This is a genomic window from Bradyrhizobium xenonodulans (assembly GCF_027594865.1).
Lineage (GTDB): Bacteria > Pseudomonadota > Alphaproteobacteria > Rhizobiales > Xanthobacteraceae > Bradyrhizobium > Bradyrhizobium xenonodulans.
Genome location: NZ_CP089391.1, coordinates 958172 through 1014504 on the forward strand (window position 1 = coordinate 958172; position 56333 = coordinate 1014504).

The window sequence follows — 56333 nt, forward strand, 5'->3', positions numbered from 1 at the left end:
GCCGTCGGAATCGTTGATCCGGCGGGACGCTGTGATGATCCATTGGCCCCCGGATTTGCTCTTGATGGGCGGTCCGATCAGTGTGCCGGTGTCTTGCGAGTCGCGATGACGCTGGAAATATTCGCGGTCGCTGTTGTTGAGCTTGGAGAAATCGAGGCGTTCGGTCGTGGCAAGCCACCGGCCGGTCGCGTCGTAGACGAAGATGCCGCGGATGCGATCCGATGATTTGCGTGTCGGCAGATAGGCCTGGAGCTTCGCAATCGTGTCCGGCCCCGTCCCGTCGATTTCGAGCCGATGGACCAGCCCGACCAGGATCGTATCGACGAGCTCGAACGTGTCGTCCGCATGCTGGACCAGCGAATGCGCCACATTGGCCACGTCGATCTCGGCATTCCTGAGATCCGCATTGCGCGCTTCCCATTCGCGCCAGGCGCTCAAGCCGAGGATCGCCACGCAAATCAGCACGACGAATCCCGCCGCCCAGAGCGGAAGACGCGTCCTGCCGAGTTCGCGGCTCGTGACCATCAGGCTTGCTCCAATTCGGCGCAAACCTCTCACTTTCGCCTTAACGGCCTATTGCAACTTCCGCGATGATTTTGCGCGTCCGTATTCAGCCGGTGAGAGTTGCCGACATCTCGACCAAATCTCGTCGGCAGTTGTTAACCACGCCGCCGTCGTGACGGTGTCATCCGGCCGCCGTTGCGTCATTCATCCAGCGTGAATCCGACGCGCAGCGTCACCTGATAGTGGCGCACCGCGCCGTTCTCGATGTGGCCGCGCGTCTGCACCACCTCGAACCATTTCATCTCGCGAATGGTCTTGGCGGCGCGGCCGATCGCATTCTTGATCGCATCCTCGATCGAGGTTTCGGACGATCCGACCAGCTCCAGGATCTTGTAGACGTGGTCATGCTCGGCTGCAGGCATTGTGAGCCTCCCTTGGTTGCGCCGCGGTAGATCCGGCGCGTGATTGCGTGACGCGCGTCCGCAGGGCTCCCAACTGAACAACCGCCGACCTCTTCCGGTTCCGTCAGCCGGACGCCTGGCGCGCGCGCGGCAGATCTGAAGGCTATTCGGCAATGTGCGCAGCCTGTGGCAGGACAGGCGCAGGCCGCGTCCCGCGCCGCAGCAGTCGGAGCAGCAGGACCAGCAGCGCCATCAGGGCGAAGCCGCCCAGCGCCGGCGCGAAATGTTGATCGGGATCGGCCTTCTGCCCGACCTGCATCGCGAGCCGACCTGATTGCAACAGCCCATAGGCTCCGGCGAACAGGATTAGCCCGTATATGACGCCGCGCTCGCGTGGGCTCGCCATCCTGGTGAGGTCGGGCAGCATCAGGGCGAGCCCGATTCCGAGCATCGGCAGGTCGTAATCATAGGCATAGGGGCTGATCATCGCGGAGACCACCACGGCGGTACCGAGCACGAATGCCGGTGAGGCGCCCCGCGCCGCGCCGAGAAGGACGGCGGACAAGGCGAGCCCGGCAATTGCCGTCTGTCCCCAGAAGGCGGCGCTTGCGGGAAAACCGGCCTTGTACAGCGCCGCGTAAGTCGAGATCATGCGAAAGAGCGGATAGGAGCCCTGCTCGAGATAGCCCGCCGATTCCTTGATCGCGCCGAGCCAGGCGAACCAGATCTGCCATCCGAACAGCAGCGTGCAGAGCAGCGAGCTCACCAGTACGACGATCGCTGCCGTTCCGAGCGCAATCCAGCGCCGCGTCACCAGCAAATAGACACCGGCGGCGATCGCAAGGTGTGGCTTGATCACCATGGCGCCGAGTGCGAGGCCGGAGAGCAACTGCCGCCGCTCGACGTTGAGGCAAACGAGTCCGATCAGCGCCCCCGTCAGAAAGCCGTTCTGCCCGCAGCCGATGGTGATCGCCAGCGCCGGAAACAGGATCACCAGCACTTGCGCGAAATCTTTGCCGGCAATCGCGCGGAGCGTCACGAGATAGAGCGCCAGTGTCGCGGCGGTGAACAGGAGATAGCCGACGCCGACCGGAAGGAATGCGAACGGCGCGAGCAGGAGGTCGTATTGCGGCGGATAGGTCCAGGGCATGAAGCCGGTGGCGCCGCCGGCGGCCTCCATCTGCATCTTCAGCAGCGCATCGAAATGATAAACTTGGTCGAGATCGCCGCGCCAGACGTGCTGTGCGACGATGTGGAAAGCATCGAAATCGGCGAGTTCGCGATCAGTCCAGCCGCCGAAGCGCGCGAACCAGAAGGCCTTGGACACGACGATCACCGTGAACGCAGCCAGCACGAAGCGGACATAGGTCGTCCGCTTCGTGGGCGAGGACTGAACCGCTTCCAGCGTCTCGGCAAACATCAGCGACGACCTCGGACCCGATCGATCGGCAGCCGGACGTGCGGGTCCGGGGATCCCGGCCAAACTGCCATCGGAGGCTTAAGGGACAGTAACGACCACGGCAGGATTTTGGCGCGGCGCCTCTCTGGCGGGCGGGGGCGCCGGGAACCGGCCCGATTGGTCGCCACCCCTGCGCCGGGATGACGCGATCTCCGGCCAATCTGCATGCGACGTCGCAACGGCCTTTTCGAAATCGCCCGCTGACCTTGGATAGCCGTGCTTGTCCGTTCGAAGAGAGGCAAGCTAGCCTGTCCACATCTCCTGGCATGTTCGATGTGTGGTGATGATCGACCGTTGGACGAAGGGCGCTCTGGTTGCAATCGGCCTGTCTGTCACGTCTGCGCCTGCTGTTGCGCAGGACGATCTCGACGGCGCGCCCGGCACGATGTCGCTGCAAGTGACGACAGATCCCTCCATGATCGCGTGCCGCAAGCTGGAGACGATCAATCCGGCTTCGCTCGAGTTCCTGCCGCTGCGCCGGACGTTCAACGAGGATTTTGACGAGCATCCGCTCGCGACAGGTCGCTGGGTGCCGCATTACGCGGGCGGCGCCGCTTGGCCGGAGGCGCGCTATTGGGGAGGCGACGGCTCCGATTTCAAGCGCAAGACCGGCGCCAATGGCGAGCAGCAGATCTATGTCGATCCGCGTTACGCGGGACGCGCGGCGACGCCGCTCGGGCTCGATCCTTTCGAGGTGAAGGACGGTGTTCTCTCGATTGTCGCCAGCCGCACGCCGCCGGAGCTGAAGCCCGTGCTGTTCAACAACGAGTACATCTCGGGGATCCTGACGACCCAGGGCACGTTTGCCCAGAAGCACGGCTATTTCGAGATCCGCGCCAAGGTGCCGGTCGGCCACGCGGTGTGGCCGGCGTTCTGGATGCTGGCGGACGACGGCGGCTGGCCGCCCGAGGTCGACGTGCTGGAAGGCCGCGGCGAGCGGCCGGGCGATCTCGTGATGACGACGCATTGGCGAATTCCGTCGACCCAGAAGATCCAGTCCTGCGGCTTCGATTTCGCGGTCGGCGATGCCGCGCGCGCATTCCACAATTACGGTGTGCTGTGGGAGGAGGATCGGCTGGTCTACTTCATCGACCGCAAGCCGGTCTCCGACATCAAGGTGCCGATCGGCTTCGCCGATCCCATGTACATGATCGTCAATCTCGCGATCGGATCGAAATTCTTTCTCGGCGTCAGTCCGGTCGACGCGGAGACGCCGCCGCGTGTGGCGTTCGAGATCGACCGGATTTCCGCTTATCAGATCGATATGGAGCAGGCGCGCAGATAGCGATGTCCGGCGATGTCTTGCGGCGTGACTTTGCAAGACCAGCCGCCTTCGCCGCTGCCCAAACCGAGCGGCGTTCTGCGTGGTGATGCGCGACGCGATCGGAGGCTGCCGCTTAGGGGCGTTTGCGCGGCGGATACTCGCGCTCGAGCCGTGCAATCTCCTCTGGAGGTGCAGCAAGCAGCATCAACTTGAGTGGCGACAGTGGGCCACCGCGGCAAGGACCGAATTGGCCGTCGACCCGCCCTCGATACAGCGTCTTGCCCTCGCTGGTGACTTTGTCGGGGCTAGGTGAAACACCAATCGTGAGCAGCGCGCCGGGCGCCCATTCCAGCGGGCGGCGAGCACAACCACCGTCGCACCATCTATCGAAAGCGACCATCGCCGTCCGATCAATCTTGCTTCTCGGAAGAGTACCCTTCAGTACCCTGACGTCCTTGAATCCAAGCAGCTCGAACCAGCCGGGCGTGTTCGGTCCGGAAAGATGGCGGACGCTAACGAGACGGCCGCTGAAGACAATCGGGCTCAGCGTGTCGAGAGCAACACGTGCCTCGAGATCGAGGGCTCTCTTGGTCGGATCAGCGTTTGGGTCGATCGATTCGAAAAAAGCTGCAATCGGGAGTCCGCAGTCCAGTCCATGAACCGGGATTGGCCATCCGATTCCAAAGGCGGCCAGAAAGATGGCCGGTCGAATGCCCCGAGGAATGCCGAACCGCATCGCCGGCTCCGCTGCTACGGATCCAGCTCCGTATCCCAGTACAGGTAGTCCAGCCAGCTATCGTGCAGATAGTTCGGCGGAAACAGGCGGCCGTTGCGGTGGAGCTGGTGCACGGTCGGCGCGAAGGCGTGCTGGCGCGGAAACATCTTGGCCTGCACAGGCGTGAGGTTGCCCTTGCGCAGGTTACACGGCGAGCAGGCCGCGACCACGTTCTCCCAGGTGGTCTGGCCGCCTTTGCTGCGCGGAATGATGTGATCGAAGGTGAGGTCTTCGGGCGAGCCGCAATATTGGCAGGCGAAGCGATCGCGCAGGAAGACGTTGAACCGGGTGAAGGCCGGATGCGTGGTCGGCTTGACGAAGGATTTGAGCGAGACGACGCTCGGCAGCTGCATTTGCAGCGTGGGGCTGTGAACCGCCTGATCGTAGTGCGCGACGATGTTGACGCGATCGAGAAACACCGCCTTGATCGCGTCTTGCCACGACCACAGAGACAGTGGGTAGTAACTCAGCGGCCGGAAGTCCGCGTTGAGGACCAGCACCGGCCAACTGCCTTGCGAGACATGTGCGTTCAAGTAACGCTCCCGGCCTCCAATATACGCTGCGAAGCAGCATGTACTGACATACTACATGCAGCGTGACGGGATTGTGAAGCCCGTTGAGCGACTTATTCAGGCGCAAGCAATGCGGCGGCGGGGTGGCAAAAGCACTCAAAAGCCGCGATCCCGGGGGTGGCTACGCGGCTGGCGCGGAACTGCCATGGCGGCGTCGTGGGCCTCGCCCTCAAGCTACTCCCGTACCCGCTCCAGCTTCTGCAAGCACCGCGTCGCGCGCACTGCGGCCGGCATCTTCTCATCGGGAAAGCTGGTGTCCCAGTTGGTGACGCCGACCTCGCCGACATAGATGTCGCCCCTCGAATCCAGCGCGATGCCGTGCGGCGCCAGGAATTTTCCGCTGGCAACGCCAGGGCCCTCCTCACCGCCGAGCCGGGCGATGCGCTTGCCTTTGGCGTCCACGATCGACAGCCGCGGGCCGAGATTGGGCACCTTGCGGTTGATGGCAAGGCCCGGGCCGAGCTCACCGATCACGAAGGTCGGGCTCCTGGCACCGCCACAGCAGCACAGCGCGCAGGGGCGGTGCAGATTGTTCCACTGCGTCTCGTACTTGCCTTCGCCGTTGAACACCTGCACGCGATGATTCTCGCGGTCGGCGACATAGACCCAGCCGTCGGCGTCGGTCGCGATATTGTGCACGATGTTGAACTGGCCGGGATCGGTGCCGGGTTCGCCCCAGCTTTTGATCAGCTTGCCGTCAGGCGTGTATTTGTGCACGCGCGCATTGCCATAGCCGTCGGAGACGTAGATATCGCCCTTCGGCGAAAGCGCGGTATGGGTGCAGCGGTGGAACGGCTCGCCGCTCATGAACGGCGCCGGCTTTGCGGGAATGCCGATCGTCAGCAGCACCTTGCCGTCGGTCGTGCATTTGCGCACGGTGTGGTCGCCGTCATCGGTGCAGTAGAGATTGTCGTCGGCGTCGATGTGCAGTCCGTGCGCGCGCGAGAACAGGCCTTCGCCAAAACTGCGCAGGAAATTGCCCTCGCGGTCCAGCACCACCATCGGATGTTCGCCGCGGCTGAAGACGTAGACGCGGTCGCGGCTGTCGACCGCGACGGAGGCGACGTCGGTCAGCGTCCAGCCATCCGGCAGTTTCGCGAAATCTTCGACGACGCGGTAGCGGTGCTCGCCGGTGCCGAGGATGGCTGGCATTGGTATTCTCCCTTTATTCGCCGTCGTGGTGCGACACGGTCTCCACGAAAGGTTCAGGCCGTGCCCGCCTCACGCCCAAAATCCCTTCCTCGATCGCCTTGATCTGGAGCGCGAGGTATTTCGAATTGATCCGGCATTGCGCCAGGCTGCCGGCGATGAACCACAGGCCGGGCTGCTTCGTGCGCGCATACATGTTGCGCAGTTCGAAGCCGTCGCCAAAACCCCAGACCGGGCCGACGCGGTCGGCGACCGCATCGCCGAACAGCTTTCGCACCAGATATTCCTGTGGCTTGTAACCGGTGGAGAGCACGATGAGATCGGCTGGGACGATCGTGCCGTCCTTCATCCGCGCACCGTCGGCCGCAAAACTCTCGATGTGGTCGAACTGCCTGAGCTTGATCGCGCCTTCGACGATCAAATTGGAGCAGCCGACGTTGAAGTAATAGCCGCCGCCGCGGGTGAGGTATTTGAACTGCCAGCCGGTGCCGGCCTCGCCGAAGTCGAGCTTGAAGCCGACATTGCGCAGGCCGTCGAGCAGCTCCTTGTCGAACTCCTTTGACTGCTCCGTCAGCATCACATGGGTCTTCTTCGCCCGTGGCGTCGGCATCGAGGTTGCGATCAGATCGTTGTCCTCGAGCGTGCCCTCGTTGTAGGTCGCGTAGGCCAGCTGCGCCGACGGCTCGATATTGGTGACCAGCGTGGGCGAGCGCTGCACCAGCGTCACGCCGGCGCCGCTGGAATAAAGATCCTGCGCGATGTCGTGGCCGCTGTTGCCGGTGCCGATGACGATCGCACGCTTGCCGGTCCAGTTCTCGCCGTCCTCATAGCGGCTGGAATGCAATAGCGTTCCCTTAAAATTGTTCAGGGTCGGAATGTCAGGTACGTTGGCGATGCCGCTGACGCCGGTCCCCATCACCACATGACGCGGATGCATGGTGCGCTGGCTGCCGTCGGCGCGGCGCAGCGTCACCGTCCATCGTCTCGTCGCCTCGTCAAAGGCGCCGCCTTCGAACTCGGTGCCGGTCCAGAAATTCAGCTCCATCGCATCGACGTAAGCCTCGAACCAGTTGGCGAGCTTGTCCTTGGGGATATAGGTCGGCCAGCTCGGCGGGAACGGCATGTAGGGCATGTGATTGACCTGCACCTGGTTGTGCAGGGTCAGCGCATGATAGCGCTTGCGCCAATTGTCGCCGATCCGCGCCTCGCGATCGACGATCAGCGTGTCGACCTGCAACTGCTTCAACCGTGCTGCGATCGCGAGTCCTGCCTGGCCGCCGCCGACCACCAGCACGGCCGGATCACGATCGGAATAGTCGCGCGAGGCGTTGCGCAGATCGAGCCAGTTCGGTCCGCGAAAATCGCGCGAATAGGCCTGCCCGCGCGGCCGCGAGGTGCCGAGCTGTTCCTCGAAGCCCTTGAGCTCGTCGAGCGCGGTGAGCAGCGTCCACGCCTTGAGACGGTCGCCGTCGGCGGCATCGGGAACGAGCCGGAGGATGCCGCTGCCGCGGCCGATCGCAGTTTCGAAACTGAAGATCGCTTCGATAATGTTGATACCTGCGCGTGTCACCCAGCGGGGCGCTGCGCGGTTGGGGGCGATCTTGAAATTGGCAGGCGCCGCTCTCAGCGCAAGCGTGGTCAGCTCCTGCGCGATCGTATCGCGGCCGGCGAGCGTTTGCAGGTTCCAGCTCAGTGCGAGCACATCGCGCCAAAAGCTGTCGGAGAGGAAGAGGCGGTCGAACGCGGCGGGATCGGGCATACCCAGCGTGCGCTCGAACTCGTCGAGCCAGGCCTGCGCGGAGGTAGCGATATCCTTCGTACGATCCAGCATGCGCGACCTCGTGGCCGTCTTCGCGGCGTTTCCCTTGAAGGAGACGCTATACTGGATCAGGCCATGTCAAAAGCGCTTTACCCGAGCAGCGAGAGCATGTGGCCCTGCTCCGGCGGAATGCGCCCCTTCAGCGTGTCGAGATAGATTTGCCGCACGGCTTCCGGGCCGCGGCTCTCCACCACGGTCAGGCATGTCTCCAGCAGCGGTGCGAAGCCGGACCATGCCGCGCCAAAACGCTGCTCGATGCCGCCCGGACCCCAATCCTTGGAACGCTTGCGGATGTGGTCGGGCGCGAAGAACCAGCGCGGCTTCGCGCCGGGCAGGGCGCCTTCGTCGGCGTCGGTGGCGCGATGCGTCAAACCGACGCGCACCGAGCATGTCATCTGGTCGCGGACATGGTGATGCAGCTCGGCCCGCAATGACGACCTCGTCGTAGCAGCCGAGCGAGGTCACGAAGCCGGTATTGCCCGCCGACGTCAGCCCGATCACCTTGCGGCCGCGCGTGTGCAGGAGATGCGCAAGCCCGAACGCGGTCTTGCTGGAAGCGCTGGAGAGCAGCACGCTGCGCGCGCCGAAATCGTCGTTCTCGGCGAGGAAGTCGTCGACCAGGAACGACAGCATGAACAGCGGCCGCAGCAGCGCCTGATAGTCGCCCTGCTTGCCGGCATAGGCCGGATCTCCACCGATGCGCGCATAGGCGTTGTAGACCGGCGCGACGCCCTGCCGGTGTGCGGCACCATCGCGCAAGCCCCGCTTGCCGACGTCGGCGGCCTCGATGACCAGATGCGTCGCCATCGGGAAATAGCCGAACAGTCGCTCGCCGACGGCGACGCCGGGATGTTTCGAGGCGATCACCTCGCCAAAGCCCCACACCGGGATGTTGCCGAAGCCCTGCGGCGCCGGAAAGATCTGCCAGTATTTCAGCTCGTCGCCCATCACGGCGTAGGTGATGTTGTTGGCGGTGAACGCGAAGCGGTCGACTTTCACGAGTAGCGCATCCGCGGGCAGCGCGGCCGGGTCTGGGACTACGGTCTCAATCAGCTTGCACTGCTCGAGATCGTTGCGGGCAACGACGAAGTCGGTCGATGTCATGGTGAAGGCCTCGGCTTTTTCCGTGCCGCTATCTTCTCTTTCACCCGTGAGCCCTTTGCAACAGCAACATTGTTTGAAACGCTGTTCGCGCCGCGCTAGGTGTCGCCCGTACCCTTGCCGGCCCAATAGGGATCGCGCAGCTTGCGCTTGAAGATCTTTCCGGTCGCCTCGCGGGGCAGGGCGTCCATGAACTGGATGTCCTTCGGCACTTTGAAGTTGGCCAATCGCTCGCGTAGCCATGCCTGCACGGCCGCGGCGGAGAGTTGCGCGCCCGTGTCCGGTTCGATGCAGGCGCACAGCCGCTCGCCAAATTCTGCGTCGGGAATGCCGAACACGGCGCAATCGCGCACGCCGGGCAGTGCGATCAGCACGTTCTCGATCTCGGCGGGATAGATGTTGACGCCGCCCGAGATCACCATGTCGCGTTTGCGGTCGCACAGGAACAGATAACCGTCCGCGTCGAGATAGCCGACGTCGCCGACGCTGACGAGGCCGTCGCGGCCTGCTTCGGCGCGGGCCTGCGCCTTGCCGTGATAGTCGAAGTCGGGCACGGCCGTCTGGCGCATGTAGATCTCGCCGACCTCGCCAGCGCCGCAGAGGCTGCCGTCGTCGCGGAAGATCTTGACGATGCCGCCTTCGATGGCGCGGCCGACGGTGCCGGGCTTCTTCAGCGCCTCTTCGGCGGAGTGCCACACCGGGATCCCGGTCTCGGTCGAGCCGAAATACTCGTTGATGACCGGTCCCCACCATTCGATCATGGCGCGCTTGATCTCGGGCGGGCAGGGCGCGGCGCCATGCACGACGAAACGCAGTGACGAGAGGTCATAGCGATTTCTGATCGCCTCGGGCAGCCGCAGCAGCCGCACGAACATGGTCGGCACCATGTGGATGTGGGTGACGCGGTGGCGCTCGATCAGCGCAAGCAGTTCCTCGGCGTCGAACCGCGCCTGGAGAACGATGGTGCAGCCGCTGCGGAATGCCAACATGCCGTAGGAGTGCGGCGCCGAGTGATACATCGGGCCGTTGATCAGCACGACCTGATTGTCCCGTGGCTTGATGCCATAGGCGATCGCGCCCACGCGCTCGGAGGCGGCTGCCTGCTCCGGCTGCATCGGCATGCGCCGCACGCCCTTCGGCATGCCCGTGGTCCCCGAGGTGTAGATCATCGCCGCGGCGCGACGCGGTGGCTCCTGGGTTTCCGCATGGCCGTCGCGCCAGCGGTCCCAATCGGTCAGCTCCGCCGGGACCGCGGCCATATCAGAAGGAATTGCGAAGGTCGCCGCGAGTTCGGGCGGTGTCGTGACGACGAGAAGGCGGACGTCCGCCGGCAGGCCGGAGCGGATCTGCGGCAGCAGATCGGCATGACAGACCAGGATCTTCGCGCCGCTGTCGGTCAGGATGTAGCGGACCTCATCGGCCTTCAGGTGCCAGTTGATCGGCACCACCGGACTACCCAGCGCGGCAGACGCGGCAACCACCTCGAACAGCGCAAAATCGTTGCGCAGCATCATGGCGACCGGAACACCTTCGGCGAGGCCTAGCGTACGAAGCCCGCTTGCCGCCCGCCTGATGCGGGCCTGGATCTCGGCATAGCTGATCCGGCGTTCGCCGCTGATGATCATGGCGTATCCTTCCCTTGGTCGAGCCTAGCGATCATCCAGCACGTCGCCAAAGCCCACCCAGCTCTTGCCGTTGAAGCGCCGGAGCTGAAGCTGCTGGAACGGCAGATAGTCGTCGGGGCCGGTGGTAACGGACATGCCCGGCAGCAGCAGCGGCAGCTTCACCTCCTTGAGCGAGGCCGCCTGGCGCATGATGCTGTCGCGGCTGAAATCGTCCTTGCATGCTTTCAACACGGTCATCAGCAGCGTCGCGTAATGGTAGCCGGCCGCGTAGTTGGAGTTGGAGAGGTCCGCGGTCGGCATGTATTGCTTCATGAAGGCGAAATACTCCTTCACGCCGGGGTCGTCGGCCCATTGCGGGTCCATCGTGTCCTTCTGGTTGCTCGACGAGATCAGACCGACCGAATTGTCGAGCCCGGCCGGCTCGAGGAACGAGATCGACGACGCCGAGGTTGGCACGAAGAACAGGTCGGGCTTCCAGCCGATCTCGGCCACGCCCTTCACCATCTGCGAGGTGAACTTGCCGAGCACGACGCCGAACAGCACGTCGGCACCTGATGCCTTCAGGGTCGAGAGCTGCGAGCTGATCGTCGGTGCGCTGGTCTCGTAGGTCTGCTCCGCGATGATCATGCTCGCGGCCTTGTCGCCGAGTGCGCGCTTGAAGCCGGCGACATAGTCGCGGCCGAAATCGTCGTTCTGGGACAGGATGGCGATCTTTGCGCCGGGTTTGGTGCGCAGCACGTGCTTGGCATAGACCACGCCTTCGGACTCGTAGGCCGCCATGCCCGGCATGGTCCACGGATATTTTTGCGGATCGGCCCATTTCGTCGCGCCCGAGAGCACGAAGAGTTGTGGCACCTTCTTGCCGTTGAGGTAGCGCTGCACGGCGCTGTTGGTGGCAGTGCCGAGCGAGCCGAACATCATCAGGACCTCGTCCTGCTCCACCAGCTTGCGGGTCTGCTCGACCGTCTTCGGCGGCGAGTAGGCGTCATCAAGCGTGATGAACTTGACCTTGCGGCCCTTGATGCCGCCTTCGGCATTGACCTTCTCGAAGAACGCTTCCTGCGTCCGTCCGATCGCGCCGAAGCCGGAGGCCGGACCGCTATAGGGCAGGGTCTGCCCGATGCGGATCTCGTCGCTGCCTTCGGCATGGACGGTCCCTGCGGCGAGCGTCAGCAACGACATGCCGATCAGTGCGGCTGCCAGCTTCATGATGTCCTCCCGTTTGTCTTGTCAGTTCGAAACGTCAGGCGCTGGCACGCATGAGGAAATCCTGCCGCGCCTGATCGAACTCCACCTTCATCCGGCCGACCAGCTCTGCAACCGGAGGCGCATCCACGATCTGGCCGATGCCCTGGCCCGATCCCCAGATGTCGCGCCACGCCTTGGATTTCATGTTGCCGCCGGAGCCGAAATTCATCTTCGATTTGTCGGCGATGGGGAGATTGTCCGGATCGAGCCCGGCCGCGGCGATCGAGGGGCCGAGATAATTGCCGTGCACGCCGGTGAACAAATTGGTGTAGACGATGTCGTGCGCGGCGTGCTGCGTCAGCGCCGACTTGTAGGCCTCGTCGGCGTTGGCTTCCTGCGTCGCGATGAAGCGGGTACCCATATAGGCGAGGTCGGCGCCCAGCGTCAGCGCGGAGGCGATGCCAAAACCGTCGCTGATTGCGCCCGACAGCAGGATCGCGCCATCGAACCATTGCTTGACCTCGCGCACCAGCGCGAAGGGCGACAGCATGCCGGCATGTCCGCCTGCGCCGGCGCAGACCAGGATCAGGCCATCAACGCCCTGCTCGGCGGCTTTGCGCGCATGCTTGACGTTGATGACGTCGTGAAACACCAGCCCGCCATAGGAATGCGCGGCCTCGACGATCTCGGCCGGAGGCCGCAGCGAGGTGATGATGATGGGCGCCTTGTGCTTCACACAGGTCTCCATGTCCTTCATCAGCCGGTCGTTGGAGGCGTGGCAGATCTGGTTGACGGCGTAGGGCGCGACCTTTTTGCCGGGATTGCGCGACTTGTATTCGCCGAGCTCGTCCTCGATGCGGCTCAGCCACTCGTCGAGCTTCTCGACTGGACGGGCATTGAGCGCGGGGAACGAGCCGACGACACCGGCCTTGCACTGGGCGATCACCAGCTCCGGTCCAGAGACTATGAAGAGCGGCGAGCCGACGACGGGCAGCTCCAGATTGTTCCTGAGCAGGGCGGGCAGTGCCATCCGATCCTCCTGACAACGCGCGTCGACAGCCTGCCGGCCGATTGTGAGCGCTTCCATGTCGATTGTCGCGCCGGCGGGTATCCGCCGCGTGCGCCTTTGATTCCACTATAGGGTTGGACGGCAGGCCGCGGATCGTTCAATATTGAACATACCCATATTCAGCTTTGAACGGAGGCGGCGGTGGATTGGGATCTCTGCAGGACCTTCGTTGCGGTGGCCGACACCGGCAGCTTCACCGCGGCGGCGCGGCGTCTGCACGCCAGCCATCCGACCGTCAGCCGCAAGATTGCGGCGCTGGAGACGCAACTCGGCACCAAGCTGCTGGCGCGGGGCGCGGACGGATTCGTGCTCACCGCCGACGGCCGGACCCTGCGCGAACACGCGGAGGCGATGGCGGTCGCAGCACTCCGGGCCGAGGCCGCTGTCGGCGCCGGCGGGCGCAAGGCGCGCGGCACGGTCAAGCTGTCGATCGGAGCGACGCTGGCTTCACACTGGCTGATGCCGCGGCTGCGGTCCTTTCTGGGCGCGCATGATCACATCCGGCTGGAGATCATCACCCACCCGTTCCCGGCCAGCGTGCGGCGCCGGGAGGCCGACGTCGTGCTACGGCCGGTCGACAGTGGCGAGGAAAACCTGGTCGGCCGCAAGGTCGGCCGTCTCGGCACCGGCTTCTATGCCTCGCGTGACTATGCCGCCGGCCGGCCCCTGCCGGAGCGGAGTGGCGAGTGGAAGGGGCACAGCGTCATCGGCTTCGCCGATCAGGGTTCCAATGCACAGCTGGCGCGCTGGAGCGATACGATCACGCGTCAGGGCACCATGGTGATGCGCTGTTCCTCGCAGGGCGACATGCTGGCGGCGGTGCGCGCGGGAATCGGAATCTCCGCGCTGTCCTGCTTCGTCGCGGAAAGCTATCCGGACCTCGTGCGCGTCGCGCCGCAGAAGCTGGTCAGCGTCGCCGATCTCTGGCTGCTGGCCCATCCCGATCTGGTCGAGTTGTCCGCGGTGCGGGCCGTGGTCGACTTCGTGGCCGAATGCGCCCGCGCCGACCGCGAGCGGCTGCGGGGCTAGGGCTGGTTGCCGATGACGCCTTCGCGCTTCTTGATCACGCGATAATAGCTCCACCACAGATGCGCGGCTGCGCCGCGCAGCGGTCGCCATGGCTCGGCCAGAGGCGCCATCTGCTTTTCCGTCGGCCGCGCCTGGAGCCCCAGGCCAACCTTGATCCCCTCCTGCACGGCGATGTCGCCGGCCGGCCAGGCATCGCCATGCCCGAGGCAGAACAGGAGATAGACGTCTGCGGTCCACGGCCCGATGCCGGGCAGCGAAATCAGCGTGTGATGCGCGGCTTCGGCGTCTTCCTCCGCGAGCACGTCGAGGTTCAGCCGCTGTGCATTGATCTCGCGCGCGAGATGCTTCAGCGTCTTGATCTTGGCGGCGGACAGGCCGAGCCGCCCCAGCCGGTCGGTGCGGGCGCGGCGCACCGCGTCATGGTCGAACGGATCGAACGCCGCCGACAGCCGCCCCCAGATCGCCGCGGCGCTGGCCGTCGAGAGCTGCTGACCGCAAACGATGTGCGCCAGCCCCGCAAAGCCCGGCTCGCGCCGCCGCAACGCGGGCATGCCGGCGATCTCGAGCACGGGCTTGAGGCGCGGATCGCGCTTGACCAGCGCGTGGACGGCCTCTTCGAGATCGGACTGGGTTTCGAGGTGGATGGTCATATGGCTCCGCAAACTCTCTCCGGCGTCATGGCCGGGCTCGACCCGACCATCCACGTCTATTTAACCGCGCATCATTGTTAGCATGAGCGGCGGCCGTCGCATCTGCTCGTGCCTGTGATCTTGACATCGTTGGCTTGTGGCAATGAAGAACGTGGATGGCCGGGACATAGGCGAGCGAAAGCGACGCCGTCCCTTCGGACTGCTATGCCCGGCCATGACGAGATCCTTCGTATGGCGCCACCCGTTTTCCGTTTCGCCCCCAGCCCGAACGGCTACCTGCATCTCGGCCACGCCTATTCGGCGCTGCTGAACTTCGACTGCGCGCGCGCGGCCGGCGGGCGGCTGCTGCTGCGGATCGAGGACATCGACGCGACGCGCTGCCGGCCGGAGTTCGAGACGGCGATTGACGAAGATCTCAATTGGCTCGGGATTGCCTGGGAGACGCCGGTGCGGCGGCAATCCGAGCATCTCGCCGACTATGGCATCGCGCTGGAAAAGCTCGCGGCGCTCGGCCTGGTCTATCCCGCGTTCGAAAGCCGCGCCGAGATCGCAAAGCTGGTCGCGGCCCGCGAAGCTGACGGGCCGTGGCCACGCGATCCCGACGGCGCGCCGATCTATCCCGGCGCCGCCAAATCACTCTCTGCCGACGCGCGGGCGCGGCTGATCGCATCAGGCGCGCCCTATGCGCTGCGGCTCGACATGGCAGGCGCGTGTCGCCGCGTCACCGGCCTGACCTGGAACGAGCTGGGCGAGGGGGCTGACGGCGCATGCGGCGTCGTCCAGGCGCGGCCGGAGGCCTGGGGCGACGTGATCCTGGCCCGCAAGGAGACGCCGACCAGCTATCACCTCTCTGTTGTCGTCGATGACGCCCTCCAGGGCGTCAGCGAGGTGGTGCGGGGCCAGGACCTGTTTCACGCCACCTCGGTCCACCGCCTGCTCCAGGTCCTGCTCGGCCTGCCCGAACCCGTCTACCGCCACCACGCCCTGATTTTGGACGGGGAGCGGCGGAAGCTGTCGAAATCAAGCCGCTCGACCGGTCTGCGGGAGCTGCGCGCCGGCGGTGCCTCGCCTGCCGGTATCCGTCGGCTGGTGGGATTAGGTTAAGTTTCTCTGGGGGTTAGCCAAACACCGCCGTGACTCCGGGGGTTCCGTCGTGCCATGCTCACCTGACGGCCCGGGGTTCGAAGGGGATACTTCGAAGGGGAGTTATGGCGGCGAAAACGCGCGCAGCGCGCACCACGCGGACGTCCAAGCGAATGGCTCGGAAGCGGTCCGGGCCGGCCGGCCGGTCGCCCAAGCGCAGCGCCAAGGCGGTGACGCCGGACGTGGTCCAGGCCGCGCTCGCCGCCTTTGCCCATGAGGTCCGCACTCCCCTGACCGGCATTCTTGCGATCAGCGACCTGCTCGCGACCTCCGATCTCGGCGAGCGGGAGCGGCGCTGGGCCGACACCATCAAGGCCGGCGCCGAGCATCTGGCGAGCCTTGCCACCCTGTTCGTAGATGCCGCCAGAACCGGCAACGGCAGGGGGGGCGGCAGCTCGCTGCGCCAGGATCTGTTCGACCTGCGGGCCCTGGCCCGCAGCGCCGGCGATTCGCTGGCCGGGCGCGCTGCGGCCAAGGGCCTCCAGGCTGAGGTCGAGATCTCCGATAAGTTGCCCGGGCTGGTGGTCGGCGATCCCGTCCGCCTGCGCGCGGCGCTCGAGAACCTGATCGACAACGCCGTCAAATTCACCGAGCACGGCGGTGTCGCGCTCGCGGTCGCGCCCTGGCGTCCCGCCAAAGGCAAAGCGAAGGGCAAGGCAAAAGACAAGGCAAAGGAGAAGAGCAGGGTCGGCGTTGCCTTCGCGGTGTCCGACAGCGGCATCGGCCTGACCATGGCCGAGATCAAGCGGCTGTTCCGCCCGTTCACGCAGGCCAATGTCACCATCGCCTCGCGCTTCGGCGGCGCTGGCCTCGGGCTCTCCTCCGTGAAGCAACTGGCACGCGCGATGGGCGGCGACATCACCGTCGCACCGCGGCGCGGCGGCGGCGCCACCTTCACATTGACCATGTCACTCGACGCGACGGAATCGCGCAAGTCCCGCAAGTCGAAGGACGATTCCCGGGCGGATGCGGTGGCTGCGCTCCGCGTGCTCAGCGTCGAGGACAATCCGTTCGGCCGCGTCGTGCTCAACACCATTTTGACCGAGCTCGGCCATCATGCCGAGTTCATCGGGCGCGGCGAGGATGCGGTGAACCGGCTCGCCCAGGGCGGGTTCGATGCGGTGCTGATGGACATGGTGCTGCCTGGCATCGACGGCGTCGAGGCGATCAGGCGGATCCGCACCATGCCGGCGCCGCTGGCTCGGATCCCCATCATCGGCGTCTCGGGGCGCGGCGAGGACGAGGCGGCCTCGCGCGAGGCCGGCGCCGACGCCTTCCTGGTCAAGCCTGTGTCTCCGAGGGCTTTAGCGACTGCGCTGCTTGAAGCGAAACGCCGTGAGGAAGCCGCGACTTGATGATCGCGGCGTTGAGCTCGCCGCCGTAAACGAAGATCGCGGCGATGAAATACAGGAACACCAGCGCGATGATCACCGAGGCGAGCCCCGCATACATCGTCACGTAGTTGTTGGCGAAGCGCGCCAGATACTGGCCGAACACGATGCCGGAGATCAGCGACGCCACGATGGTGAAGACGATCCCGGGCAGGATCTGGAGGAAGCCGCGCCGGCCCGCCGGCAGCCATGCATGCAGGATGATCAGCGCCACTACCAGCGCGCTGATGGTGATGCCGTAGCGCAGCCAGGTGAGGATGCTTTCGTTTGACTCGACGAACAGCGGGATATGGCGTCGCGCCGCCTCGATGAGAAGCGGCCCGAGCACGATCAGGAATGCCATGGCGAGCGCGGTGAAGGCGGCAATCAACGTGTAGGCAATCGATTCCAGCCGCAGCCAGTACCAGCGCCGCATCTCCACCACCGCATAGGCGCGGTTGAGCGCGACCCGCAACGCCTCGACACCGTTGGAGGCGAAATAGACCGACAGCGCCGCACCGATCGTCAGAATACCGGTGCGGGTCGTGGTCAGCACGTCGTGGACTTCCCCCGAGATCGAATCGGCGACCTGCTTGGGCCAGATCTGAAGCATCAGGCTGGCGGCCTGGTCGGCGAGTTCCTTGGAGCCGAAGAAGCCGGCCAGCGACGTCAGCACGATCAGGAACGGGAACAGCGCCATCAGCGTCGACAGCGCGATGTGGCTCGCGATCGCCCAGCCGTCATCGGCCAGGAACGTGTAGAAGGCGTCCTCCAAAACGCAGTAGATGTAGCGGACGGCTTTCACGGCTTGCCCCGGCTTCGCCTCTCCCCGCGTGCGGGTGAGGGGGACTGTCCGCGGGGACGGCGGCAGTGGGATTCGTGGAGACTCTCCCTCACCCGGAATCCCCGCTGCGCGCGCATTCCGGCCTCTCCCCGCAAGCGGGGAGAGGCGAAGAGGACGGGCCGTTCGCGCAAATCGGAAATCATCCAGCTAGCTTCTGACATTATCGCCTCGAAAGCCAGATCGGGAACGCCATGGCGGAGCGGCGCACACGGTGTTATCTACCCTCGAATGGCATCTCTCTTGACGACTTTCATCCTGCCGGTGGCTGCCGGCGCCGTGGCGTTGGTGCTGCTGCTCGGGCTCATCAACATGATGCGCGGCGGCTCGCCGAATACCTCGCAGAAGCTGATGCGCTGGCGTGTGCTGCTGCAGTTCGTGGCGATCATCATCGCGATGCTCGCGGTCTGGGCGATGGGGCGGTAGGGCATGATCCGGAAAAGTGCGAAGCGGTTTTCCGACAAGGTCATGCCCTAGAATCAAGGAAACCACATGGTCACGTTGAACCGCATCTATACGAAGACCGGTGACGATGGCACGACAGCGCTTGGCTCGGGCGAGCGCCGTCCGAAATACGATCTGCGCATTGCGGCCTACGGCACGGTCGACGAGACCAATGCCGCGATCGGCGTGGTCAGGCTCCATACTAAGGACGCGCCGGCGCTCGACGCGATGCTTGGCCGCATCCAGAACGATCTGTTCGACCTCGGCGCGGACCTCGCGGTCCCCGAACGTGAAGGCAAGGCGGAGCGGCTGCGGGTGGTGGCGAGCCAGGTCGAGCGGCTCGAGCGCGACATCGACGCGCTCAACGACAAGCTGGCGCCGCTGACCTCCTTCGTGCTCCCCGGTGGTACGCCGGCCGCCGCCTACCTTCACGTCGCCCGCACGATATGCCGCAGGGCGGAACGCGTGATGGTGAAACTGGCGGCCCGGCCTGGCGAGACCGTTGGTAGCGCTGGCATTCAATATATGAACCGCCTGTCCGACTTCCTGTTCGTGGCCAGCCGGGCCGCTAACCAGAACGGCGGCGGCGACGTGCTTTGGGTTCCGGGCCAGAATCGCTGATCCGCGATCGCCGCCCATTGAGCCGTGCATTTCTAAGGTCTAAAATTTGGCCCCTTCGCGCGTTGACCGGGCCGGATCAGGCCTTTAGGTTCCGCGCCAGTTGATAACCCCCCTCCCAAATTGAGTGAAAGAGGATCGATGAAGGTCTTGGTGCCGGTAAAGCGGGTGGTCGATTACAACGTCAAGGTCCGCGTCAAGGGCGATGGATCGGGCGTTGAACTCGCCAACGTCAAAATGTCGATGAACCCGTTCGACGAAATCGCGGTCGAGGAAGCGCTGCGCCTGAAGGAAGCCGGCAAGGCGACCGAAGTCGTGGTGGTCTCCATTGGACCTGCGCAGGCGTCGGAGACGATCCGCACCGGTCTTGCCATGGGCGCCGATCGCGGCATCCTGGTGAAGGCCGAAGGCAACGTCGAGCCGCTCGCAGTCGCCAAGATCCTGAAGAAGGTCGCGGACGAAGAGCAGCCGGGCCTGATCATTCTCGGCAAGCAGGCGATCGACGACGACAGCAACCAGACCGGCCAGATGCTGGCCGCGCTGCTCGGCTGGTCGCAGGCGACGTTCGCCTCGAAGCTCGAGGTCGAAGGTTCTGACTTCAAGGTCACCCGCGAAGTCGACGGCGGCTTGCAGACCGTGAAGCTGAAGGGACCGGCGATCGTTACCACCGATCTCCGTCTCAACGAGCCGCGCTATGCCTCGCTGCCCAACATCATGAAGGCCAAGAAGAAGCCGATCGCGGACAAGACCGTCGCCGATTACGGCGTCGACATCACCGCGCGTCTCGAAGTTCTGAAGACGGCTGAGCCCGCGGGCCGCAAGGCCGGCGTCAAGGTCAAGGACGTCGCCGAGCTGGTGTCGAAGCTCAAGAACGAAGCCGGGGTGCTCTGATGACGACTTTGCTGATTGCCGAACACGAACACGAGGTCCTCAAGGACTCCACCAACAAGGCGCTCACCGCGGCGTCCCAGCTCGGCGGCGACGTCCACGTGCTGGTCGCCGGCGGCGGGCAGGGCACCAAGGCTGCGGCCGACGCGGCCGCGAAGCTTGCCGGTGTCGCCAAGGTGCTGGTCGCCGAGGGCGAGCCCTATGCGCACGATCTCGCCGAGCCGCTGGCCGCGCTGATCGTCTCGCTGGCCCCGTCCTATGACGCGATCGTCGCGCCGGCGACCTCGCGCTTCAAGAACGTGATGCCGCGCGTCGCTGCCTTGCTCGACGTCATGCAGGTCTCGGAGATCACCAAGGTGGTTGCCCCCGACACCTATGAGCGTCCGATCTATGCCGGCAACGCCATCCAGACGGTGAAGTCGAAGGACGCCAAGAAGGTCATCACGGTCCGCACCTCGACCTTCGCGGCGGCAGCAGCCGGCGGCAGCGCGTCCGTCGAGAGCGTCGCGGCTGCGGCCGATCCGGGCCTGTCGTCCTTCCTCGGTGAGGAAGTCGCCAAGAGCGACCGTCCCGAGCTGACCTCGGCCAAGATCATCGTCTCCGGTGGCCGCGCCATGCAGAGCCGCGAGAACTTCGCCAAGTACATCGAGCCACTCGCCGACAAGCTCGGCGCCGGCGTCGGTGCCTCCCGCGCGGCGGTGGATGCCGGCTATGCTCCGAACGACTGGCAGGTCGGCCAGACCGGCAAGGTCGTGGCCCCCGAGCTCTATGTCGCGGTCGGCATTTCCGGCGCCATCCAGCATCTGGCCGGCATGAAGGACTCCAAGGTGATCGTCGCGATCAACAAGGACGAGGACGCGCCGATCTTCCAGGTCGCCGATTACGGGCTGGTCGCCGACCTCTACCAGGCGGTTCCTGAGCTGACGGCCGAACTCGCCAAGCTCGGCAAGTAAAACGCGTAAAAAACACCGGCCGGAGGTATAAACTCTGGCCGGTGTTTCTTTTTGAGGGGTTTTCTTTGGCGTGGGGCACGCCAGGGAAGCGATCCAATCTAGGTTTCGAGCCAAGGTTCTGATTAAATCGGGACTCCCGGCTTCGGGGATAGGCAGGGCGCGGCAAGCGCGCCGTTCCGGTGGATGATATTATGGCGGCAGTGATCAAGAAGGTCGGCGTGATCGGCGCGGGTCAGATGGGCAATGGCATCGCGCATGTCGCGGCGCTGGCCGGTTTCGACGTGGTGCTCAACGACGTCTCGGCCGACCGGCTCAAGTCGGGCATGGCCACCATCAACGGCAACCTGGCGCGCCAGGTCTCCAAGAAGGCCGTCTCCGAGGACGAGAAGTCCAAGGCGATGGCGCGCATCAAGCTGGCCGAGAAGCTGGACGACCTCGCCGACTGCGACCTCGTGATCGAGACCGCGGTCGAAAAGGAAGAGGTCAAGCGCAAGATCTTTCACGAGCTCTGTGCGGTGCTGAAGCCGGAGGCGATCGTCGCCTCCGACACCTCCTCGATCTCGATCACCCGCCTTGCCGCCGCCACCGACCGGCCCGAGCGCTTCATCGGCATTCACTTCATGAATCCGGTACCGCTGATGGAGCTGGTCGAGCTGATCCGCGGCATCGCCACCGACGATTCGACCTTCGAGGCGTCCAAGGAATTCGTCGGCAAGCTCGGCAAGCAGGTCGCGGTCTCCGAGGATTTTCCGGCCTTCATCGTCAACCGCATCCTTCTGCCGATGATCAACGAGGCGATCTACACGCTGTATGAAGGCGTCGGCAACGTCGAGGCGATCGACGCGGCCATGAAGCTCGGCGCGCACCATCCGATGGGCCCGCTCGAGCTTGCCGATTTCATCGGTCTCGATACCTGCCTGTCGATCATGCAGGTCCTGCACGAGGGCCTCGCCGACTCCAAATACCGCCCGTGCCCGCTGCTGGTGAAATACGTCGAGGCCGGCTGGCTCGGCCGCAAGACCCAGCGCGGCTTCTACGATTACCGCGGCGCCAAGCCGGTTCCGACGCGCTGATCCCGATCTGCTTCGTGACAATTCATGTCGCATTAACCCCTCGCGCCTAGGCTGCAGCCGGTACGAGGGTTCGCGTAATGGACATGATGGCGATGGTCAGCACCATGCTGGCCGCTCAGCAAGGCGCGCTGCAATCGAATATCGCGGCGACGCTGACGAAGCAGAACCTGGATATGGAGAAATCCACCGTCCTGACGCTGCTCGGTGCCGGTCAGCCCTCGCTTGCCAATGTTGGCGCCGGCGTCGGCGGCAACCTCAACGTGACGGCCTGAGTTCCTAGAGCGACGCGGCGGCCTTGCCCGTCGCGGCCCGGATCAGCTTGAGCGCGTCCTCGCTCGCCCATTCCGCCGGCCCCGCGATCGTCGCGATCTCGCAGCCTTGCGGGTCGACCAGCACCGAGGTCGGCATGCCCAATGCCCGGCCTATGGCCTTAAGATCCTGGAAAACCTTGGCTTTCTGGTCGTTGAAATAGCCGAGCCGGGTCAAATTGGCCTCTTTCAGGAAGGTCTTGGGCTTTTCGGGATCTCGGGTGTCGATGTTGATCGCCACCACCTCGAAATTCGGGCCCGACAGCTTGCCCTGAAGCTCGTCCAGCGCCGGCATCTCCTTCCGGCACGGCACGCACCAGGTGGCCCAGAGGTTCACCAGCAGCGTCTTGCCGCGGAAATCGGACAGCTTTTTCGGCTTGCCGTCGGCATCCTCGAAGGTGAGGTCGGGCAGCTTAAGAGGCGCGCTTGCCATCGTCAGGGCGGCGACCTCGCCATGGGCGAGCGGGGCGATTTTTTGCGCCGTCGCCACCGCCGGCCTGCAGGTCGGATCGCCTGAAGGCGCCCGGCTCAGGCCCAGCCCGTACAGCGCAGCGAAGCCGGCCAGCCCGCCGACCACCACGGTGGCGATGACGATGGGGATCCGGCGCGTGGCGGAGGGCGTCTTGTCGAGCATATCGTTTGTCATCCGGTCGCAGATATGGCTATCAGAGGCCTCTTAATACGGCTGGCTGCGGCCAGCAAATTTGCGGCAAGACAAGGCGCGAGCAGGGGATCATGAGCAACAAGATGTGGGGCGGCCGGTTCTCGGAACGTCCCGATGAGATCATGGAAGAGATCAACGTCTCCATCGACGTCGATCGTCACCTCTTTGCCCAGGACATTGCCGCGTCCAAGGCCCACGCCGCGATGCTCGCCAGCCAAGGCATCATCACGGGCTCTGATGCGAAAAATATCGGCAAGGGTCTAGACACGATTTTGTCAGAGATCGGCAAGGGCGGCTTCACGTTCAAGCGCGCGCTCGAAGACATCCATATGAACGTCGAGAGCCGGCTGTCCGAGCTGATCGGCCCAGCCGCCGGCCGCCTGCACACCGCGCGCTCGCGCAACGACCAGGTCGCGACCGACTTCCGTCTCTATGTCCGCGACGTTCTCGACGAGACCGATGCCGCGCTCGCCGCGTTCCAGGCCGCGCTGGTCAATCGCGCGCTCGAACATGCCGCGACCGTGATGCCCGGCTTCACGCATCTCCAGACCGCGCAGCCGGTGACCTTCGGCCATCATCTGCTCGCTTATGTCGAGATGGCCGCGCGCGACCGCGGCCGTTTCCAGGACGCCCGCAAGCGGCTCAATGAATCGCCGCTCGGCGCCGCCGCGCTCGCCGGCACCTCGTTCCCGATCGATCGTCACGCCACCGCGAAGGCACTCGGCTTCGACCGCCCGATGGCGAACTCGCTCGATGCGGTCTCCGACCGCGACTTCGTGCTGGAGACGCTGTCGGCGGCCTCGATCTGCGCCGTTCACATGTCGCGCTTTGCCGAGGAGATCGTGATCTGGACCTCGCCGCTGGTCGGCCTGATCCGCCTCAGCGACAAGTTCACCACCGGCTCCTCCATCATGCCGCAGAAGCGCAACCCGGATGCCGCCGAGCTCGTGCGCGCCAAGACCGGCCGCGTCATCGGTGCGCTCAATGGCCTGCTGATCGTCATGAAGGGCCTGCCGCTCGCCTATCAAAAGGACATGCAGGAGGACAAGCAGGGCGCCATGGAGGGCTTTGCCGCGCTGTCGCTGGCGATCCGCGCCATGACCGGCATGGTCCGGGACCTCGTTCCCGACGAGGCAAAGATGAAGGCGGCGGCCGGCGAGGGCTATGCCACCGCGACCGATCTTGCCGACTGGCTGGTGCGGACGCTGAAGATGCCGTTCCGCGACGCCCATCACGTCACCGGCCGCATCGTGGCCAAGGCCGCCGAGGGCGGCGTGGCGCTGCACGAGTTACCGCTCAAGGAGATGCAGGCGATCGAGCCGAAGATTACGAAGGATGTGTTCGGCGTGCTCTCGGTCGAATCGTCGGTGAAGAGCCGGACCAGTTTCGGCGGCACCGCGCCGAAGAACGTGGCGTCGCAGGCCAAGGCCTGGGCGAAGCGGCTGGAAAAAGAGCGGAAATAGGGCTGAGGGCAAAATTTCGCTTATGTTTCATGGTCATCCGGCTCTCGCCAGAGCGCGCCAATCTCTGTATGGTGCGCCCCGCGTAGTGGGGATTTCGTCGTGACGTCAAAGTTTCGCCCGGCCGGCTCGGGGTGGGCCATCATTGTCTTGAGCCTGGCGGCGCTCGCGCTGGCCGGCTGTGGCCGCAAGGGCCCCCTGGATCTGCCGCCGACCGCCTCCAGCGCGTCCACGGCTAATATTGCCGCGCCGACCGATACCGAGGCCGAAGCCCAGAAAACGCCAAGCGTGTTCAATCCCACCTACGGTGCGGAGGCCGGTCCGGCGGCGCCCAAGGGCAAGAAGAAATCGTTTATCCTCGACCCGCTTCTGGACGAAAGACCCAGCAAATAGGCTGGGGCAACTGAGCCAACGCCATGAACCATTTCGACTACCGCAACGGCGTGCTGCACGCCGAGGCGGTGAATCTGTCCGAGCTGGCGGCAGCCGTCGGCACGCCGTTCTATTGCTATTCGACTGCGACCCTCGAGCGGCATTATCGCGTCTTTGCAGACGCCTTTGCCGGCGAGAAGGTGCTGGTCTGCTACGCCATGAAGGCGAACTCCAACCAATCGGTGCTGCGCACGCTGGCCAAGTTAGGGGCCGGCGCCGACGTGGTGTCCGGTGGCGAGTTGAAGCGCGCGCTGGCCGCGGGCATCCCCGCCAGCAAGATCCTGTTCTCGGGCGTCGGCAAGACCGAAGCCGAGCTGCGCGCCGCGCTGGCCGCCGACATCCTCTGCCTCAACGTCGAATCCGAGCCCGAGCTCGAATTGCTCTCGCGTCTTGCGACCGAGACGGGCAAGACCGCGCGCATCTCGATCCGCGTCAATCCCGACGTCGATGCCGGCACGCACGCAAAAATCTCCACCGGCAAGTCCGAGAACAAGTTCGGCATTCCGATCGCCTATGCCCGCGAGGTCTATGCGCGCGCGGCAAAACTTCCGGGCATCGAGGTGACCGGCACCGACGTGCATATCGGCAGCCAGATCACCGATCTCTCCAAGATGGAGACCGCGTTCCGCATCCTCTCCGAATTCGTGCAGACGCTGCGCAGCGACGGTCACAACATCTCGCATGTCGATTTCGGCGGCGGCCTCGGCATTCCCTATTACATGGACCGCGAGGCGCCGCCGGCGCCGGACGCCTATGCCGCCATGGTCAAGCGCGTCAGCCATAATCTCGGCTGCACGCTGATGTTCGAGCCGGGCCGCATGATCGTCGGCAATGCCGGCATCCTGGTCGCCAAGGTGATCTATGTGAAGCACGGCGACGGCAAGAACTTCGTCATCATCGATGCCGCCATGAACGATCTGATCCGCCCGACGCTGTACGAGGCGCATCACGACATCCTGCCGGTGACGCAGCCGGCCGAAAGCGCGGCCACCATCATGGCCGACGTCGTCGGCCCGGTCTGCGAGACCGGCGACTATCTCGCATTGGACCGCACGCTGCCGACGCCAAAGCCGGGCGATCTCCTCGCCATCATGACCGCCGGCGCCTACGGCGCGGTGCAGGCCGGCACCTACAATACGCGGCCGCTGGTGCCCGAGGTGCTGGTGAAGAGCGACCAATACGCCGTAGTCCGCCCGCGCATCGAGGTCGAGCAGCTCATCGCGATGGATACGCCCGCGCCGTGGCTGTGAGGGCTGCGGGGATTATTTCTTCCCCCCAACCACGACGCCCGCCTTCTTCTCGATCGGCTTGATCGCCGCGGTGAAATCGGACTCGGCGCCTTCCGCGCTGATCACGGTCTCCCACAGCCGCCCGACGGCGTCCGCGACCTCCATCGACAGGCCGAGCTGCTTCATCTCCTCCAGCGCCAGCCGCACGTCCTTCACCATCAATCCCGTGGCGAAGCCGAAGTCGAAGCTGCGCGGCAGCACCGCGCGCGGAAACTTGTCGCGGCTCGCGGTGTTCATGCCCGAGCCGGCATTGATGACGTCGATCATCACGGCGGGATCGAGCCCGGCTTTCACGCCCATCACCACGGCTTCCGATGTCGCCACCATCGCGGTCGCAGAGAGGAAGTTGTTGGCGAGCTTCATGGTCTGCGCCGCGCCCGGCTTCTCGCCGATGAAGAACACTTTTCCGATCACGTCGAGCGCGGGCTTGAGCAGCTCGAAATCCGCTCTCGGCCCCGAGACCATCACCGCCAGCGTGCCTTTCTCGGCGCCGCCGACACCGCCGGAGACCGGGCAGTCGATCTGCACGATGTTGCGCTTGGCCAATAGTCCGTGAATCTTCGACGCCATGGTCGAGCCGACGGTGGAGAGATCGATGAAGCGCTTTGCGCGGCTTCCCTCGATCACGCCGTTCGCGCCCGTCGCAACCTCGAGCGAGGCCTGGAGCGAGGGCAGGCTCGCCATGACTGTCTCGACCTGGTCGGCGACGTCTTTCGGCGATGTCGCAGCGCTAGCGCCGCGCGCCACGAGCTTGTCAGTGACCTCCTTTCGGGTGTCGAACACGACGAGCTTGTGTCCCGCCTCGATCAACCGCCGCGCCATCGGGAAACCCATGTTTCCGAGGCCGATGAATCCGATGTCCATGGTGTTTCCTTCTTTTTTCTTTGTTGATTGAAGCAGCGATCATTCTCCACTCGTCGTCCCGGGCTCGCGCCCGCGCGCCCCGGGACGACAGTGGAAAAAGACGCCGCTCACGCCTTTCCGTCGATCTCCGCGAACACCTCGCGCGCGATGCGAAAGCTGTCGACGGCGGCCGGCATGCCGCCATAGATCGCGACCTGCATCAGGATCTCGCGGATCTCGTCGCGGCTGACGCCATTGGTGAGCGCGCCCTTCAGATGCGCGCGAAACTCGTGCTGGCGGTTGAGGATCGCGATCATCGCGATGTTGAGCATGCTGCGGGTCTTGCGCGGCAGCTCCTCGCGGCCCCACACCGTGCCCCAGCAATATTCGTTGAGCATCTCCTGGAACGGACGGTTGAAATCGTCGACGTTCTTCAGGGCGTTGTTGACATAGGCCTCGCCCAGCACCGCTTTGCGGACTTCCAGGCCCTTGTCGTGCATCTTCTTGTCCATGACGTTCCCTTTGTTTCCTTGGATGGCGGCGCGGAAATTACGGGGTTGCGCCGGGCCAGTCACGTCCTCGTGTTATGCGGGAAAAGGGGGGCTCTCCCGTACAGGAACGGATGCCTCAGTGCTGCCGTTGTGATACGCTTCTCTACCGGGCAACCTGGAGAGTTGATTGAACGGCGTCACCCCCGACCCGTCAGACCCGATCCGCGATGGCGACGCTCTGTCGCGGCTGAAGCTGGCGCAGGCCCTCGATCGGGCCATCTATGCCATCGCGTGGGAACGTGCCTGGCCGCATCTGGCGCGGGTGCTGACCGTTGTCGGCCTGTTCCTGGTGGCGTCATGGGCCGGCCTCTGGCTGGTGCTGCCGTCCATCGTCCGTGCCATCGGTCTCGTCGTCTTTGCCGCCGTCGCAATCGTCGCGCTGATCCCGTTGGTTCGTTTCCGCTGGCCGGGCCGCGACGAGGCGCTGAGCCGGCTCGACCGTGGCTCCGGCATTCGCCACCGCCCGGCAACGACGCTCACGGACACGCTGAGCTCGAAGGACCCGGTCGCGCTGGCACTATGGCAGGCGCAGCGCGAGCGCACGCTGGCTTCGCTGAGGCGCATCCGCGCCGGCCTGCCGCGTCCGCGGCTTCCCCTGCACGATCCCTGGGCACTGCGCGCGCTGGTCATGGTGATGCTGGTTGCGACCTTCTTTGCCGCCGGCGACGAGCGCGCGATGCGGCTCGGGGCCGCGTTCGACTGGAAGGGCGTGCTGGCGCCGACCAACGTCCGCGTCGATGCCTGGGTCACCCCGCCGCTCTACACCGGCAAGCCGCCGATCATCCTGTCGGCCGCCAACAAGGAAGCCGCGGCGCTACCCGCCAGCGGGCCGCTCGCGGTTCCCGCCGGCTCGACGCTGATCGTGCGCTCCTCCGGCGGCAATCTGGATATTGCGACGTCCGGCGGCCTCAAGGAGGTCGCGCCCACCGAGGCCGCGCCGAAGGGCACCAACGAGAAGCATTTCACCATCACGGCCGATGGCACCGCGCATGTCCGCGCGCCCTCCGGCCAGCCGCAATGGGCTTTTGCGGCGACGCCGGACCGCCCGCCGACCATCGCGCTCGCCAAGGACCCCGAGCGTCAGGCCTACGGCGCGTTGCAGCTCTCCTACAAGATCGAGGACGATTACGGCGTCACCGGCGCGGCGGCGCAGATCGTCCCGCGCGCAGCCGACGACAAGGACGGAACCAGGGACGCCGACGCCAAGGCCGCGCGGCCGTTGTTCCAGCCGCCGCAATTCGCGCTGACGCTGCCCAATGCGCGGACCCGCAACGGCGTCGGCCAGACGGTAAAGGACCTCAGCGAGGATCCCTATTCCGGCGCGGACGTCACGCTGACGCTCACCGCCAAGGACGAGGCCGGCAACGAGGCCAAAAGCGAGCCCTTCAACATGCGCCTGCCGGGCCGGCTGTTCACCAAGCCGCTCGCCCGCGCGCTGATCGAACAGCGCCGCATCCTCGCGCTCGACGCCAACAAGAACTCCGACGTCTATTCCGCACTCGACGCGCTGATGATCGCGCCCGAGATGTTCACCCCGGAAGCCGGGCAGTATCTCGGCCTGCACAGCATCGCGCGCCAGCTCGAGGCGGCGCGCACCGACGATTCGCTGCGCGAGGTCGTCGCCAGCCTGTGGGCGCTCGCGGTGACGATCGAGGACGGCAACATCAGCGACGTCGCCAAGGCGTTGCGGGCGGCGCAGGACGCGCTCAAGCAGGCGCTTCAGCGTGGCGCCAGCGACGAAGAGCTCAAGAAGCTCATGGACAATCTGCGCGCTGCGCTGGACAATTACATGCGCCAATACGCACAGCAGATGCGCAGCAATCCACTGGCGCGGCCGGCCATCGGCGTCGACGACCAGATGAAGCGCATCGAGCGGCTGATCCAGCGCGGCAACCGCGAGGCGGCCGCGCGCGAGCTCGATCGCCTGGCGCGCGCGCTGGAAAACCCTCCGGGGCCGCCCAGCGCCGAGCAGAAAGAGATGGACGAGATCGCGCGCGAGCTGAACGATCTGCTCCGCGAGCAGAACGCGCTTCGCGACGAGACCGACCGGCAGAGCAAGGATTCCAAACGCGGTCAGCGTACCAAGCCGCTGCCGCCCAAGGTCGCGGAGATCCTGCGCAAATCGAGAGAGCTGCGGCAGAAGACGCGCGGTGCGACCAGCGATCAGCTCGAGGACCTGGCAAAGCAGCAGGACGCCTTGCGCGAAGAGCTCAGGACCTGGCGTGAATCCCAGGGAGCGAGATAGCTCATGACACTTACCTCAATCCGGCAAAACGGAAAGATAGCGCACGGCAAGCTCGCCACGGCTTGTCTCGTCCTTGCACTATCCTGTTCCACGGCTTCGATGGGCCTTGCCCAGTCCTCGCGCGCCGACCAGAAGAGCCTGGATGCGCTGCTCGACAGCGCCGAGCGGTCGATGAAGCAATCCGCCGACAGCCTGAAGGACAAGAACTCGGACGAGAGCGTCGGCCAGCAGTCCAAGGCGATCCGGGACATGGAGAAATATCTCTATCCCGATCCGAACGATCCTTCGGCCTCGCGCGAAGGGTCGCAGGACACCCAGGGCCGGCAGGAGCAATTGAAGAAGCGGCTGGAGGCCCTCAAGAAGAAGCTCGCCGAGATGGGCCTGCAGCAGGATGGCCAGAAGGGCCAGCGCGGGCAGAAGCAGCCGGGGCAGCAGGGCCAACAAGGTCAGCAGGGCCAAGGCCAGGGTCAGGACGGCGACCAGGATGGCGAAGACGGCTTCGACGCCGCCGAGAACGCCATGGGAGACGCCGGCAACCAGATCGGCGAAGGCGATGCCGACGGTGCGACGGCGTCGCAGGGCAAGGCCATCGACGCCCTGCGCAAGGGCATGCAGGATCTCGCTGACGCGCTTGGCGGGCAGCAGAACGGCGAGGGGCAGGATCCGGGTGACGGCGACGGCCCCGGTCAAGCGGTGGGCCGCCAGCAGAGCGGCGGCGAACGGACCGACCCGCTCGGCCGGCCACTGCGCGGCAAGGAATATAGCGACGACTATACGGTCAAGATTCCCGGCGAGATCGACGCCCAGCGCGCGCGCCGCATCCTCGAAGAGCTCCGCCGCCGCCTCAGCGATCCCGCGCGCCCGCAGCTCGAGCTCGACTATCTCGAGCGGCTGCTGAAGGATTTTTGATCCCACACTCGGTGTCATCGCCCGCGAAGGCGGGCGATCCAGTATTCCAGAGACAGCAGTGATTAAACCGAAAGGCCGCGGCGTACTGGATGCTTCGCCTTCGCGGAGCATGACAGCGGAATGTGTGGCTCGCCGCCTTAACCCTTCTTCGCCGCCAGCGCGTCCGCGACTGCCGTACGGATGTCGGCCACCGAGAACGGCTTGGTCACGACGTCGTGCACCAGCGCATTGAGATTGGACGCGCGCTCGCGCTGATCGGCAAAGCCGGTCATCAGCAAAATGGTCAGGTCGGGAAAATCGCGCGCGGCGGAGAGCGCCAGCGCGATGCCGTCCATGACAGGCATCTGGATGTCGGTGAGGAGGAGGTCGAACGCGCCGTCCGCGCCCGTCAGGATTTCCAGCGCCTCGGCGCCGTCCTGCGCGGTGACGATCTCGTGGCCGTCCATGGCGATGGCGCGCGCCACCAGCTGGCGCATCGAATCCTCGTCGTCGGCGATCAGGATTTTGGACATGAGACCAACCTTGGGATCAACCTCCCGTACAGAGCCTGCGAAATCGATTATACGCTGCCGCCGGCGATGTCGCGCCGGTTGAAGAAGCGAACGTCGATATTGCGGCCCTCCGGCGGCGGCGAGGCTAGGCGCGAGCGGAAGAAGGCGCGCTCGCCGGGCTGCAGCACGGTCTGCTCCAGCACGGTGTTCCAGGCGTAGATTTCTGCGCCTTGCGCGTCCCGCACCGCAAAGCGCAGCCGCGGGATATCGAGCGGCTTCTTGCCTTGTCCGACGATCACGCCCTCGATCACCAGCACCTGCTTGCCGTCAACGGTCTCGCTGGAAAGCTTGACGTCCTTGAAGGCGAGCCCGCGCAGGTTCACGTCGAGCCCGACCATCTTGTAGAAGGCCGCCGTCTGCGGCAGCAGCCGGACCACGTCGCCGCGCCAGATCACCAGCGCCAGCACCAGCGCGCCCATGGCGGCGCAGGCGGTCGGCAGGCCGAAATGGGATTTTCGCGGCGCCGCGGTGGCAACCGGGCGACTCACCCGCGCCCCGCGGCGGCTGAACAGGCCACGGAACCAGGATTGGTGCTGCGCGCCGGCGACGTCCTCTTCAGCGGCCCGGGCTGCGGCGGACCACTCGTCCTCGATCTCCTTGGCGTCCTCGGCCGGCCAGTCGCTGGCGATCGAGGGGCTGTCGACCAACGGGGTGTCGGCGGCGCCGTCGTCCTTGGCGTAGGAGTTCCACTCCGCGGCGAGGTCAGACTGGTCGTCGGCCTGGCTGGCTGCGGCCAAGGCCGGGACGGAGGCCTCCTCGATGGCATCCTCGGCATAGGCGACCCAGGTCTCCTTGCAGCGGGAGCAGCGGACCGTCCGGCCGTTCGCCCCCAGGCTCGCAAGCTTGATGGCGTAGGATGTCGTACAATGGGGGCAGACGATATGCATGGACACGAGCCTTGATGCACGGACTGGTCTTGACGATGCCCCGGTCGCGGCGAGCCGGGCACTCCAAATGCTACAGGGCGACCGTTAACGAACCGGAAACCATAACGGTCGCAAAACCCGTTGATTGCGTATGGCGGAGCGCAGCAATGCGGGCCGCGTCCCTCCTCGAACGGAGCTGAACTTGGTTCGGTTCGAAAATGTCGGATTGCGTTACGGTCTGGGGCCGGAGATTCTGCGCGACCTCAGCTTCCAGATTCCGGCGCATTCCTTCCAGTTCCTCACCGGCCCGTCCGGCGCCGGCAAGACCTCGCTGCTGCGCCTGCTGTTCCTGTCGCACCGGCCGACGCGCGGCCTCGTCAATCTGTTCGGCCACGACATCTCGCAGCTCGGCAAGGACGAGATCGCCGACTTGCGCAAGCGCATCGGCATCGTGCTCCAGGATTTCCGGCTGCTCGATCACATGACGACCTATGAGAACGTCGCGCTGCCGTTCCGCGTCATGGGCCGCAACGAGTCGAGCTATCGCAAGGAGGTCATCGACCTGCTGAAATGGGTCGGGCTCGGCGAGCGCATGGACGCGCTGCCGCCGATCCTGTCCGGCGGCGAGAAGCAGCGCGCCGCGATCGCGCGCGCGGTGATCTCGCGGCCGCAGCTCCTGCTCGCGGACGAGCCGACCGGCAGCGTCGATCCGACGCTCGGCCGCCGGTTGCTGCGGCTGTTCATCGAGCTCAACAAATCCGGCACCGCCGTCATCATCGCGACCCACGATATCGGCCTGATGGACCAGTACGAGGCGCGGCGGCTGGTGCTGCATCAGGGACGGTTGCACGTCTATGAGTAGGCAAGATGAACGCGGCGTGCTGGTCGATCTCGGACAGGAGCGTCCGCAGCTTCCGGCCAAGGCGCGCAACATGTCGCCGATCGTGCCGCGCGCCTCGATCCACGGCCGCGCGCTGGTCGCCGTCGTCGCCATCATGACCTTCCTGGCCTCGATGACGACGGGCACGGTGCTGCTGGTCAGCGCCTCCGCGGCCGAATGGCAGTCGGATGTTGCGAGCGAAATCACCATCCAGGTGCGCCCGCAAGCTGGACGCGATCTCGACCGCGACACCGCGGCGGTGGCGGAGGCGATGCGCGCGCTGGCCGGCATCGTCGAAGTCAAGCCGTTCAGCAAGGATGAAAGCGGCAAGCTGCTCGAGCCCTGGCTCGGCACCGGATTGTCGATGGACGATCTGCCGGTGCCGCGCATGATCATCGCGCGCGTGCAGCCGGGCACGCCGCTCGATCTCGGCGCCTTGCGGGCCCGCGTGACGCAGGTGGCGCCAAGCGCCAGCGTCGATGATCACCGCGCCTGGATCGAACGGATGCGCTCGATGACCAACGCCACCGTGCTGGCCGGCATCGGCATCCTCGCGCTGGTCATCATCGCCACCATCATCTCGGTCTCGTTCGCGACCCGCGGCGCCATGGCGGCGAACCGCCCGATCGTCGAGGTGCTGCATTTCGTCGGCGCCGGCGACCGCTACATCGCCAACCGTTTCCTGCGCCATTTCCTCCGGCTGGGGCTGGAGGGCGGCGTGATCGGCGGCGGCGCTGCCATGCTGGTGTTCGGCTTCTCCGAGTCGATCGCCGGCTGGTTTTCCGGCACCCCGGTTGGCGACCAGTTTGCGGCGCTGCTGGGCACCTTCTCGCTGCGGCCGTCCGGCTATGTCGTGCTCGCGTTGCAGGCGGTGCTGATCGGCGCCATCACCGCGGTTGCCTCGCGCCAGACGCTGTTCGCGACGCTGAATGACGTCGACTAGGTCCAATAAACCGGACTCCACTTCGCCTCAAAACGTCCTAAAATCATCCAGGGAAGGGATTACCGGCATCACATGACCTCGCCGACCGACGATCGATCGCCGAAACTGCCGCGCGGCTGGCTGCGCGCGGCATTGGTGTCGACGATTGCGCTCGCCTTCGTCGGCGCGGCGGCGGGCTTCGTTGCGTTCCTGTCGCAATTGCGCGGCGCCGAGATCGCACCTAGCCGCAAGGCGGACGGCATCGTGGTGCTGACCGGCGGGTCCTCGCGGGTATCGGACGCGATGGAGTTGCTGGCCGCCGGCTACGGCAAGCGGCTCCTGATCTCCGGCGTGCACCCGACCTCGACGGCGAGCGACATCTCCCGGACCTTGCCGGAGAACCAGTCCTTCATGCATTGCTGCGTCGATCTCGATCGGACCGCGGTCTCGACCCGCGGCAACGCGGCGGAAGCGCGGCGTTGGGCCGAGGGGCGCGGCTTCAAATCGCTGATCGTGGTCACCTCGAACTATCACATGCCGCGCGCGCTGGTGGAGTTCTCGCATGCGATGCCGGCGACGACGCTGATCCCGTTCGCGGTGGTCGGCGACAAATGGCGCGAGGAGCCGTGGTGGACCTCGGCCTCGACGCTGCGGCTGCTCCTGTCCGAATATGTCAAGTACATCGCGGCCGAGCTCAGGGTGCGGCTGGAGGATTTCGGGATTGACCTTTCGCCCGAGATGTCGGAGCAGCCTTCAGGCCAGGCGCCGAAGCGGCCCGCAACGGCACAGGCCAATTGATCGGACTATCGATGTTCTTGATTTTCCTGCGCTCGCTGCTGTTCAACGTGCTGTTCTACACCGTGCTGGTGTGCCTCGCGATCGTGGCGTTGCCGACCTTCGCATTGCCGCCCCGCGCCATGCTGACGGTTGCGCAATGGTGGGCAAGCGCGACGTTGTTCCTGATGCGCGTGGTATGCAACATCAAGGTGGAATTCCGCGGGACCGAGAAGATCCCGCAGGGGCCGCTGGTGATCGTCGCAAAGCACCAGTCGTTCTGGGAGACGTTCGTGCTGCCGGGTTTCTTCGATCGCCCGATCTTCATCCTCAAGCGTCAGCTCATGCAGATCCCGGTGTTCGGTCAGTTCCTGGTCAAGACCGGGATGATCGCGATCGACCGCAAGGCCGGCGTGAAGGCGCTGCTGGACATGACGCGCCGCGCGCGCGATGCGGTGCGCGCGGGTGGCCAGCTCGTGATCTTTCCGGAAGGCACGCGCCGTGCGCCGGGCGATGTGCCCGATTACAAGACCGGCTTTGCGCAGATCTACTCGTCCTGCGGCGTGCCGTGTCTGCCGATCGCACTCAATTCCGGCCTGTTCTGGCCGCGTCGCACCTTCATGCGCTATCCCGGCACGCTGGTGGTGGAGTTCCTGGATCCGCTGCCGCCGGGCCTGCCGAAGGACGAGTTTCTCTCCCGCGTGCAAACCGCGATCGAAGACGCAACCGGCCGTCTCGTCGAAGCGGGCCGCAAGGAGCAGGAGCAGCTCATCGGGGTTGCGCCAAGCTATATGGGCGCCGGCCGCGGAGATCGGGCCGCGTAAAGGCGGTGACAGCGCCGGATCCGCGCATCAATTTCGCGTCGTGTCTGTCGCGGCGTCATCGGTCGTGATGATTCTGACGACCTCCACCTGAGGCTCCCGGCAATTCCGCTCGGCGTACTCGTCGGTGATCGGCGTGTTCGTCTCGTCCTTGCCGAACGCGGTGGTCGCGACCTTTGCGACGGCCGGAATTCCATTGGCGGCCAGGATAATGGCTTTGCAGGCGGCCTTCGGTGCCGCATACAGGTCGATGATCCAGCGCTTGCCGTCCTTCTGAAGCCCGAGATCGCCCCATGGCCAGGACAGGCGGCCCTCGGCCGAGAACACACTCGGAATGGCGACGCCGGCCTCCCGCAGCTTCTGCAACTCGATCCGTCCGCCGGCCGAGATAGCCGACCGCTTCAGCCCGCCGACGAGCTGCGTAAGCGCCTCGACCATCTCTCCCGACGACACCTGCCTTGCAGGCCTATTGCTCACGGCGGCGCGGACGATGATCCGAACGAGACCCTCGTTCGCATTCGAGCAGGCCTGCTTGATGTGCTCCGGCGTGACCGGAACGGCCATCTCGTCCTTCGACGCGGCCGATGTCGCGAGCCGGGCAACGCCCGCGATCTGATTGGCGCCGAGCAGAAGCGTCGCGCAGGCGTTCTCAGAGGTGGAGTAGAAGTCGAGGATCCACTGGGATCCGTCCTGTAGAATGGCGAAATCTCCCCAAGGTCCCGTCAATTCGCCGTCGCTGATCAGCAAGTCCGGAACGGCGACGCCGCGTTCTCGCAGTGCAGACAGTGTCATGCGCCGTTGCTGGCCTCCCTCGATGGTTTTCAGGCCGTCGATCAGCTCGGCGAGACTGGCGGCCACGCGATCGACGGAAATCTTGTCGACCGGGATTTCGGCGAGGCGCTCAAACGCGTCGACCACGAACACTCTGAGCTCGCGCTTGCGAACCGAGCCGAGACATTGCTCGGCAAGGATCAGCGTGAAAGTATTGGCAACGGCATTCTCGTCGAGATCGGTTGTCCGCGCCGCGCCGCAGAAGCGATCGCCCAGGGCGACCAGGACGTTTCGCGTCTCGCCATCCTGCTTTCCCCCCACGATCTGCATGTCGACGCGGGCGGACTCGGGAACGGCCGTGCGCCGAACGCCGTTCGGCGCCAAGAGCTGGGCGACGGCGCCGGGCATCATGGTAGAACTGAACTCGCTGACGGGGCGCCCGATATAGTTGCGAAACTCTCCAAATCCGTACAGATCGGCACTCGACACGCCAGTTCCGAACCAGCGCACCCGTCGCTTGAGTGTGGGATCTCCACGATGCTCGGTCGCTTTGACGGCTTCTGCCGGAAGCGCCTCTCGAATCGAATTGAGGAATGACTTACCCTGGACATCCGCAGGGCGGGGAACACCGAGATAGTCGAGGATGGTCGGGTAGACATCGATCGTGCTGACCTTGTCGAGCGAGACGAGCGGCTGGGTCTGTTCCGGCATCTTGACCAGCAGGGGGATCGCCGCGATGTCGGACTTGTGAGACACGTTGGGATCGCGCGGATACTCGCCTGGCCACAGCGAGACGCCGTGATCCGCGACGACCACGATCATCGAATGGTCGTATGCGCCGGTCGTTTTCAGCCGTTCAATGATTTCGCCAAGCAGCTTGTCTGCATGCATCGATTGCAGCAGATGGGCCTGATAGTCGTGCATGATCCGCGCATTGTCGACGCTGAGTTTCGTGATCTTGCGATCGAGCGAGATATAGTCAACCCACCGCGGCGGCGGATAGGGCGTGCCCGACGGGTAGTGGCTCCAGCTATTGTGCGGGTAGATGTTGTGATAGACGGCAAGGAACGGCGCTTTCGCATCACTCAATGCGGCGATGAACCGCTGATGATGGGGCGTGCCGTGCGGCAGCGCGGCGACGTCTTCGTCGAAGCGATTGTGCTGCCGGTTGATCGGGGGAAGCCCGGCCACGAATTGCGGCGGCGTCACGATGTGGGCGTAGATGATCGCAACGTCGCGCGCGATCCGCCGCGTCCGCGCCGATAACGACGATTCAAAATTGTTCCCGGACTGTCCGAAAGGGTTGAGATTGGTGACGGTCTGGAGATCCAGGACATTATAGCTGGCGCCGAGCGTGTAGAAGATGTTCTGCGGGTAGACCGCATAAGTCGCCGGCGCATCGCCCTTCGTCAGTCGTCCGGACAGGATCGCGGGCACGGCGGTCTCGGTTTCTCCCGATACCGAGCGTGCATCGGCAAACCAGGTGCTGCCCTGCGCGAGGTGATGGAAGTTTGGAAACTTCGCCTTGTCGATCAATCCGTCGCCGTCGAGGATCGTGGTGAGCGGCAATTCGTCGTAGACGACGAGGACGACGTTGGGCCGCGAGGCGATGTCGAGTTTCGGCGGGGGTGGAATCCGCGACAGCTGGATCACGCCGAATTCGGTGCCGCGCAGCAGCATCAACGCGGGGAAGACGACCGTCATCACCCCGAGAAGCTGGACCACGCCGCGAAACCCGGGTTTCGACAGGAGCAGCCAGGCCAGCGTGACCGATAGCGCCAGGAGCACCACGCCGCCGACGATTTGCTCCCAGCCCGGAATGAACGGCATCTGACGCGTGAACTGCCGCACGGCGCTGACAAGAGCGAGCCAGATATACGTCGTGAAGACGATGACCGTCAAAGCCAGACCGAAATGCCGGTGCAGCCGCGACCCGAGCGAGACGAGCAAATAGGTCAGGAGCGGCGGCACCGCGTAGATGAGCAGGATCCACGCAGTGAACTCGATCCCGCTCATGCGCCAGGCCACGAAGAAATTCAGATTCGTGCCGGTGACGGAATAGAACGGCTGGGCGATCGCGATCGCCGACAGCGCGACATGCAGGAGGAAGGAGCCCCGTTCGACGGCCGCGCCGCGGCCCGTGCCGGCAGTCGCGATCATGTCGCGGTCTCCGGACAGGCCCGCGCTTTCGGCTGGAGCAGATAGATACGCCTACGGCCGCCTTTGAGCGGCGCCGAATCCACGATGTCGAACATCGCCCCCGCGACGGATTCGAACTCCTCCTGCGTATAGCCCGGATGAGCGCCGCGCCTGTTCCCCAGCAGTTGCAGCGTCATCTCGTCATCCGGCCCCACGAACTCGAGAATGACGCGGGCTCCGAAATCGCGAATCCAGCCCAGGAAGTCCCGCAATGGAATGTTTGCGGAAATGACCATGTGGTGAATGAGCGCAAGACACAGGATCAGATCGGGTCTGGCCCGATGCTCGAACGATTTTCTTTCACGGCCGCGCCACCCCTGATCCGGCGACGTGTTGCTCAGCTGCATGATCAGAGGCGTGATGTTGCCTCGTGCCGGCGTCTTGATGCGCCGGTAGAGCTTGTCGACGGCCAATTCGTCCTGGTCGATCGCGATGATGCAGTCGGCATGTTCGCTGCACAGGCGCGAGAATGTGCCGGTGTTGCAGCCGAGATCATAGACCAGCGGCCATCGCCTGCTGCGGACATGCCGCTCAACGAAGTCCTTCTTCCCGGAAAAAGACGCATCGTCGTAGGAATGCGTCTCCTCGTATGACGACCAGGATGTGCGGTCGTCGTGGCGTTCAAGCTTCCCGACCAGTCGCGTGAGCGACTGGACCATGCGAAGCGTCATCTCGCCGGTCTGCCTGATCGCCCATTTTGGCGCAGCCGAAGATGCCGCGGCCTCGGCACGCCGCGCGCGGGCCTGCAATCTGGCGTGAAGATAGATATGGGAGAGGACGCCGCGGCGGAATATGTCGCGCACCGAGATGAACTTCAGCGCCTCTTCCGGATCGATTCCTTCCAGGTCGCTTCGGCACAGTGATGCAGTGTCGATGTCGCGATGCGCCTTCAGCAGAAGGGGGATGAGAAACATCATGCAGAACTGGCGATATCCGATCCAGGACTCGCCGGTGCGGTACGGCTCGAAGGAAGAGATATCGATGAAGACGGGCTGTTGTCCCCGCCACTGAACATTGTAGGCAGAGCCGTCCTTGAGCGTCCAGCCGTTCGCGAGCGCGTCTTCGAGAATGCCGAGGTGCAGCAGGGCCGCATCCTTCAGCATGTTGAAGGTCCACTCGTATGGATAGGAAACGAACGGGATGCGCTCGTGCCGGAGCAACTCGGTCCATCGGCCGGAGAGCGCTTCAGCTCTCACGTCCGGGCGGTCCTCGGTCTCGGTGGCGACAACGGCTCCTCGCTCGACGAGTGCCTGGAAGAACGTCGTCTGGCGAAGCTGATGCCAGTGGGCCGCGCTCTCGGCGTCGAGCGCCCGGAAGATTTGTTCGTTGCGGTAGAAGACCTGATTGCCGGGATCCCGGAACGAGCCCGGCTCCGGCGTCATCGGTGCGGGAGCCTGTCGATCGGTCCAAGAGGGCTGGGGCATTTTGCGTGGTCGTGCTGGACGTCAGTCTCGCTCCTGCGCCGAAGGGCGCGCGTCGTCGCGGTGGTCCCTGCGGAAGACGCGGGCGATCCGGTGCATATATCCCTTGAGCGTGTAGATCGTCGCCGCAACGATTCCGAGAATCGACGTCAGGATCATGCTGCCCGCGCCGGGATCGAGATAGGCAAAGCTTTCGTGCGTCGAGGTGAAATAAAACACCAACCCCAATGCGAGCGTGCCTGCGATCTTGTCCAGGCTGCCAGGCATTCCGAATCCTTCCCGATCATTACACGAACATGACAAGGTCTACTCTTGGGTGGCAGCTTTTGCAATTCCCGCGAGCATCGAAGTGCGATGGTTTGTCGCGTCGAAAGTCGTTGGTCAAAAGTATGACTTCGATTGTTTCTGCCGGGAAACAAGGCGCGGAGCGATCAGCAGCCGCTACCGGTCGAGCGTCGTTTGCGTGCGAGGATCACCCGCGTGATGATCATGCAGCATTGCCGCGAGCTGATGCAATTGTGCGTCGCGAAAGCCTTCGGCCTCGATCGCCTTCACCGTCGCCGTCACGTAGTCGCGGTTGGCGCCGGACTGGCCGTGGCCCTGGATGACATGGCGGTGCTGGTCGGCGAGCGACAGCCGGCCGGCATATTGCACATGACCGCGGTCGACCACATAGGCGAGCGCCGAGACGCGCTGCCGCGCATCGTTCTCCAGCCACACCGAGCGCATCACCTCGCGATAGACCGAGGTGACCTGCTCGCGCGCCCGCAAATAGGCGACGACGTCGGCACGGTCCTTCTCGGCGACGCGGAAAGCAATGCCGCGGCAGGCGCCGCCGCGGTCGAGCCCGAGCACCAGCCCCGGCTTCTCCGGCGTGCCGCGATGCACGAAGGAATAGACGCAGAGCGCGCGATGCTCGCCGACCAGCCGCGCCGGGACCCGTTCGCTGAATTCGAAGCCCGGGCGCCACATCAGCGAGCCGTAGCCGAACACCCAGAGGTCGCCCTTGGCTGTGGTGACGGAGGGGAGGGTGATTTCGGACATTTCGGGCACGGCTACCAGAATGAAGGCCCCAGGCGAAGCGAATTCTCCGCCTTTCGTCGCAGGCCAACCTCGCTTACATTTGACAAAATCTGGGGTCAAAGGGTCGCCGCATGTCCGATATGCCCGTTGCCGCAGGCCGTCGCTCCCGTTGGGGCCTTTTCATCGCACCCGTTCTCGTCCTGATCCTCGCCGTCGCGTGGAGCTGTTTCTGGTTCTATGCGGCATCGCAGGCGGAGGTCGCCGCAGACGCCTGGCGGGCGCAGGAGGCCAAGTCCGGGCGCATCTATGATTGCGCCAAGCGCTCGATCGCGGGTTTCCCGTTCCGCTTCGAGGTGCAGTGCTCCGGCGCCAGTGTCGCCCTGGTGTCGCAGAACGCCAGCAAGACGCCGTTCACGGCCAAGCTCGACAACATCCTGGTCGTCGCCCAGGTCTATGATCCCAAGCTCGTCATCGCCGAATTTACCGCGCCGGCGACGCTGACCGACGGCGTCACGCAAAACACCTTCGTGGTGAACTGGAGCAAGGGCCGCAGCAGCGTGGTCGGCCTGCCGGCCGTGCCCGACCGCGCCTCGCTCGTGTTCGACGATCCCACCATCAACCGCCTCGACGGCAGCGTGCAGGTGCCGCTCGCGCGCGCCAAGCAGGTCGAGCTGCACGGCCGTCTCGCGGACGGATCGCCGGCCGATCATCCTGTCATCGAGACGGTGCTGCACGTCGCGCAAGGCAGCATCCAGGGCGTTCATCCGCTGCTCGCCGAGCCGTTCGAGGCCGACACGCGTGCCAAGATCACGGGTCTCTCCGACCTCACGCCAAAACCCTGGCCACAGCGCTTCCGAGAGATCCAGGCCGCCGGCGGCCATATCGAGATCGTGCAGTCGCGGATTCAGCAGGGCGAGATGATCGCGGTTGCGGCCGGCACGCTGGCCCTCTCGGTCAATGGCCGGCTCGACGGCGAATTGCAGATGACGATGACGGGGCTCGAGCGGGTGATCCCGGCGCTCGGCATCGAGAAGATGCTGGAGGAGGGCGTGCCGCAGGCAACGCTCGACCGTGTCGCGCCCGGCGTGAAGTCGCAGGACCTCAACAATCTGTTCGGCGCGCTCGACCGCGCCGTGCCCGGTCTCGGCAAGGTCATCAAGCAGAATGCCAATGCCGGCGTTGCCGCCGGCATCAATTCGATCGGCACCGAAAGCACGCTCGAAGGCAAGAAGGCGAGGAGCTTCCCGCTGAAGTTCGTCGACGGCGCCGTGCTGCTCGGCCCGGTCAAGGTCGGCCAGATTCCGCCGCTGTATTGATCCTCCCGTCATTGCGAGCGAAGCGAAGCAATCCAGACTTTCTCCGAGGAAACGGTCTGGATTGCTTCGTCGCTTCGCTCCTCGCAATGACGCAGGAGAGACGGGTGGTCTAAGGCTTCTTCAGCGCCCCATGCTGCCGGCCGAAATCCGCTGCCGCCGAATCCTGGCCGATCTCGACGATGCCGCGGCGGATGGCGCGGGTGCGGGTGAAGTGGTCGAACAGCGCTTCGCCGTCGCCGCGCCGGATCGCGCGGGTGAGCTTGGCCAGATCCTCGGTGAAGGTGCCGAGCATCTCCAGCACGGCTTCCTTGTTGGCGAGGAACACGTCGCGCCACATCGTCGGATCGGACGCGGCGATGCGGGTGAAGTCGCGAAAGCCGCCGGCGGAGAATTTGATGACCTCGGACTCCGTCACCTGCGCCAGCTCGTCGGCGGTGCCGACGATGGTGTAGGCGATCAGATGCGGCAGGTGGCTGGTGATCGCGAGCACGAGATCATGATGATCCGGCGTCATGATCTCGACCTTGGCGCCCATCGCGGCCCAGAACGCGCGCAGGCGGTCGGTAGCCGCCGCATCGACGCCTTCCGGCGGCGTCAGAATGCACCAGCGATTGATGAAGAGCTCGGCGAAGCCGGAATCCGGGCCCGAATGCTCGGTGCCCGCCACGGGATGCGCCGGCACGAAATGAACATTCTTCGGCAGATGCGGCGCCATGTCCCTGACGATGGCGCCCTTGACCGAGCCGACGTCGGACACGATCGCACCCGGCTTGAGATGCGCAGCAATCTCCTGCGCCACCGGCCCGCAGGCGCCGACGGGAATGCAGAGGATGACGAGATCGGCATCCTTCACCGCTTCCGCATTGGTCGCCGCGACCTCGTCGACGATGCCGAGCTCCATCACCCGCGCGCGCGTCTTCTCCGAGCGCGCGGTGGTGACGATCTCGGAGGCCAAGCCCTGGAGCTTCGCAGCGCGCGCGATCGAGCCGCCGATCAGGCCGAAGCCGATCAGCGCGACGCGCTGGAAGTGCGGATTGACGCTCATTTGCCGGCCATGAAGTCGCGCAAGGCATCGACGACGAGGCGGTTGGCCTCCTCGGTGCCGATGGTCATGCGCAGCGAATGCGGCAGGCCGTAATTCTTCAGCGCACGCAGCACCAGTCCCCGCTTGGTCAGGTAGGCGTCAGCCTCGTCCGAGGTCTTGCCCTTTTCAGGGAAGTGGATCAGCACGAAATTGGCGACGCTCGGCGTCACCTTCAGCCCGAGCTTGCCGATCTCCTCGGTGAGCCAGTTGCGCCAGGTCTCGGTGAACTGCTTCGACATCGCCTGGTGCGCGGTGTCCTCGATCGCGGCGACCGCGGCGTACATCGCCGGCGTCGACACGTTGAAGGGGCCGCGGATGCGGTTGACCGCGTCGATGACGTGCTCGGGGCCGAACATCCAGCCGATGCGCAGCGCGGCGAGGCCGTGGATCTTGGAGAAGGTGTGCGTCACCACCGTGTTCTCGGTGGTGGCGACGAGCTCGATTCCCATTTCATAGTCATTACGAGAGACGTAGTCGGAATAGGCGGCGTCCAGCACCAGCAGCACGTGCGAGGGCAGGCCGGCGCGCAGGCGCTTGACCTCGTCGAACGGCACATAGGTGCCGGTCGGATTGTTGGGGTTGGCGAGCCAGACCAGCTTCGTCTTCGGCGTCACCGCCTTGAGGATGGCGTCGACATCGCAGGTGAAGTCTTTCTCCGCGGCGACCACGTTCTTGGCGCCGACCGCCATGGTCGCGATCGGGTAGACCAGGAAGCCGTGGGTGGTCGAGATCGCCTCGTCGCCGTGGCTGAGATAGGTGTGGGCGAGCAGATTGAGGATCTCGTCCGAGCCGGCGCCGCAGATGATGCGGTTGGGGTCGAGACCGAATGAGCGGCCGATCGCTTCGCGCAGCACGCGCGAGGTTCCTTCCGGATAGTCTTCCAGATGCGCCGCCACGTTCTTGAAGGCCTCGATCGCCTTCGGCGAGGGCCCGAACGGCGTCTCATTGGCCGAGAGCTTGAACACTTTGCGGCCCGGCTCCGCCACCGGGCTCTTGCCGGGCGTGTAGGGCGCAATATCGAGAATGCCGGGATTCGGCACGGGGCGGGACATCTTCAACTCCGAAATGGCGGGGTGGGCTCGCGACTTACGATTTCGCCCCGGTCGGGGGCACCGTATAGCGCGTTGCGTGGCTGCCGACGAGGGCCGTGGAGCGCACCGAGGCCCCCGCTTCGATCAGGGCAGCCTTGATTTTGTCGATGCTGGTCGCGCTCGTGACCGAGACCAGCAGGGCCGCGCCGTCGAAGGCGGTATCGGGCACCGCCACGATCTCGGCGAGCGGCGACAAAGCGCGTGCGACCTCGGCGTTCCACCCGGACACGCGCACGCTGAAGGTCTCGACTTCCGTCACCAGGGCGCTGTCGGGGACGCGCGAGATCGCGAACACCGGCAATGCGGCCGGATGGTCGGCGCGCTCGACGAAGGGCATCAGCGCGATGATCTTCGGGGCCCCGTCCGCTTCCAGCTCCAGCCACCATGGCGTGCGGCTGGAGGTCGCCGAGACCAGCGCCAGGTCGCCCTTGGATTTCGCCACCGCCTCGACCGCCGCCTGTGCGCTGAAATGCGCGACGTAAGGCACGGTGAAGCCGAAATGGAAGCGCGCGGAATCGCGCATCGCCGGCTCGCTCACGGAGATGTCGGCATGCACGGAGAACGGCGCCTGGACGTAGGTGAAGGTCGAGATGATGACGCGCCAGATGCTCTCGACCGTGTCGAGGGGCAGGATGCCGCTATGACGCTGCACGAGGTCGCGCATCATGGCGGCCTCGCGCGCCGGACGGAACGCCGAGCCGACCTCCTGGGTCTGCTTGACCTGGATCAGGCGGTCGATGATGTCGCCGCGCTGCATCAGCAGGCGATGCATGCCCTCGTCGATCGCGTCGATCTCCTTGCGCAATTCCTGGAGCGATGGTGGCGCGGGCGGACGTTGGGACATATCTGACTTGGACTTTTGAGAGCTTGGACTGTCGAGAGGCGTTCCAATATGGACCGGCCAAGCAAGTTGATAAGCTCGGATCCGTCGCGGTGGATGTCCTGATTAGGCAGTCGGAGCGGCGAAAGCAAAGAGAAATCACGGCCTTTTCAGCGGGGCGTGACGGAGAGGAATTTGGTTAATCCGGACCGCGACTTGACGAAAACCGGCCAAGACAGTAGGTTTTGCCTGTTCCGTGGTCATTTGAGCCGGCCGGCTTGCAGCCACGTTAAAAAACTCGCTAAACAGGCCGGGGACGTTTCCGATCCCGGCCGAACCTATCGTTCAGGCCGGGTTTTTCATGGCCTGATTCCAGCGGCGGCCTGACGGCCGTCGCAAACGAGGTCGATGATGGTTGGCGTCAAGTCTGTGCCGAGTCCCGCGATCAGCGCTGACGACCGGTCGCACGAGGTGGATCATCCGAGTTCGCAGGTCGCGCAGTTCGGCGCCGAGCAGCCGCTGCGGCTCGATTGCGGCGTCGACCTCTCCCCGTTCCAGATCGCCTACCAGACCTATGGCGAGCTCAACGCGGATCGCTCCAACGCGGTGCTGATCTGCCATGCGCTGACCGGCGACCAGCATGTCGCCAATGTGCATCCCGTCACGGGAAAGAATGGCTGGTGGGAGACGCTGGTCGGTCCCGGCCGGCCGCTCGACCCCAGCCGCTACTTCATCATCTGCGCCAACGTGATCGGCGGCTGCATGGGCTCGACCGGGCCGGCCTCGATCAATCCCGCGACCGGCAAGGTGTGGGGACTGGATTTTCCCGTCATCACCATTCCCGACATGGTGCGTGCGCAGGCGATGCTGATCGATCGGCTCGGCATCGACACGCTGTTTGCCGTCGTTGGCGGCTCGATGGGCGGCATGCAGGTGCTGCAATGGACCGCGGCCTACCCCAAGCGCGTCTACTCTGCACTCGCGATCGCCTGTTCGACGCGGCACTCGGCGCAGAACATCGCCTTCCACGAGCTCGGCCGCCAGGCCGTGATGGCCGATCCCGACTGGCACAATGGCGGCTACGCCGATCACGGCATCCATCCGCATCGCGGCCTCGCGGTGGCGCGGATGGCCGCGCACATCACCTATCTCTCCGACGCGGCGCTGCATCGAAAGTTCGGCCGCCGCATGCAGGACCGCGAGCTGCCGACCTTCTCGTTCGACGCCGACTTCCAGGTCGAGAGCTATCTGCGCTACCAGGGCTCGTCCTTCGTCGAGCGGTTCGACGCCAACTCCTATCTCTATCTGACCCGTGCGATGGACTATTTCGACATCGCCGGCGACCATGGCGGCGTGCTGGCGAAAGCCTTCGCCGGGATCGAGACGCGTTTCTGCGTCGTCTCCTTCACCAGCGACTGGCTGTTCCCGACCTCGGAATCGCGCGCGCTGGTGCATGCGCTGAACGCGTCGAGCGCGCGGGTGTCGTTCGCCGAGATCGAGACCGATCGCGGCCATGACGCCTTCCTGCTCGACGTGCCCGAATTCTTCGACATCTCCCGCGCCTTCCTGCAATCGGCCGGCAAGGCGCGCGGGCTTACCACCAAGGACGGCTAGCGATGTCTGTACAGGAAGTGCTGCCGCTGGGCGGCCTCACCGCGGAGCAGTCCGGTCATTTCCGCGCCGACCATCTGCTGGTCGCAGAGATGGTCAAGCCCGGCTCGAAGGTGCTCGACGTCGGCTGCGGCGAGGGCGATCTGCTCCAGCTTCTGGAGACCCGCGGCATCGATGGTCGCGGCATCGAGCTGTCGCGCGAGGGCGTCAACCGCTGCGTCGCCAAAGGCCTCGCGGTGGTGCAGGGCGACGCCGATACCGATCTCGTGAATTATCCCGACGACGCCTTCGACTATGTGATCCTGTCGCAGACGCTGCAGGCAACGCGGCAGCCGAAGGTGGTGCTGGAGAATTTGCTGCGCATCGGCCGCCGCGCCATCGTCTCGTTCCCGAATTTCGGCTTCTGGCGGATGCGGCTCCAGCTCCTGATCGGCGGCCACATGCCGCGCACCGACAATCTGCCGGCGACCTGGTACGACACCGCCAACATCCATTTCTGCACCATCAAGGACTTCGTCGAGCTCTGCGACGCCATCGGCGTCAAGATGGAGCGCGCCGAGGCGCTCGACCTCTACGGTCGCCCGCTGCGGCTGCGACTGCCGTGGTGGGTGTGGAATATGTTCGGCGAGCAAGGGGTGTTTCTGCTGAGCCGGGGCGGAAGGAAGTAGCAGTTACTCGTGATTGCGAGCGCGGCGACGCGCTCTGCTGTCATCGCCCGGCTTTGACCGGGCGATCCAGTATTCCAGAGGCGGCGTCGTGATACGGAGAAGCCGCGGCGTACTGGATTCCCCGCCTTCGCGGGGAATGACAGGGAGTGTGTGGCGAGAGCTCAGACTACCCCGCCGCGAGCGACCTCGGATCGCGCACCGGCCATCGCCCCGCTTCCACCAGCGTCACGAACCGCTCTACGCTCTCGTTGAACAGCGCAGGCTCTTCGAGATTGAGCACGTGGCCTGATTTCGGAAACATCGCGAGCCCCGCGGCCGGCAGGTGCTTCTTCAGGAACAGGCTCGGCCCCACGCACGGATCGTCCTCGTCGCCGCAGATGATCAGCGCCGGCGTTGCGGCGGCCTTGATCGCATCCGTCATGGTGTAGATCGAGGGCCGGCCGGCCTGGAAGCCGCGCATCGTGTTCGCTGAGCCCTTCGCGTCGTGCCGCGCCAACGCTGCATAGAAATCGGCGTGGCCGCGCGGGTCCTTCACCAGGAAGGGAATCCGGCTCGGCGCCTCGCGCGTGACCTTTGCGACGTCAGCGGAGCCCAGCGTCTCGAACTGCTCGGCATTGGCGCGGCATTGCTTGCGCCAGTTGTCGAGATTTTCGATCTCCGAGCCGGAGCCGACGCCGGCCAGCGTCATCGACAGCGCGCGCTCTGGCGCGTTCAGTCCGATCTGGAGCGACGAATATGCGCCCATCGAGAGGCCGACGAGATGCGCGCGCTCGATCCTGAGATGATCGAGCACCGCGAGCGCGTCGGTGTAGAAATGCTTGTAGGTGTAGACTTCTCCCGCCGGCACGTCAGACGGCGTGTAGCCGCGTGCGGAATAGGTGATGCAGCGGTGTCCGCGCGAGAAGTAGCGCATCTGCGGCTCCCAATTGGTGTGGTCGGCCGCGAACTCGTGCAGAAAAATAATTGGCGTTCCCTTGCCCGCCTCTTCGAAATAGATGCGGACGTCGTCCCAGGTCGTGGCGTGGGGCATTAACTGTTTCCCTCTCTTCAAGCCGCATCGAAGGATCGCAGTTAATGTTGTTGTCCGCAATGCGGCAGCACGGGACCAGCACCAACACAAAATCATCGCAGCCATTCGCGGGCGCGGCGTCTTTTTCTCGCCACATCGGGCGGCTTAACGGCCAGAGGGATGTCGGCACCGCACGGGTCGGCCTGGAAGTGGGGGTGTCAACGAAGGATGAAGAATGTTCGAGTTGTTTGCGTCTCGCCTGTCGCGTTGTGTTGTCGCGCTGGCGCTTTTCTTCGCGGCGGTTGCCGCGTTCTCGTCCCCGGCCTCAGCGCGGCCGCATCATCGTCATAGCGCAGAGCGGCACGCTTACGTGCACCACGCCAGACATCATCATTATCGGCATCATGCACGCAGCTCGCGCTTCGAGCGCAGCGCGGCGCAGTTGCAGGCGAGTGGCTTCGGCAACACCTTTGCCAGCTATGACCCGAGCGCCAATAGCGGCGGCATGGCCATGGGCGGCGCTGGCGGAATGGCCATGAGCGGCAGCGGTGGAATGGCCATGAGCGGCAGCGTTGGAAAGACCACGAGCGGCAGCGGTCGAAAGTCCATGAGCGGCAGCGGTCAAAAGTCCATGAGCGGGCGCGGCGGAATGGCCATGAGTGGCGGCGAAGGCATCGCGGCGAGCGGCGGCGGCTTCAGTGGCGGATCGGGCCTCGTGTCGGAGGCGCGCCGCTATGTCGGCGGCAATCCGACCGGGCGCGGCCGCCTGTGGTGCGCACGCTTCATGAACATGGTGCTGGAGCATACCGGCCATAAGGGCTCGGGCTCCGATATGGCGAGCTCGTTCGCGCGCTACGGAACGCGTGTTTCCGGTCCGCAGGTCGGCGCCATCGCGGTGATGTCGCGCGGCGGAAGGGGCGGCCATGTCGGCATCATCACCGGCGTCGACGCGCAGGGTAATCCGATCATGATCTCCGGCAACAACGGCAATCGCGTTCGCGAGGCGCCGGTCTCGCGCGGCCGGATCTATGCGTATGTGATGCCGAACTGACGGAGCGACGCTGCCGTAGGGTGGGCAAAGGCGCGAAGCGCCGTGCCCACCAGCGGTGCGTCAACGTTCGCGAGCCGGAATGGTGGGCACGCTTCGCTTTGCCCACCCTACGGCAGCGGTGCAGGCTCACACCAGCTTCGGCTCTTCCACTGCGACCGCGTCACCGACGCCGATCTCGCCGCCTTCGATGACCTCGGCATAGATGCCGCAGTCCATGTGGCCGAGATTGCGCGAGAGCGTCGGCGGGATCTCGAGATCGCGCGCGGCGGTGTCGGGATTGACGTTGGTGGCCGGGCAGCGAACGATGCGCTTGACCACGTTGAGCCGGGCCTGGCCGATCGCGAGCGTCTGGCCGACGAGGCCGAGCTCGGACCAGGCCGGCCAGCCCTTCACATAGAGATTGGCGCGGAAGCGCAGGGGATGCACCGCGGTGCCCCCGAGCATGGTCTCGATGGCGCGGACGCTGTCGAGATTGATGATCGACACGACCTTGCGGGCGACGTCGGAAAAGCTGTGGTCGCGGCCGGACAGGACCTTTGGCGGGCCCTTCAGCTCTGGCTGAAAATTCTCGGTGAAGTAGCTCTCGATGGCGGCGCGCCCGGCCGCGGTCTCGAGATCGCCGCTGGCGACGATCTGCCCGTCCTTGCGGATGGTCAGGCGATTGGTCGCGTCCTCGAAACGGCTGTTGAGCGAAGCCAGCCGCTCATTGCGGGCCAGCATCAGGAACTGGATTTTCGGCTTCCAGCTGGGTGCCTCGGGATCGAACCCGCTGGGGCCGTTCTCGATGGCGTAGCGGCGGTCGGCGGGCAGGGTCTCCCCTCGCCGCAAGGGGACGCGGGGCAGGGCCTCCGGCGTCAGGCCCTTGATCGGGTAGCGGTAAAGGCCGGTGATTTCGGCGGTCTGGCTGGCTGTCATGCCGCTACTTAGGGGATTCTATCGGTCGCCGCCAAGCAGGCGGATCAGCGCACGAAATTGTGAACGCGCCTCTTCCGGTCCGAGGGCACGCTTCCCACATCTGGGTCAGGCCGGCGCCAGCGCCGGTTGATAACGACCCGTTACCGGTTGAGAAACGTCAATGCGGTAATCGGAAACCCAATGAAGATGCCGTTTGGAGTGCCTTAGAGGGCTCCGAGGGCAGGCCGAGGGACAGAAAAGACATGAATATCGACAAATATACCGAACGCTCGAGGGGCTTCATCCAGTCCGCGCAGTCGCTTGCGGTACGCGAGGGGCACCAGCAGTTTTCGACCCTGCACGTGCTGAAAGTCCTGCTGGACGACAATGAGGGCCTGGCTGCCGGTCTGATCGACCGCGCCGGCGGCAATTCCCGCGCAATTCTCAAGGCGACCGAGGATGCTCTCAACAAGGTGCCGAAGGTGTCCGGCGGCGGTGCCGGCCAGATCTATCTGGCGCCTGAGCTCGCGCGCACTTTCGACGCGGCCGAAAAGGCCGGCGAGAAGGCCGGCGACAGTTTTGTCACCGTCGAGCGGCTGCTGCTCGGCCTCACCCTGGAGAAGTCCAGCGAGGCTGGGACGATCCTGAACAAAGGCGGTGTCACCCCGCAAAATCTCAACGCGGCGATCGAGGCGCTGCGCAAGGGCCGCACGGCGGACTCCGCGACGGCCGAGAACGCCTATGACGCGCTGAAGAAATATGCCCGCGACCTGACCCAGGCGGCGCGCGACGGTAAGCTCGACCCGGTGATCGGCCGCGACGAGGAGATCCGCCGCACCATCCAGGTGCTGTCGCGCCGGACCAAGAACAATCCCGTCCTGATCGGTGAGCCCGGTGTCGGCAAGACCGCCATCGCGGAAGGCCTGGCGCTGCGCATCGTCAACGGCGACGTGCCCGAGAGCCTGAAGGACAAGAAGCTGCTGTCGCTCGACTTGGGCGCACTGATCGCGGGTGCAAAATACCGCGGCGAGTTCGAGGAGCGGTTGAAGGCCGTGCTCCAGGAGGTCACCGGCAGCGAAGGCACCTTCATCCTGTTCATCGACGAGATGCACACGCTGATCGGCGCCGGCAAGGGCGACGGCGCGATGGACGCCTCCAATTTGCTCAAGCCTGCACTCGCCCGCGGCGAGCTGCACTGCATCGGCGCGACCACGCTCGACGAATACCAGAAGCATGTCGAGAAGGATGCGGCGCTGGCGCGGCGCTTCCAGCCGATCTTCGTCAGCGAGCCCTCGGTCGAGGACACCATCTCGATCCTCCGCGGATTGAAAGACAAGTACGAGCAGCATCACGGCGTGCGGATCACCGATTCCGCGCTGGTCGCCGCCACGACCTTGTCCAACCGCTACATCACCGACCGCTTCCTGCCCGACAAGGCGATCGACCTCATGGACGAGGCCGCGGCGCGGCTGAAGATGCAGGTCGATTCCAAGCCGGAAGAGCTGGATTCGCTCGATCGTGAGATCATTCGGCTCAAGATCGAGCAGGAGGCGCTCAAGAAGGAGAGCGATCTCGGCTCCAAGACCCGTCTGCAGACGCTGGAGAAGGACCTCGCCGAGCTCGAGGAGAAGTCGGCGGCGCTCACCGCGCGCTGGAGCGCGGAGAAGAACAAGCTCTCCGATGCCCAGAAGCTGAAGTCCGAGCTCGACACTCTGCGCGTCGATCTCGCCAATGCGCAGCGCCGCGGTGAATTCCAGAAGGCCGGCGAATTGGCCTATGGCCGGATCCCGGAACTGGAGAAGCAGCTCGCCGACATCGAGGCGCGTGAAGGCTCCGGCGAGATGATGGAGGAGGCGGTCACCGCCAACCACATCGCACAGGTGGTCTCGCGCTGGACCGGCGTGCCCGTCGACAAGATGCTGGAGGGCGAGAAGGAGAAGCTCCTGAAGATGGAGGAGCAGCTCGGGACCCGTGTCGTCGGCCAGGCCGAGGCCGTGCGTGCGGTCGCAACCGCCGTGCGCCGCTCGCGTGCGGGCTTGCAGGACCCGAACCGGCCGACCGGCTCGTTCATGTTCCTGGGCCCGACCGGTGTCGGCAAGACCGAGCTGACAAAAGCGCTCGCGGAGTATCTCTTCAACGACGAGACCGCGATGGTCCGCCTCGACATGTCCGAGTACATGGAGAAGCACTCGGTCTCGCGGTTGATCGGCGCGCCTCCGGGCTATGTCGGCTATGACGAGGGCGGTGCGCTCACCGAAGCCGTGCGGCGCCGGCCTTACCAGGTCGTGCTGTTCGACGAGATCGAGAAAGCGCATCCCGACGTCTTCAACGTCCTGTTGCAGGTGCTCGACGACGGCCGCCTGACCGATGGCCAGGGCCGTACCGTCGATTTCCGCAACACGTTGATCATCATGACCTCGAACCTCGGTTCGGAGTATTTGGTGAATCAACCCGAGGGCGAAGACACCTCTGCCGTGCGTGAGCAGGTGATGGGAATGGTGCGGGGACATTTCCGCCCCGAATTCCTCAACCGCGTCGACGAGATCATCCTGTTCCACCGCTTGCAGCGGAGCGAGATGGGCCGGATCGTCGAAATCCAGTTCGCGCGACTCCAGAAGCTTTTGACCGATCGCAAGATCGTGCTGACGCTCGATGCTGCGGGCCGCGACTGGTTAGCTGCCAAGGGCTGGGATCCCGCCTACGGCGCGCGTCCGCTGAAGCGCGTGATCCAGCGCTACCTCCAGGATCCGCTCGCCGAGATGATCCTGGCCGGCGACGTCAGGGACGGCGACGACGTCGCGATCTCGTCCGAAGGCAACGTGCTGACCTTCAACGGCAAGGCGCCGCAAACCGCGGAGATCGCCCAGTTCGAAGCGCCGGTGTCGAAGCGCAAGCTGAACTGAGCCGCCACCGGCCGCAAAACGAAAATCGCCCCGGAGAGGTCGTCCTCTCCGGGGCGAATTTTTTCCAGGCTGCTTGCTAGCTGGCTGTCGACATGGAGTCGGGGCCGGCCGGACCTTCCTCCTCGCCGTCCTGTTCGAGCTCGGACAGGATGTCCACGAGTTCGCGCACCCGGCCCTGCGCCAGGGGCCGCAAATCGTTGATCAGGGGCTCGTCGTTGGCGAGCCAGGCCTGTGCCTCAGTGAGTTCTTCGACCGTCGCGCCGGTTCCGATGATTTGCGCAATCGTGACGTCGTCGGCCCGGTCCACGGTCTTGACCACATCGTCGCGTGAGAGGCGCGTCATGGGGCGATCCTCCTGCTGGTCAGCTTCCCAACACAGTCTAACCGGGAACCGGGGGGCCCGGTTCCCTCGCAGGAAGTCTCGCGAGCGGCGGCTACTTCTTCACCACCTTGTAGATCGCGTTCTCGATGTCGGAGGAGACGTAGATGACACCCGTCGCGCCGATGGCCACACCCGTCGGAATGTTGCTCGGCAGGCCGCCGGGGGCGCCCACGAGGCCGATCGGAAGATTGGCCGCGATCTCGGTGACCTTGCCGCCATCAGGCGCGATCTCGATCAGTCGCTTGGCGCCCACTTCCGCCACGATCAGCTTGCCGTCGCTGCCACGAGCGATGCCTTCGGGCATTTTCAACTCTTTGGCGAGCACGGTCTTTTCGCCGTTCTTGTCGATCCTGGAGACGGCACCCGCAAAGGCTTCGGTGACGTAGACTTCGCCGTTTGTTCCGCCGACCAGCCCGACCGGTCCTTCGAGGTCCCCGATCAGCGTGGTGCGGTCCTTGCCGTGCTCGCCGCTGACGCGGACCAACGATTTGGTGCCGAGCTCGGCCACCAGGATGCTGCCGTCCGCGAGCACGATCGCGTCGTGCGGGGCCTTGAAGCCGTGCAGCATGTCGCGCGTGGCGCCGGTCTTGCCGTCGATCACCTGCACCGTGCCGGTGAACCAGCTCGACAGGATCACGTCGTTGCCCTTCGCCGTCGCGCTCATCGGATATTCGAGCGTGGTGCCGTCGGCGTGCATGCGCGCCTTCTCGGTGACTTCGCCGGTCGCCCCGTCCACCGTGCGATAGGCGAATACGTCGGCGACGTGGATCGTGTCCTTGCCGTTCTCCGAGGTGACGCCGATGCCGCCGGGCAGCGCAAGCTTGCCGATGATGATTTGCTTCGCCTGGCCGGTGGCGGGATCGACCTCCTGAATGCCGTTGTCGGCCATGTTGGAGACGTAGATCCGGTCCTTGCCGTCGATCGCGAGATTGTCCAGCGACGGCTTCAGTTGCGCGACCATGGTCTTGGCGCCCGACTTGGGATCCACCCGAACGAGCTGACCGAGCGCGGTGTCGACCACAAAGAGATTGCCCTTGGAATCGAAGTTGACCGCGGCCGGGACCTTGAAGCCGTCGGCGACGACGGTCAACTCGGCCTTGTCGACGTCGATCCTGGCAACCTGTCCCTTGAACCAGAGCGGACCGTAGAGCTTGTCGTCGGGACCGAACTCGAAGCCGTTGAGGCCCCCCATCTTCTCCATGATCTGACGGGCCGGTTTGACGCCTTCGACGTCGATTTCAAACAGCGCGTCGCCGAGGAAGACGGTGGTGGCGTAGAGCCTGCCGTCCTTGCGGAAGGCGAGCGAGTTGATGCCGGGAAGGCCGCTGGCGAGCTTCTTGATCGGGCCGTCGCCCTTGCGCGCATAGAGATCGCCGGCGAGGAAGCCGGTCCAGGCCATGGTGCCGTCAGGCGCAAATGCGATGTCGTCGGCCATGCCCACAGGAGAAGGGATTGCAACCTTGGCGGTACCGCCCGCGATATCGACCTCGTAGAGCGCCGCGCCGGCGACGCTGCCGGCAAACAGATGGCCGTCTTTGTCGATTCCGAGGCCGTGCACGCCATGGAATGCCGAGCCCGGGACGAGCTTCGTCACCTCCCAGGTTTCGGCGGAAACATGCGTGGTGGCGAAAATCGCAGCGACGAAGGCTGCGCAGGCGAGCCTGTTGTTCATGACGTGACCTCCCATTTTTTTGGAAAGTATTCGCCCGTCATGCGGCTTTGGCAAACGAAACTTGAAATTGTGACGCGTGAAACGACGCCGCTCGACGACGTCGCATCCGGATCATGTGTGCAGGGATGTCCGGTCGATCGCGGCCGGTTGCCGGATCAGCGGTTCGTCACCTGCAGCGGCCCGCCGGTGGCGTCCGACATGCGGGCGATGGCGCCGCCCCGGCCGCTCATCATGCCGTCGAGCCGGTCGCGCTCCTTCTCGAAGCTTGCCAGCATCGGGCCTTCCAGCGAGCGGCCACGCGGCAATTTCACGCGCAGCGGATCGACGAAGCGGCCGTTGACCAGGATTTCGTAGTGGACGTGCGGGCCGGTCGACGCGCCGGTCGAGCCGACGAAGCCGATCACCTGGCCCTGCCGCACCTTCTTGCCGGGCTCCATGCCCTTGGCGAAGGCCGACATATGGCCGTAGGCGGTCTCGTAGCCGTTGTTGTGCTTGATGCGGATATATTTGCCGTAGCCGCCCTCGGGGCCGGCTTTCTCGATCACGCCGTTGCCGGACGCGAAGATCGGCGTGCCGTAGGTGGTGGCCCAGTCGACGCCGGTGTGCATCTTCACATAGCCCAGGATCGGATGGCGGCGGCCACCGAAGCCGGAGCGCATGATGGCGTTGTTGACGGGCTTTCTGACCAGGAACTTCTTCGCGCTCTTGCCGGTCTCGTCGTAATAGTCGACGACGCCGTCGTCGGGGCTCTGGTAGCGGTAGTATTTCTTGGTTTCGCCGCCGACCGTGAGTGAGGCGAACAGCACCTCGTTCTTCTCGCTCGCGGTGACGCCCTCGTCCTCGCCGGCGTAGAACACGTCGAACGAGTCGCCCGGCGCGACCTTGCGCTGGAAATCGACGTCGTAGGAGTAGATCTTGATCATGTCGTCGATGACGGGCATCGGCACCTTGTTGCGCATCGCGGTCTC

53 protein-coding genes, 1 pseudogene and 1 riboswitch (2 of these 55 running past the window's edge) are annotated in these 56333 nt (G+C 65.0%); of the genes and pseudogenes, 24 read left to right on the forward strand and 30 right to left on the reverse strand.

The features are described from left to right. From I3J27_RS04525 to I3J27_RS04535, 3 genes are all read right to left on the reverse strand, one after another. Positions 1-525: the 5' end (the start) of a sensor domain-containing diguanylate cyclase gene (locus tag I3J27_RS04525; RefSeq protein WP_270165726.1), read on the reverse strand. Its footprint begins 1380 nt before the window's first position; the window shows 525 of its 1905 coding nt (coding positions 1-525); it begins with the start codon at positions 523-525; its stop codon lies off the left edge, out of view. 179 nt (positions 526-704) lie between these two features. Next, complete coding sequence (locus tag I3J27_RS04530; RefSeq protein WP_270165728.1) at positions 705-926, reverse strand: dodecin; 222 nt, start codon at positions 924-926, stop codon at positions 705-707. 142 nt (positions 927-1068) lie between these two features. Then, positions 1069-2325, reverse strand: a complete 1257-nt coding sequence (locus I3J27_RS04535; RefSeq protein ID WP_270165730.1) for a glycosyltransferase family 87 protein — start codon at positions 2323-2325, stop codon at positions 1069-1071. A gap of 322 nt (positions 2326-2647) precedes the next feature. On the opposite strand from I3J27_RS04535, the gene I3J27_RS04540 reads away from it, so the two are divergent. Beyond that, positions 2648-3649, forward strand: a complete 1002-nt coding sequence (locus I3J27_RS04540; protein ID WP_270165732.1) for a glycoside hydrolase family 16 protein — start codon at positions 2648-2650, stop codon at positions 3647-3649. 112 nt (positions 3650-3761) lie between these two features. Here the strand turns inward: I3J27_RS04540 and I3J27_RS04545 are convergent, their stop codons facing one another. The 8 genes and pseudogenes from I3J27_RS04545 to I3J27_RS04580 form a co-directional block, all read right to left on the reverse strand. Further along, entirely contained in the window at positions 3762-4364 is a 603-nt protein-coding gene (locus I3J27_RS04545; RefSeq protein WP_270165734.1) for a hypothetical protein, read from the reverse strand. A 14-nt stretch (positions 4365-4378) separates the two neighbouring features. Continuing rightward, positions 4379-4936 carry an HNH endonuclease gene (locus tag I3J27_RS04550; protein WP_018316280.1) on the reverse strand — a complete coding sequence of 186 codons (558 nt, stop codon included), beginning with the start codon at positions 4934-4936 and terminating at the stop codon, positions 4379-4381. 213 nt (positions 4937-5149) lie between these two features. Continuing rightward, positions 5150-6127 carry a peptidyl-alpha-hydroxyglycine alpha-amidating lyase family protein gene (locus I3J27_RS04555; RefSeq protein ID WP_270165739.1) on the reverse strand — a complete coding sequence of 326 codons (978 nt, stop codon included), beginning with the start codon at positions 6125-6127 and terminating at the stop codon, positions 5150-5152. 13 nt (positions 6128-6140) lie between these two features. Continuing rightward, positions 6141-7955 carry a flavin-containing monooxygenase gene (locus I3J27_RS04560; protein ID WP_270165741.1) on the reverse strand — a complete coding sequence of 605 codons (1815 nt, stop codon included), beginning with the start codon at positions 7953-7955 and terminating at the stop codon, positions 6141-6143. Positions 7956-8032: 77 nt separating this feature from the next. Continuing rightward, positions 8033-9047 (reverse strand): annotated as a pseudogene (locus tag I3J27_RS04565) (DUF2855 family protein). A gap of 95 nt (positions 9048-9142) precedes the next feature. Further along, positions 9143-10669, reverse strand: a complete 1527-nt coding sequence (locus tag I3J27_RS04570) for an acyl-CoA synthetase (RefSeq protein WP_270165742.1) — start codon at positions 10667-10669, stop codon at positions 9143-9145. 24 nt (positions 10670-10693) lie between these two features. After that, positions 10694-11878, reverse strand: coding sequence for an ABC transporter substrate-binding protein (locus I3J27_RS04575; protein ID WP_270165744.1), 1185 nt, complete (start codon positions 11876-11878; stop codon positions 10694-10696). Positions 11879-11912: 34 nt separating this feature from the next. After that, positions 11913-12887 carry an NAD(P)H-dependent flavin oxidoreductase gene (locus I3J27_RS04580; RefSeq protein ID WP_270165746.1) on the reverse strand — a complete coding sequence of 325 codons (975 nt, stop codon included), beginning with the start codon at positions 12885-12887 and terminating at the stop codon, positions 11913-11915. 180 nt (positions 12888-13067) lie between these two features. Here I3J27_RS04580 and I3J27_RS04585 point away from each other — a divergent pair, with 180 nt between their 5' ends. Continuing rightward, positions 13068-13955: a LysR family transcriptional regulator gene (locus I3J27_RS04585; protein ID WP_270165748.1), complete on the forward strand. Its 888-nt coding sequence runs from the start codon at positions 13068-13070 to the stop codon at positions 13953-13955. Here the strand turns inward: I3J27_RS04585 and I3J27_RS04590 are convergent. Then, positions 13952-14605, reverse strand: coding sequence for a DNA-3-methyladenine glycosylase family protein (locus I3J27_RS04590; RefSeq protein ID WP_270165749.1), 654 nt, complete (start codon positions 14603-14605; stop codon positions 13952-13954). The genes I3J27_RS04585 and I3J27_RS04590 overlap by 4 nt on opposite strands. Positions 14606-14836: 231 nt before the next feature. Between I3J27_RS04590 and gluQRS the strand changes: the two genes are divergently transcribed. Further along, positions 14837-15709: a tRNA glutamyl-Q(34) synthetase GluQRS gene (gene gluQRS / locus I3J27_RS04595; RefSeq protein ID WP_270165751.1), complete on the forward strand. Its 873-nt coding sequence runs from the start codon at positions 14837-14839 to the stop codon at positions 15707-15709. Positions 15710-15813: 104 nt separating this feature from the next. After that, complete coding sequence (locus tag I3J27_RS04600; protein ID WP_270165753.1) at positions 15814-17103, forward strand: ATP-binding protein; 1290 nt, start codon at positions 15814-15816, stop codon at positions 17101-17103. Here I3J27_RS04600 and I3J27_RS04605 read toward each other — a convergent pair. Then, a complete protein-coding gene (locus tag I3J27_RS04605; protein WP_270165755.1) occupies positions 17030-17923 on the reverse strand; it encodes a YihY/virulence factor BrkB family protein in 894 nt (297 codons plus the stop codon). The genes I3J27_RS04600 and I3J27_RS04605 overlap by 74 nt on opposite strands. Before the next feature lie 267 nt (positions 17924-18190). Between I3J27_RS04605 and I3J27_RS04610 the strand changes: the two genes are divergently transcribed. The 6 genes from I3J27_RS04610 to I3J27_RS04635 all read left to right on the forward strand — a co-directional run bounded on the left by I3J27_RS04610 (position 18191) and on the right by I3J27_RS04635 (position 22207). Next, positions 18191-18385 carry a twin transmembrane helix small protein gene (locus tag I3J27_RS04610; protein ID WP_270165757.1) on the forward strand — a complete coding sequence of 65 codons (195 nt, stop codon included), beginning with the start codon at positions 18191-18193 and terminating at the stop codon, positions 18383-18385. A gap of 66 nt (positions 18386-18451) precedes the next feature. Then, positions 18452-19024, forward strand: a complete 573-nt coding sequence (locus I3J27_RS04615) for a cob(I)yrinic acid a,c-diamide adenosyltransferase (RefSeq protein WP_270165759.1) — start codon at positions 18452-18454, stop codon at positions 19022-19024. A gap of 138 nt (positions 19025-19162) precedes the next feature. After that, on the forward strand, positions 19163-19912 hold the full coding sequence (locus tag I3J27_RS04620; protein ID WP_270165761.1) for an electron transfer flavoprotein subunit beta/FixA family protein: 750 nt from the start codon (positions 19163-19165) through the stop codon (positions 19910-19912). Continuing rightward, positions 19912-20862 carry an electron transfer flavoprotein subunit alpha/FixB family protein gene (locus I3J27_RS04625; RefSeq protein ID WP_270165763.1) on the forward strand — a complete coding sequence of 317 codons (951 nt, stop codon included), beginning with the start codon at positions 19912-19914 and terminating at the stop codon, positions 20860-20862. Before I3J27_RS04620 ends, I3J27_RS04625 begins: the two co-directional genes overlap by 1 nt. A 191-nt stretch (positions 20863-21053) precedes the next feature. Next, positions 21054-21935, forward strand: coding sequence for a 3-hydroxybutyryl-CoA dehydrogenase (locus I3J27_RS04630; protein WP_270165765.1), 882 nt, complete (start codon positions 21054-21056; stop codon positions 21933-21935). A gap of 77 nt (positions 21936-22012) precedes the next feature. Continuing rightward, entirely contained in the window at positions 22013-22207 is a 195-nt protein-coding gene (locus I3J27_RS04635) for a hypothetical protein (protein ID WP_270165767.1), read from the forward strand. 4 nt (positions 22208-22211) lie between these two features. Here the strand turns inward: I3J27_RS04635 and tlpA are convergent, their stop codons facing one another. Continuing rightward, the gene (gene tlpA / locus I3J27_RS04640; protein WP_270165769.1) at positions 22212-22877 is read right to left on the reverse strand and encodes a thiol:disulfide interchange protein TlpA; all 666 of its coding nucleotides are present in this window, start codon (positions 22875-22877) and stop codon (positions 22212-22214) included. Between the two features lie 101 nt (positions 22878-22978). Here tlpA and argH point away from each other — a divergent pair, with 101 nt between their 5' ends. The 3 genes from argH (at position 22979) to lysA (ending at position 26049) form a co-directional block, all read left to right on the forward strand. After that, on the forward strand, positions 22979-24370 hold the full coding sequence (gene argH / locus I3J27_RS04645; protein WP_270165771.1) for an argininosuccinate lyase: 1392 nt from the start codon (positions 22979-22981) through the stop codon (positions 24368-24370). Between the two features lie 99 nt (positions 24371-24469). Then, on the forward strand, positions 24470-24760 hold the full coding sequence (gene lptM, locus I3J27_RS04650; RefSeq protein ID WP_270165773.1) for an LPS translocon maturation chaperone LptM: 291 nt from the start codon (positions 24470-24472) through the stop codon (positions 24758-24760). Positions 24761-24783: 23 nt separating this feature from the next. Further along, on the forward strand, positions 24784-26049 hold the full coding sequence (lysA, locus tag I3J27_RS04655; RefSeq protein ID WP_270165775.1) for a diaminopimelate decarboxylase: 1266 nt from the start codon (positions 24784-24786) through the stop codon (positions 26047-26049). Between the two features lie 12 nt (positions 26050-26061). Here lysA and I3J27_RS04660 read toward each other — a convergent pair whose 3' ends face one another. Beyond that, complete coding sequence (locus tag I3J27_RS04660; protein WP_270165777.1) at positions 26062-26952, reverse strand: NAD(P)-dependent oxidoreductase; 891 nt, start codon at positions 26950-26952, stop codon at positions 26062-26064. Positions 26953-27059: 107 nt separating this feature from the next. Beyond that, entirely contained in the window at positions 27060-27443 is a 384-nt protein-coding gene (locus I3J27_RS04665; protein WP_014491654.1) for a carboxymuconolactone decarboxylase family protein, read from the reverse strand. Between the two features lie 166 nt (positions 27444-27609). Between I3J27_RS04665 and I3J27_RS04670 the strand changes: the two genes are divergently transcribed. After that, on the forward strand, positions 27610-29727 hold the full coding sequence (locus I3J27_RS04670) for a TIGR02302 family protein (RefSeq protein ID WP_270165784.1): 2118 nt from the start codon (positions 27610-27612) through the stop codon (positions 29725-29727). Between the two features lie 3 nt (positions 29728-29730). Then, positions 29731-30636, forward strand: a complete 906-nt coding sequence (locus I3J27_RS04675) for a DUF4175 family protein (RefSeq protein WP_270165786.1) — start codon at positions 29731-29733, stop codon at positions 30634-30636. A 137-nt stretch (positions 30637-30773) separates the two neighbouring features. Here the strand turns inward: I3J27_RS04675 and I3J27_RS04680 are convergent, their stop codons facing one another. Both I3J27_RS04680 and I3J27_RS04685 read right to left on the reverse strand, forming a co-directional pair. Then, positions 30774-31148: a response regulator gene (locus tag I3J27_RS04680; protein WP_270165790.1), complete on the reverse strand. Its 375-nt coding sequence runs from the start codon at positions 31146-31148 to the stop codon at positions 30774-30776. A gap of 47 nt (positions 31149-31195) precedes the next feature. Further along, a complete protein-coding gene (locus tag I3J27_RS04685) occupies positions 31196-32074 on the reverse strand; it encodes an MJ0042-type zinc finger domain-containing protein (RefSeq protein WP_270165792.1) in 879 nt (292 codons plus the stop codon). A 181-nt stretch (positions 32075-32255) separates the two neighbouring features. Between I3J27_RS04685 and ftsE the strand changes: the two genes are divergently transcribed. The 4 genes from ftsE (at position 32256) to I3J27_RS04705 (ending at position 35453) form a co-directional block, all read left to right on the forward strand. Next, complete coding sequence (gene ftsE, locus I3J27_RS04690; RefSeq protein WP_270165794.1) at positions 32256-32915, forward strand: cell division ATP-binding protein FtsE; 660 nt, start codon at positions 32256-32258, stop codon at positions 32913-32915. Beyond that, entirely contained in the window at positions 32908-33876 is a 969-nt protein-coding gene (locus I3J27_RS04695; protein ID WP_270165796.1) for a cell division protein FtsX, read from the forward strand. The genes ftsE and I3J27_RS04695 overlap by 8 nt, the downstream gene beginning before the upstream one ends. 72 nt (positions 33877-33948) lie before the next feature. Then, positions 33949-34653, forward strand: a complete 705-nt coding sequence (locus tag I3J27_RS04700) for a YdcF family protein (protein WP_270165798.1) — start codon at positions 33949-33951, stop codon at positions 34651-34653. A gap of 11 nt (positions 34654-34664) precedes the next feature. Next, entirely contained in the window at positions 34665-35453 is a 789-nt protein-coding gene (locus I3J27_RS04705) for a lysophospholipid acyltransferase family protein (RefSeq protein WP_270165801.1), read from the forward strand. Between the two features lie 27 nt (positions 35454-35480). Here I3J27_RS04705 and I3J27_RS04710 read toward each other — a convergent pair whose 3' ends face one another. The 4 genes from I3J27_RS04710 to I3J27_RS04725 form a co-directional block, all read right to left on the reverse strand. Continuing rightward, entirely contained in the window at positions 35481-38381 is a 2901-nt protein-coding gene (locus I3J27_RS04710; protein WP_270165803.1) for a sulfatase-like hydrolase/transferase, read from the reverse strand. Further along, positions 38378-39844: a class I SAM-dependent methyltransferase gene (locus tag I3J27_RS04715; protein WP_270165806.1), complete on the reverse strand. Its 1467-nt coding sequence runs from the start codon at positions 39842-39844 to the stop codon at positions 38378-38380. The genes I3J27_RS04710 and I3J27_RS04715 overlap by 4 nt, the downstream gene beginning before the upstream one ends. Before the next feature lie 21 nt (positions 39845-39865). Beyond that, complete coding sequence (locus I3J27_RS04720) at positions 39866-40108, reverse strand: hypothetical protein (protein WP_270165808.1); 243 nt, start codon at positions 40106-40108, stop codon at positions 39866-39868. A 174-nt stretch (positions 40109-40282) separates the two neighbouring features. Beyond that, positions 40283-40885, reverse strand: coding sequence for a gamma-glutamylcyclotransferase (locus tag I3J27_RS04725; RefSeq protein ID WP_270165810.1), 603 nt, complete (start codon positions 40883-40885; stop codon positions 40283-40285). 110 nt (positions 40886-40995) lie between these two features. On the opposite strand from I3J27_RS04725, the gene I3J27_RS04730 reads away from it, so the two are divergent. Continuing rightward, entirely contained in the window at positions 40996-42180 is a 1185-nt protein-coding gene (locus I3J27_RS04730) for a DUF2125 domain-containing protein (protein ID WP_270165815.1), read from the forward strand. 109 nt (positions 42181-42289) lie between these two features. Here I3J27_RS04730 and I3J27_RS04735 read toward each other — a convergent pair whose 3' ends face one another. The 3 genes from I3J27_RS04735 to I3J27_RS04745 are packed head-to-tail and all read right to left on the reverse strand — an operon-like array spanning position 42290 to position 45199. Further along, on the reverse strand, positions 42290-43225 hold the full coding sequence (locus tag I3J27_RS04735) for a prephenate/arogenate dehydrogenase family protein (protein WP_270165818.1): 936 nt from the start codon (positions 43223-43225) through the stop codon (positions 42290-42292). Continuing rightward, positions 43222-44316 carry a histidinol-phosphate transaminase gene (gene hisC / locus I3J27_RS04740; protein WP_270165820.1) on the reverse strand — a complete coding sequence of 365 codons (1095 nt, stop codon included), beginning with the start codon at positions 44314-44316 and terminating at the stop codon, positions 43222-43224. The genes I3J27_RS04735 and hisC overlap by 4 nt, the downstream gene beginning before the upstream one ends. A gap of 34 nt (positions 44317-44350) precedes the next feature. Next, positions 44351-45199 (reverse strand): chorismate mutase, encoded by an 849-nt coding sequence (locus I3J27_RS04745; RefSeq protein ID WP_270165822.1) that lies wholly within the window; start codon positions 45197-45199, stop codon positions 44351-44353. Positions 45200-45421: 222 nt separating this feature from the next. Further along, positions 45422-45501, forward strand: a riboswitch (SAM riboswitch). Positions 45502-45586: 85 nt separating this feature from the next. Between I3J27_RS04745 and metX the strand changes: the two genes are divergently transcribed. Next, positions 45587-46789 carry a homoserine O-acetyltransferase MetX gene (gene metX / locus I3J27_RS04750; RefSeq protein ID WP_270173034.1) on the forward strand — a complete coding sequence of 401 codons (1203 nt, stop codon included), beginning with the start codon at positions 45587-45589 and terminating at the stop codon, positions 46787-46789. A gap of 2 nt (positions 46790-46791) precedes the next feature. Continuing rightward, positions 46792-47454: a methionine biosynthesis protein MetW gene (gene metW, locus I3J27_RS04755; RefSeq protein WP_270165824.1), complete on the forward strand. Its 663-nt coding sequence runs from the start codon at positions 46792-46794 to the stop codon at positions 47452-47454. Positions 47455-47620: 166 nt separating this feature from the next. Here the strand turns inward: metW and I3J27_RS04760 are convergent, their stop codons facing one another. Further along, positions 47621-48484 (reverse strand): alpha/beta fold hydrolase, encoded by an 864-nt coding sequence (locus I3J27_RS04760; protein ID WP_270165826.1) that lies wholly within the window; start codon positions 48482-48484, stop codon positions 47621-47623. Positions 48485-48698: 214 nt separating this feature from the next. Between I3J27_RS04760 and I3J27_RS04765 the strand changes: the two genes are divergently transcribed. Further along, positions 48699-49514 (forward strand): TIGR02594 family protein, encoded by an 816-nt coding sequence (locus tag I3J27_RS04765; RefSeq protein WP_270165828.1) that lies wholly within the window; start codon positions 48699-48701, stop codon positions 49512-49514. A gap of 126 nt (positions 49515-49640) precedes the next feature. Here I3J27_RS04765 and I3J27_RS04770 read toward each other — a convergent pair whose 3' ends face one another. Continuing rightward, on the reverse strand, positions 49641-50429 hold the full coding sequence (locus tag I3J27_RS04770; protein WP_270165830.1) for an MOSC domain-containing protein: 789 nt from the start codon (positions 50427-50429) through the stop codon (positions 49641-49643). A 242-nt stretch (positions 50430-50671) separates the two neighbouring features. Between I3J27_RS04770 and clpB the strand changes: the two genes are divergently transcribed. Continuing rightward, the gene (gene clpB / locus I3J27_RS04775; protein ID WP_270165832.1) at positions 50672-53311 is read left to right on the forward strand and encodes an ATP-dependent chaperone ClpB; all 2640 of its coding nucleotides are present in this window, start codon (positions 50672-50674) and stop codon (positions 53309-53311) included. A gap of 76 nt (positions 53312-53387) precedes the next feature. Here the strand turns inward: clpB and I3J27_RS04780 are convergent, their stop codons facing one another. From I3J27_RS04780 to I3J27_RS04790, 3 genes are all read right to left on the reverse strand, one after another. Continuing rightward, entirely contained in the window at positions 53388-53654 is a 267-nt protein-coding gene (locus tag I3J27_RS04780; RefSeq protein ID WP_270165834.1) for a hypothetical protein, read from the reverse strand. 91 nt (positions 53655-53745) lie between these two features. Then, entirely contained in the window at positions 53746-55365 is a 1620-nt protein-coding gene (locus tag I3J27_RS04785; protein WP_270165836.1) for an SMP-30/gluconolactonase/LRE family protein, read from the reverse strand. Positions 55366-55520: 155 nt separating this feature from the next. Next, a protein-coding gene (locus tag I3J27_RS04790; RefSeq protein ID WP_270165838.1) for a M23 family metallopeptidase crosses the window boundary here: on the reverse strand, positions 55521-56333 show its final stretch. It continues 1251 nt past the right edge of the window; the window shows 813 of its 2064 coding nt (coding positions 1252-2064); its start codon lies beyond the right edge, outside the window — the gene reads right to left on this strand; it ends in the stop codon at positions 55521-55523.

What these genes read in the sequence shown, in the direction of transcription:
- I3J27_RS04630 (WP_270165765.1), top strand. Translation starts at nt 21,054, where the DNA reads ATGGCGGCAGTGATCAAGAAGGTCGGCGTGATCGGCGCGGGTCAGATG.
- I3J27_RS04665 (WP_014491654.1), bottom strand. Translation starts at nt 27,443, where the DNA reads ATGGACAAGAAGATGCACGACAAGGGCCTGGAAGTCCGCAAAGCGGTG.
- I3J27_RS04575 (WP_270165744.1), bottom strand. Translation starts at nt 11,878, where the DNA reads ATGAAGCTGGCAGCCGCACTGATCGGCATGTCGTTGCTGACGCTCGCC.
- gluQRS (WP_270165751.1), top strand. Translation starts at nt 14,837, where the DNA reads ATGGCGCCACCCGTTTTCCGTTTCGCCCCCAGCCCGAACGGCTACCTG.
- I3J27_RS04635 (WP_270165767.1), top strand. Translation starts at nt 22,013, where the DNA reads ATGGACATGATGGCGATGGTCAGCACCATGCTGGCCGCTCAGCAAGGC.
- I3J27_RS04680 (WP_270165790.1), bottom strand. Translation starts at nt 31,148, where the DNA reads ATGTCCAAAATCCTGATCGCCGACGACGAGGATTCGATGCGCCAGCTG.
- I3J27_RS04530 (WP_270165728.1), bottom strand. Translation starts at nt 926, where the DNA reads ATGCCTGCAGCCGAGCATGACCACGTCTACAAGATCCTGGAGCTGGTC.
- metW (WP_270165824.1), top strand. Translation starts at nt 46,792, where the DNA reads ATGTCTGTACAGGAAGTGCTGCCGCTGGGCGGCCTCACCGCGGAGCAG.
- I3J27_RS04685 (WP_270165792.1), bottom strand. Translation starts at nt 32,074, where the DNA reads ATGCATATCGTCTGCCCCCATTGTACGACATCCTACGCCATCAAGCTT.
- I3J27_RS04675 (WP_270165786.1), top strand. Translation starts at nt 29,731, where the DNA reads ATGACACTTACCTCAATCCGGCAAAACGGAAAGATAGCGCACGGCAAG.
- I3J27_RS04535 (WP_270165730.1), bottom strand. Translation starts at nt 2,325, where the DNA reads ATGTTTGCCGAGACGCTGGAAGCGGTTCAGTCCTCGCCCACGAAGCGG.
- I3J27_RS04735 (WP_270165818.1), bottom strand. Translation starts at nt 43,225, where the DNA reads ATGAGCGTCAATCCGCACTTCCAGCGCGTCGCGCTGATCGGCTTCGGC.
- I3J27_RS04615 (WP_270165759.1), top strand. Translation starts at nt 18,452, where the DNA reads ATGGTCACGTTGAACCGCATCTATACGAAGACCGGTGACGATGGCACG.
- clpB (WP_270165832.1), top strand. Translation starts at nt 50,672, where the DNA reads ATGAATATCGACAAATATACCGAACGCTCGAGGGGCTTCATCCAGTCC.
- I3J27_RS04715 (WP_270165806.1), bottom strand. Translation starts at nt 39,844, where the DNA reads ATGCCCCAGCCCTCTTGGACCGATCGACAGGCTCCCGCACCGATGACG.
- I3J27_RS04770 (WP_270165830.1), bottom strand. Translation starts at nt 50,429, where the DNA reads ATGACAGCCAGCCAGACCGCCGAAATCACCGGCCTTTACCGCTACCCG.
- metX (WP_270173034.1), top strand. Translation starts at nt 45,587, where the DNA reads ATGGTTGGCGTCAAGTCTGTGCCGAGTCCCGCGATCAGCGCTGACGAC.
- I3J27_RS04625 (WP_270165763.1), top strand. Translation starts at nt 19,912, where the DNA reads ATGACGACTTTGCTGATTGCCGAACACGAACACGAGGTCCTCAAGGAC.
- tlpA (WP_270165769.1), bottom strand. Translation starts at nt 22,877, where the DNA reads ATGCTCGACAAGACGCCCTCCGCCACGCGCCGGATCCCCATCGTCATC.
- I3J27_RS04760 (WP_270165826.1), bottom strand. Translation starts at nt 48,484, where the DNA reads ATGCCCCACGCCACGACCTGGGACGACGTCCGCATCTATTTCGAAGAG.
- I3J27_RS04555 (WP_270165739.1), bottom strand. Translation starts at nt 6,127, where the DNA reads ATGCCAGCCATCCTCGGCACCGGCGAGCACCGCTACCGCGTCGTCGAA.
- I3J27_RS04710 (WP_270165803.1), bottom strand. Translation starts at nt 38,381, where the DNA reads ATGATCGCGACTGCCGGCACGGGCCGCGGCGCGGCCGTCGAACGGGGC.
- I3J27_RS04660 (WP_270165777.1), bottom strand. Translation starts at nt 26,952, where the DNA reads ATGGACATCGGATTCATCGGCCTCGGAAACATGGGTTTCCCGATGGCG.
- I3J27_RS04560 (WP_270165741.1), bottom strand. Translation starts at nt 7,955, where the DNA reads ATGCTGGATCGTACGAAGGATATCGCTACCTCCGCGCAGGCCTGGCTC.
- I3J27_RS04610 (WP_270165757.1), top strand. Translation starts at nt 18,191, where the DNA reads ATGGCATCTCTCTTGACGACTTTCATCCTGCCGGTGGCTGCCGGCGCC.
- I3J27_RS04765 (WP_270165828.1), top strand. Translation starts at nt 48,699, where the DNA reads ATGTTCGAGTTGTTTGCGTCTCGCCTGTCGCGTTGTGTTGTCGCGCTG.
- argH (WP_270165771.1), top strand. Translation starts at nt 22,979, where the DNA reads ATGAGCAACAAGATGTGGGGCGGCCGGTTCTCGGAACGTCCCGATGAG.
- I3J27_RS04545 (WP_270165734.1), bottom strand. Translation starts at nt 4,364, where the DNA reads ATGCGGTTCGGCATTCCTCGGGGCATTCGACCGGCCATCTTTCTGGCC.
- I3J27_RS04540 (WP_270165732.1), top strand. Translation starts at nt 2,648, where the DNA reads ATGATCGACCGTTGGACGAAGGGCGCTCTGGTTGCAATCGGCCTGTCT.
- I3J27_RS04705 (WP_270165801.1), top strand. Translation starts at nt 34,665, where the DNA reads ATGTTCTTGATTTTCCTGCGCTCGCTGCTGTTCAACGTGCTGTTCTAC.
- I3J27_RS04745 (WP_270165822.1), bottom strand. Translation starts at nt 45,199, where the DNA reads ATGTCCCAACGTCCGCCCGCGCCACCATCGCTCCAGGAATTGCGCAAG.
- I3J27_RS04785 (WP_270165836.1), bottom strand. Translation starts at nt 55,365, where the DNA reads ATGAACAACAGGCTCGCCTGCGCAGCCTTCGTCGCTGCGATTTTCGCC.
- I3J27_RS04780 (WP_270165834.1), bottom strand. Translation starts at nt 53,654, where the DNA reads ATGACGCGCCTCTCACGCGACGATGTGGTCAAGACCGTGGACCGGGCC.
- I3J27_RS04580 (WP_270165746.1), bottom strand. Translation starts at nt 12,887, where the DNA reads ATGGCACTGCCCGCCCTGCTCAGGAACAATCTGGAGCTGCCCGTCGTC.
- I3J27_RS04695 (WP_270165796.1), top strand. Translation starts at nt 32,908, where the DNA reads ATGAGTAGGCAAGATGAACGCGGCGTGCTGGTCGATCTCGGACAGGAG.
- I3J27_RS04700 (WP_270165798.1), top strand. Translation starts at nt 33,949, where the DNA reads ATGACCTCGCCGACCGACGATCGATCGCCGAAACTGCCGCGCGGCTGG.
- hisC (WP_270165820.1), bottom strand. Translation starts at nt 44,316, where the DNA reads ATGTCCCGCCCCGTGCCGAATCCCGGCATTCTCGATATTGCGCCCTAC.
- I3J27_RS04590 (WP_270165749.1), bottom strand. Translation starts at nt 14,605, where the DNA reads ATGACCATCCACCTCGAAACCCAGTCCGATCTCGAAGAGGCCGTCCAC.
- I3J27_RS04600 (WP_270165753.1), top strand. Translation starts at nt 15,814, where the DNA reads ATGGCGGCGAAAACGCGCGCAGCGCGCACCACGCGGACGTCCAAGCGA.
- lysA (WP_270165775.1), top strand. Translation starts at nt 24,784, where the DNA reads ATGAACCATTTCGACTACCGCAACGGCGTGCTGCACGCCGAGGCGGTG.
- I3J27_RS04720 (WP_270165808.1), bottom strand. Translation starts at nt 40,108, where the DNA reads ATGCCTGGCAGCCTGGACAAGATCGCAGGCACGCTCGCATTGGGGTTG.
- I3J27_RS04620 (WP_270165761.1), top strand. Translation starts at nt 19,163, where the DNA reads ATGAAGGTCTTGGTGCCGGTAAAGCGGGTGGTCGATTACAACGTCAAG.
- I3J27_RS04570 (WP_270165742.1), bottom strand. Translation starts at nt 10,669, where the DNA reads ATGATCATCAGCGGCGAACGCCGGATCAGCTATGCCGAGATCCAGGCC.
- I3J27_RS04730 (WP_270165815.1), top strand. Translation starts at nt 40,996, where the DNA reads ATGTCCGATATGCCCGTTGCCGCAGGCCGTCGCTCCCGTTGGGGCCTT.
- I3J27_RS04725 (WP_270165810.1), bottom strand. Translation starts at nt 40,885, where the DNA reads ATGTCCGAAATCACCCTCCCCTCCGTCACCACAGCCAAGGGCGACCTC.